Genomic DNA, 57,501 nt, shown 5'->3' on the forward strand with positions numbered 1-57,501 from the left:
CGGGGATCAGGCGGCGGGTGGCGGCGTCGAGCACCGCGGCCTGGTGCTGCGTCAGGAAGCGGTAGCCCGGGTCGGCCGACGCAACGGGCACGGCGCCCCTCATGGCGGCGGCCAGCGGCAGCAGGCTCAGGCCGCCGAGCACCGCGCGCCGGGACACCGGCGGCAAGCGGGATCCCTGGCCGGCCTCCTCGCTGGGCACATCGGCAGGGTATGACGCGGATATGAGTCTGACGTGGAACGCGGACCGGGCGGCGTGTCGCGTTGCGCGGGAAGGGGCTTGTGGGATAACGCCCAGCACTTGCGGCTCGCCGTCCCACTCCCGGACACGGCCCGAAGCCGGACCCCGCGGTGCGGATCGCGGCACTATTTGATAAATTCTTCAATCGTTCGAATCTAGGAAACGTAGAGTCTTCAGGAGAGCTGCCGTGTCGGTGCCGCTGTACAAGGTCAAGGCCGAGTTCTTCAAGACGTTGGGGCACCCGGCGCGGATCAGGGTCCTCGAGCTCCTCGTCACCGGGGATAAGTCGGTCGCCGAACTGCTGCCCGAGGTGGGGCTGGAGTCGTCGAACCTGTCGCAGCAGCTGGGGGTTTTGCGCCGCGCGGGTGTGGTCGACGCGCACCGGGACGGCAACACGATGATCTATTCGATCGCCTCGCCGGACATCGCCGAGCTGCTGTTGGTTGCGCGCAAGGTTCTCACCGGGGTGCTCAGCGACCGCGTGGCGGTGTTGGAGGACCTGCGCGCCGGCGGCGCGGGGTAGCGCATGGGGTGGATCCGCAAAGCGTTCCGGGTCGGCCGGATCGCCGAACCCGCTACACCCGCTCCGCGGCCGGTGGTGAAACCGCTTGCCGGGGTGCGTGGTTCGCTTCAGATCCGCCACGTCGACGCGGGTTCCTGCAACGGGTGCGAGGTGGAGATCGCCGGGGCGTTCGGACCGGTGTACGACGCCGAGCGGTTCGGTGCGCGGTTGGTGGCCTCCCCGCGCCACGCCGACGCGCTGCTGGTGACCGGCGTCGTGACGCGCAACATGGTGGACCCGTTGGCCGCGACGCTCGAAGCCACCCCGCTGCCACGCCGGGTGATCGCATGCGGGGACTGCGCCCTGAACCGCGGGGTGTTCGCGAACGCGTACGGCGTGGTCGGTGCGGTGGGTGAGCTGGTGCCCGTCGACGTGGAGATCCCGGGCTGCCCGCCGACCCCGGGTCAGATCGTCGAGGCGCTCAGATCGGTGACCGGCAAGTGACCGCGGAACTGGCGACGCGTCCGGTGGCCGCGCCAAGCCTTATGGTCCGCAGGGACTTCCGTCCCGCGCTCGCGGGTGTGCTGACGTCACTGCTCGGCGCGGGCGGGGTATGGGCGGGCACGATCGGAATGTTCGGTTCGGCGCGCGACGTGCGCATCGGGTGGCTGTTGCCGCTGTCGGGGGTGCAGCTGCGCCTCGACCCGCTCGGCGGGTTCTTCATGGCGCTGGTTGGGGCGGTCGCCGTCGTCGTCGGCCCGTACACGATCGGTTATGCGCGCCGCGAGCATCTGGGCGGGACGGCACTGGCGGTGTTGCCGCTGTTCGTCACGTCGATGTTGCTGGTACCGCCGGCGGCGTCGGTCACCAGCTTCCTGTTGGCATGGGAACTGATGGCGCTCGCGTCGCTGGTGTTGGTGTTGGCCGAACACACTCGCCCGCAGGTTCGTTCGGCCGCATTGGCGTACGCGGTGATGACCCAGTTGGGGTTCGTCGCGATCCTGGTCGGGCTCATGGTGCTGTCCGCGGCCGGCGGCGCCGACCGGTTCGCCGACCTGCACCGCATCCCGCAGGGCGCGCGCACCGCGGTATTCGTCTTGACCGTGGCGGGATTCGGTTCCAAGGCCGGTCTGGTGCCGCTGCACGCCTGGTTGCCGCGCGCCCATCCCGAGGCGCCCAGCCCGGTGTCGGCGCTGATGAGCGCGGCGATGGTCAACCTCGGTGTCTACGGCATCTGCCGCATCGACATGCAGCTGCTCGGCCCGGGTCCTCGCTGGTGGGGTCTCACCCTGATGCTGGTCGGCGGCGTTTCGGCGCTCTACGGCGTGGTGCAGGCCTCGGTGGCCACGGATCTCAAACGGCTGCTTGCCTATTCGACCACCGAGAACCTCGGGTTGATCGCGCTGGCGCTGGGTGCGGCCACCCTGTTCGCCGCCGCCGATGCGAACGGGCCGGCGACGATCGCCGCGGTCGCGGCCATGCTGCACCTGATCGCGCACGCGGCGTTCAAGAGCCTCGGGTTCCTGGCCGCGGGGTCGGTGCTGGCGGCGACCGGGCTGCGCGACCTCGACCGGCTGGGCGGTCTGGCCCGCCGGATGCCGGCGACCACCACGCTGTTCGGGGTGGCGGCGCTCGGGGCATGCGGGCTGCCGCTGGGCGCCGGCTTCGTCAGCGAATGGCTGCTGGTCCAGTCGCTGATTCACGCGGCCCCGCAACATGTCACGGTGTTGGCGCTGACCACGCCGCTGGCGGTGGGCGCCGTCGCACTCACGACGGGCCTGGGCGTGGCGGCGATGGTCAAGGCGTTCGGGATCGGATTCCTGGCCCGGCCGCGCTCGGCGCGGGCCGCCGAGGCCAGCGAAGCGCCGGGCAGCATGCTGGCGGGGATGGCGGTCGCGGCGGTCGCCTGTGTGGTGCTCGCCGTGGCGCCCTCGGTCGTCGCTCCCGCGCTGCGCCGGACGGTCGCCGCGCTGCCGGCGGCGCGGGCGGTGCAATTCACCGACCTCGGCGCCGTGGTGCGACTCCCGGGCCTGCAGGGATCGATCGCGCCCGGCGTGATCGCCGCCGGTGTCGTCGTGGCCGCGCTAACCGTCGCCGTCCTGGCTCGGTGGCGCCGGACGCAGCGCCCACAACCCGCCACGTTGCCGCTATGGGCTTGTGGCGCGGAGGATCTCACGGCACGCATGCAGTACACCGCCACGTCGTTCGCCGAGCCGCTGCAGCGCGTCTTCGACGACGTCTTGCGCCCGGACACCAACATCGAAGTCGTGCCCAACGCCGGGTCGCGGTACCTGGCCGACAAGATCACCTATCGCAGCAGCATCGGCGATGCGATCGAGGAGCGTTTCTACATGCCGGTGGTCCAGGCGATTTCGGCGGCGGCGGTGTTGGTGCGGCGCGCCCACACCGGCAGTGTGCACCTGTATCTGGCCTACGGTGCCCTGGGCGTCCTGACCGTGTTGGTGGTCGCCCGATGAACGTCTGGTCCTACGTCGCGGGCGCCGCGCAGATCGGCGGCGTGATGACCGGGGCGCCGCTGGTGGTCGGCCTCACGCGCCAGGTGCGGGCGCGCTGGGAGGGCCGCGTCGGGGGCGGCCTCCTGCAGCCCTGGCGGGACATCGTCAAACAGCTTGGCAAGCAACAGGTTACGCCGCGCGGGACGACGGTGGTGTTCGCAGCCGCTCCCGCGATCGTCGCCGGATCGGCGTTGCTGATCGCCGCGATCGCGCCGCTGGTCGCCACCGGCTCGCCGCTCGACACCAGCGCCGACTTGTTCGCCGTCGTCGGCCTGCTGTTCGTGGGCACCGTCGCGCTGACCCTGGCCGGCATTGACACCGGCACCTCGTTCGGCGGCATGGGCGCCAGCCGCGAGATCACCATCGCCGCCCTGGTCGAGCCCACCATCCTGCTGGCGGTCTTCGCCCTGTCGATGCCCGCGGGGTCGGCCAATCTCGGTGCCCTGGTGGAACATACGATCGACCATCCCGGGCAGGTGGTGTCGCTGGCCGCGGTGCTGGCGTTCGCCGCGCTGGTGATCGTCATCGTCGCCGAGACCGGCCGGCTGCCGGTGGACAATCCGGCGACCCACCTCGAGCTGACGATGGTTCACGAGGCGATGATCCTCGAATACGCCGGGCCGCGGCTGGCGCTGGTCGAGTGGGCGGCCGGCATGCGACTCACCGTGCTCTTGGCGCTGCTGGCAAACCTGTTCGCGCCGTGGGGCATCGCCGGCGCCCAGCCCACCGCGCTGGCCGTGCTCGCCGGCTTGGCGGCGGTGGTGGCCAAGGTCGCGGTGCTCGCAGGGCTGCTGGCCACCGTCGAGGTCTTCGTCGCGAAGCTGCGGCTGTTCCGGGTCCCCGAGTTGCTTTCCGGGTCGTTCCTGCTGGCCTTGCTCGCGGTGGTCGCCGCCAACTTCTTCGCGGTGCCGGCATGACGCCCGACACCTTTGCGGTTCTCCTGGACCTCGCCGCCGGCGGACTGCTCCTGGGTGCGGTGCTGATCGTGTGGCGCCGCGACCTGGTCGCCATCGTCCGCCTGCTGGCGATGCAGGGCGCAGCGCTGGCGGCCATCCCCGTGCTGCGCGGAATGTACGACGGCGACGGCGCGCTGATCGGCGTCGGCATCGCGGTTTTCGTGTTGCGGGCCGTCGTTTTGCCGCGGCTGCTGTCCCGCGCCGTCGGGTCCGGACCGCAGTCGCATCGCGAAGCCACCCCGCTCGTGAACACGGCCACGTCACTGCTGATAACTGCCGCGCTGACGCTGGCCGCCTTCGCGGCCACCCGGCCGTTGGTGAATTTGCAGCCGGCGGCCACGACGACTGCCGTCCCGGCCGCCACCGCGGTCGTTCTCATTGCGCTGCTGGTGATGGTGACACGGCGCCATGCGGTGTCGCAGGCGGCGGGATTCCTGATGCTGGACAACGGAATCGCCGCCACCGCGTTCCTGCTCACGGCCGGGGTGCCCATGATCGTCGAGCTCGGCGCGTCGCTGGACGTGTTGTTCGCGGTCATCGTGATCGGCGTGCTGACCGGCCGGCTGTCTCGTGCGTTCGGGGGTGCCGACCTGGACCGGCTGCAGGAGCTGCACGACTGATGACCGCTCTGCTGCTCACCGCGATCCTCGCGCCGGTCGGTGCGTCGGTCGCCACACTGATCGCCGGCTGGCGCCGGGCGACGGCGACGCTGATCGCCTTGTCGGCGATGACGGTGCTCGGATGCGGTGCGGCGCTGGGGTTCCGGGTCGGATCGGGGACGCAGTTCGCGCTGGGCGGATTGCTGCGCGTCGACGCGCTCACCGTCACCATGCTGATCGTCATCGGAATCGTTGCCGCACTGGCCACCTGGGCAAGCATCGGCTACCTCGACGCCGAGCTCGCGCACGGCCACACCGACGCGCGCGGCGCCCGAATCTACGGCGCGCTGACGTCGGCCTTCCTGGCGGCGATGGTGGTGGCGGTGTGCGCCAACAACATCGGGGTCATCTGGATCGCCGTCGAAGCCACCACCGTGATCACCGCCTTCCTGGTCGGGCATCACCGCACCCGCGGCGCGCTGGAGGCGACGTGGAAGTACGTCGTGATCTGCTCGGTCGGCATCGCAGTCGCCTTCCTCGGCACGGTGCTGCTGTACTACGCGGCCGAGCACGCCGGCGCCCCGGCCGCGGCCGCGCTGAACCTCGACGTGCTGGCGGCGCATGCCGGGACGCTGAATCCCGACATCGCCCGGCTCGCGGGCGGGTTGCTGCTCATCGGCTACGGCGCGAAGGTCGGGCTGTTTCCGTTCCACACCTGGTTGGCCGACGCGCACAGCCAGGCCCCGGCGCCGGTTTCCGCGCTGATGAGCGGGGTGCTGCTGTCGGTGGCCTTCTCGGTACTGATCCGACTCAAGCCGATCATCGACGCGGCCACCGGGCCCACCTTCATGCGGTCCTGGCTACTGGTGATCGGGCTGGCCACGCTGGTGGTGGCGGCCCTGATGCTGACGGTGACCCCCGACCTCAAGCGCATGCTCGCCTACTCCTCGATGGAGAACATGGGCCTGATCGCGATCGCCGCGGCCGCGGGAACCACGCTGGCCGTCGCCGCGCTGCTGTTGCATGTCCTGGCCCACGGAATCGGGAAAACGGTCCTCTTCCTGGCGAGCGGCCAGCTGCAGGCCGCGCACCGCTCCACCGCGATCGCCGACATGAGCGCCGTGCTGCGGCGCTCCCGTCTGGTCGGTGCAGCGCTCGCGGTCGGTGTGGTCGTGCTGCTCGGGCTGCCGCCGTTTGCGATGTTCGCAAGCGAGTTGGCCATTGTCCGCTCGCTCGCCGATGCCAGGCTCACGTGGGCCATCGGGGCGGGCCTGCTGTTGGTCGCGATCGCCTTCGCCGCGCTGGCGCGCAACTTCGGCCGAGTCCTCTTGGGGGACAGCCGCGCTGACGCGCCGGAGATCACGGTGCCGCGGACGGTCGCGGCGGCGTTGGTCATCGGGGTCGCCGCGTCGGCGGTGCTCGGTGTCACCGCGGGCCCGCTCACCGGCTTGTTCACCACCGCCGCCAGCGAGGTCGGGGTCCCGCGATGAGCCGTGATTGGGTGCGTCACAGGGTATCCCAACCCAGCCTGGCGGAGACGGCGGAAATGCTGCTGGACAGGGGCTTTCGTTTGGCCCTGATGGCCGCCCACGACGATGGCGGCGCCTTTCGCGTCGTATATCTCTTCCTGGCCGGCTGGCCCGATCGCCGCGTCGAATTGGAATGCGTTGTGCCGAAGGATAATCCGGAGATCAGATCGCTGGCGTATCTGTCGTTTGTGGCCGGCCGGTTCGAGCGCGAGATAGCGGACCTGTACGGTATCCGGCCGCTCGGGCATCCCAAGCCGCGACGGCTGGTGCGCCACGCCCACTGGCCGGAGGAGTGGTATCCGATGCGCAGCGCCGCGCCGACCGCCCCCAAATTCGATGGCAGCAGCCATTTTCCGTTCGTCACCGTCGAGGGGCCAGGGGTGTACGAGATCCCGGTGGGTCCGGTGCACGCGGGGTTGATCGAGCCCGGCCACTTCCGCTTCTCCGTCGCCGGCGAAACCGTGCTGCGGCTCAAGGCCCGACTGTGGTTCGTCCACCGGGGCCTGGAAAGGCTCTTCGAGGGCCGCCCAAGCGGCGGCGCGGTCGACTTGGCCGAACGCGCCAGCGGCGACACCTCCGCCGCGCACGCGCTCGCCCACTGCCTCGCAGTCGAGGATGCGCTCGGGATTGAACTCCCCGACGAGGCGCACCGACTGCGGGCGCTGCTCGTCGAACTCGAACGGCTGTACAACCACTCCGCGGACCTGGGCGCGCTGGCCAACGACGTCGGCTTCGGCATCGCCCACGCGCACGCGCAACGCGTGCGCGAGGAGCTGTTGCGACTCAACGCGATCGTCACCGGACATCGGCTGGTGCGCGGCGCCATCCGCCCGGGCGCGGTCGCGCTGCGGGCGCTGCCGGATGCCAACGCGTTGCGGCGGATTGCCGCGGATGTCGCCGAGATCGCTGAGCTGACGCTGCACAACGCCGTGGTGTACGACCGGTTCGCCGGGACGGCGGTTCTGGGCAAGGAAGACGCCGAGGCCCTCGGGTGCCTGGGCTACGTGGCGCGCGCCAGCGGTATGCGCACCGACGCGCGAATCGAACATCCCGCCTGCGCGCTGCCCGTGACCGAGGTCGGCGCCGCCACCGGTGACGTGCTGGGCCGCTACACGGTGCGGCGTGACGAGTTCGCGGCGAGCGCCGAGCTGGCGTGTCATCTGATCGAGTCACACAGTGGCCCAATCGAATACGTCGAGGCGGCGCCCGCCTCACCCGGGCCCCGAAGTGGCATTGGCATCGTCGAAGGCTGGCGCGGCACCATCGTGCACCGCGTCGAAACCGATGCCGCCGACCGGATCACGCGCGCGAAGATCGTCGACCCGTCCTGGTTCAACTGGCCCGCGCTGCCCGTCGCGATGGCCGACACGATCGTCCCGGACTTCCCGCTGGTCAACAAAAGCTTCAATCAGTCGTACGCGGGCAATGACCTCTAGCCCTCGCCCAGCAACGCGAACCGGCCGTCGACCGTCCGTGTCACCAGTCCGTCGGCAAGAAGCGAATCCAACGCCCGGTCACGCTGCTGCGTGTCGCTCAGCCAGGCCACGTCGAGTTCCGCCCGGGTGACGGGAGAGTCCTTGGCGCGCAACACGTCCAGCAATCGTCCGCGCACCTGGCGGTCGGTTCCCGCATAGGTCTGGACGCGGCGGGCCGGCCCTTGGGCGGGGGGATAGCCGGCTCGCCGCCACGCGCACTCGCCAAGCGGGCACAACCCGCAGCGCGGGGACCTGGCGGTGCACACGATCGCGCCCAACTCCATGAGCGCCACCGAAAACGTCGGCGCCCGTTCGTCATCGGGCAGCAATGCCGAGACGTCCGCGTGGTCCCGCGCCGCGGACGGTGGCCCGGAGTCGGCCAAGCCGTGCACGGCGCGGGCGATCACCCGCCGCACGTTGGTGTCGACCACCGGCACCGGCCGACGGTAGGCGAAGCATGCGACGGCGCGCGCGGTGTAGCTGCCGACGCCGGGCAGCGTCAGCAGCACCTCGATGTCGTCGGGGACCACGTCGCCGTGGTCGCGCGCGATGACGGTGGCGCACTCGTGCAAGTGCTTGGCGCGCCTCGGGTAGCCGAGCTTGCCCCACGCCCGCAGCACATCGGCCGCGCTGGCCGCGGCGGTCGCCGACGCGGTGGGCCAGCGCCGCACCCAGTCCGGCCAGATCGTCAGCACCCGGGTCACCGGTGTCTGCTGCAGCATGAACTCGCTGACCAGGATCTGCCACGCGGTGACATCCGGCTGGCGCCAAGGCAAGTCACGGCGGGACCGCTCGTACCAATCGATGAGCTCGCCCGGGCTGACGTTCATGTGCGGGTGCGGCATGATATGGGCCATGCCGAACACCAGCCCGATAACCGCGTGGAAAGCACTCAAAGAGGGTAACGAGCGATTCGTTGCCGGCAAGCCGCAGCATCCCAGCCAAAGCGTCGATCACCGGGCCAGCCTGGCCGCCGGTCAAAAGCCCACCGCGGTCGTGTTCGGCTGTTCGGACAGCCGGGTGGCCGCCGAGCTCATCTTCGACCAGGGTTTGGGCGACATGTTCGTGGTCCGCACCGCCGGGCAGGTCATCGACTCCGCGGTGCTCGGCTCCATCGAGTTCGCGGTGACGGTGCTCGACGTGCCGCTCATCGTCGTCCTCGGCCACAACAGCTGCGGCGCCGTCAAGGCGGCCCTAGCGGCGATTCAGGACGGCGCAATACCCCCAGGTTTTGTGCGCGATGTGGTGGAGCGGGTTGCGCCGTCGATCCTGATGGGCCGACGCGACGGCCTGACCCGCGTCGACGAATTCGAGGAACGCCACGTCAAAGAGACGCTCGCACAACTCGTCGCGCGTTCCTCGGCCATCGCCGAGCGGGTGGGCGCGGGCACGGTGGGCATCGCGGGCGTCACCTATCACCTCGCCGACGGCAAGGCGGCGCTGGTAGACCATGTCGGGGATATCGGCGAATAACCGCCGGATTCCGCGACCCGCCGACGTTTGTGTGCGGTGCCGGCGTTGAGTGTGCGCCGGCGGTGGAGTGCCTCGGTGTGTCGTCACCCTGGCCGCACGCGCAGGGCCCAGGGCGCACGCTGAAAGGCGCCCACTAGCACGGCGGTCGGCCAGCAAACATCGCGACACGCCGGGCCGGATATAACAAATTGGCGTGACCTGGGCCTACGGTGTGATCGTGCTGGATCTGGAACCGCGTGGCCCGCTACCCACCGAGATCTATTGGCGGCGCAGGGGCCTGGCCCTTGGCATCGCGGTCGTCGTGATCGGGGTCGTGGTCGCCACGATCGTCGCCTTCATGAGCCACAGCACTGGCGCCAAACCCGCCAGCGTGGGCAAGCCGGGCACCGCCGAGAGCAAGCCGGCCGCGCCGCCGGCCCAGGCCCCTCCGCCGGCGGGGCAGGAGGGCGTCACCCCGGTGGCGCCGCCGGGACAGAACCCCGAGTCGGTCACGCCCACCGCCGCGGTCCAGCCGCCGCCCGTGTTGAAGGAGGGCGATGACTGCCCCGATTCGACGCTGGCCGTCAAGGGCCTGACCAACGCGCCCCAGTACTTCATCGGCGACCAGCCGAAGTTCACCATGGTCGTCACCAACATCGGCCTGGTGTCCTGCAAGCGCGACGTCGGGGCCGCGGTGCTGGCGGCCTACGTGTACTCGCTGGACAACAAGCGGCTGTGGTCGAACCTCGACTGTGCGCCGTCCAACGAGACCCTGGTGAAGACCTTCACGCCGGGCGAGCAGGTGACGACGGCGGTGACGTGGACCGGCATGGGGTCGGCGCCGCACTGCCCGCTGCCGCGGCCCGCGATCGGGGCGGGCACCTACAACCTCGTCGTGCAGCTGGGCAACCTGCGCTCGATGCCGGTGCCATTCATCCTGAATCAGCCGCCACCGCCGCCCGGGCCGGTGCCGGGTCAGCCGGGTCAGCCGGCGATGGCGCCGCCGCCGGAGGGGCCGCCGGGGGCCGCCCCGGGCCCGTCTCCCGCGGGCTGACCGAGCTCAGGTGAGCGGGTCGGCGATCGTCGACTCCGCCAGTTGCGACAGCCCCTCCCGCACGTGGCGGGCCCACATCGTGCCGATGCCGTCGACCGATTGCAGGTCGTTGGCGCTGGCCGCCAGCAGGCCCTGCAGCGTTCCGAAGGTCCGGACCAGCAGGTCCGCGTGGGCGAACTGCAGCCGCGGGATCCCGGCCATCGCGCGGTAGCCGCGCGGGCTGAGCGCCGAGTCCTGCGCCTCGGTCGTCGTCGGGTAGCCGAAAACCTTTGCCAGCGAAGTGAAGTCGAGCAATTCGGTATCCGACAGGGCGTCCAGCTCGTCCAGGGTCGCGGTCATCTGCGCCTCGGACAGCGGCTCGGGGCTGGCGTGGTAGTCGCGCACGATCAGCTCACGGGCCAGGTCGTTGCCGCCCAGCAACTCCTCGAGCTGCAGCCGCAGCTGCCGCCCGTCGGTGCCGAGCTCGACGCAGTCGTAGTCGATCACCAGCCCGATGCGCCGGACCAACTCGAGCCGCTGCACCACCGTCATCACGTCGCGCAGGGTGACGAAGTCCTCGATCTCCATCCGGGACAACTGCCTGCTGACCTCGTCGAGCCGGGTCTTGTACCGCTCCAGCGTCGCGATGGCCTGGTTGGCCCGCGACAGGATAGTGGCCGAATCGGCCACCACGTGGCGCTCACCGTCGACGTAGACGGTGACGATGTTCATCGAGTGGCTGACCGAGATCACCGGGTAGCCGGTCTGGATCGCGGCCCGCTCCGCCGAGCGGTGCCGGGTTCCCGATTCGTCGGTCGGTATCGACGGGTCCGGAACCAGCTGCACGTTGGCCCGGACGATGCGGCTGCCGTCGGTGGACAGCACGACGGCGCCGTCCATCTTGGACAGCTCGCGCAGCCGCGTCGGCGCGTACCGGACGTCGAGGGCGAAGCCGCCGTCGCAGATGGCCTCGACGTTGTCGTCGTTGCCCAGCACGATCAGCGCGCCGGTGCGGCCGCGCAGGATGCGCTCTAGGCCGTCGCGCAGCCCGGTGCCCGGCGCCAGGCGGGCGACGGTCTCACGCAGTGTCGGACGGGTCACAGCGTGTCATTCTGCGGCCCCACTGCGTTATGCGTCCAGCCAGTGCCGCGCTGAGCGATGGCTTTCATGTGTCGCAGCGCCGCGTCGATGGTTGGCGCCCGCAGCGCTCGCATCCCATCCGGCACTATCTCGCGGCGCGGATCGTCGCCGTCGGGGATGAGCGCGATGCTGAATCCCTGACGCACGGCTTCACCCAACCGTCGCTCCATGCCGCTGACCCGCCGCAGGTCGCCCGCCAGCCCCACCTCACCGATCATCACCGCCGTCGTCGGCAACGGCAGGTCGGAGTACGCCGAGGCCAGCGCCATCGCGACGGCGAGATCCGAGGACGGGTCCGTCAACCGCATGCCGCCCACGGTGGACAGGTAGATGTCGTTCATGGCGACGGCCAGCCGGCCGTGCTTCTCCAGCACCGCGGTGATCATCGCGGCGCGGGAGTGGTCGATGCCGCTGACGGCACGGCGCGGCGAGCCGCCCCCCGGGGTCGCCAGCAGCGCCTGGACCTCGCCGATCAGCGGTCGCTTGCCGTCCAGCGTCACCGTGATCGCGGTGCCGGCGACCGGCGCCGGCCGCTGATCCAAAAACAGGTGCGACGGGTCGGAGACGCCCTCGATTCCGTTGTCGTGCAGCGTGAAGCAGCCGACCTCGTCGGCCGCGCCGAACCGGTTCTTGATGCCGCGGACCATCCGCAGCGTGCCGTTGCGGTCGCCCTCGAAGTGCAGCACCACGTCGACGAGGTGTTCCAGGGAGCGCGGCCCCGCGATGGCCCCGTCCTTGGTGACGTGGCCGACCAGGATCATCGCGACGCCATTGGCCTTGGCGGCCGCGGTGAGCGCCGCGGTTACCGCGCGCACCTGCGTGACCCCGCCGGGGACGCCGTCGGCCTCGGTGGTGGACATGGTCTGCACCGAGTCCACGATCACCAGCGCAGGCCGGACCGTGGCGATGTGTTCGAGCACCGTGTGCACGTCGGACTCGGCGGCCAGGTAGACCTCGTCACCGCCGCAGTCGATCCGGTCGGCGCGCAGCCGGATCTGGCCGGCGGATTCCTCACCGGAGATGTACAGGGCGCGCCGGCCCGACTGGGCCCAGCGGTGGGCGACCTTGAGCAACAGCGTCGACTTGCCCACGCCGGGATCACCGGCCAGCAGCGTGACGGAGCCGGGCACCACGCCGCCCCCGAGCACGCGGTCGAGTTCTCCTATGCCCGTCGAACGGTGGTGGCTGGCGGTCGGCTCGATGGAACTGATCGGAACCGCCCGCGAAGCCGCCCCCGCGGGACGCCGGGCGCGTCCACCCACCGCGGCGAGCGCGGGCACCTCGTCGACGGTGCCCCAGGTGCCGCATTCCAGGCAGCGACCCACCCATTTGGCGGTGACGTGCTGGCATTCCGAGCAGCGGTATTGGGAGCGCGCATGGGCCACGTCATGACGGTATCGGGCCGGTGTGACAAGCCCCGGAAAGACAGGCCGAGTCAGGCGGGTTGTGGGCCCACTCCCGCCGAAATCGGGACCAGCAAGGTGGCCGGCCCGGCCTTCTCGAAGTTGAAGGTGAAGCTGTAGGTCAGGCCGTTGCTGATGGGCTTGGCCAGTGCCACCGTCGCCTTGACCGCGTTGTTGGACTCGATCGGGCCCGGCGCCACCTTCGGGCCGTCGGGCGTGCCGATGAACAGCATGCCGCCCGCGGGCAGCCGGCCGTCGCCGCCGATCGTCACGGCGCCGACGTCACTGGTGATGCTGACCAGCCGGTCCGGGACATCGGGTGACTGGTTGACGGCGACCGCCACCAGATCCACCGTCTTGCCCGGCTGCAGGAAGTCGCCGGTCTGGACGGCTTGCATCCGGACGTCTCGCAGCGCCACGTTGTTGACCGTGACCTTGTTGCCGTTGACCGCCGGTTCCTGGGTGGCCATCTGGGAGATCTGACCGGCTCCGCAACCGCTGAGCAGGGCGGCGACCAGGGCGACCAGACCGACGACGGCGAAGCGGTTCACTCAAAGCCTCCTGCTCGGCTGACCCACCATGTCAGTGGTTCGACTATGCAACTATGCACAGTAGTAGGAAGGTCTTCGCGGCGGTAGCGCAGGGCACCGGACCAGCGCGGCAGGGCCCCGCAGGGGTGGCTGCTCGGGCCCGATCGGGACCGGCGTAGTGTGACCCCTTGCACGTCCCGCTCCGCCTGTCAACCCCTAATCCGCCCGTGTTGTGCCCCTGACCTGCACCGTTGTTCCGCACGCCTAGGGCCGCCGTGCTAGCATGAAGTAACGAAAGGGGCTCGAATCAGATGATCTTCAAGGTCGGCGACACCGTTGTCTATCCACATCACGGTGCTGCGTTAGTCGAGGCGATTGAAACCCGGACCATCAAAGGGGAGCAAAAAGAGTATCTCGTCTTGAAAGTCGCGCAGGGTGACCTGACCGTTCGAGTACCCGCCGAAAACGCCGAGTACGTCGGTGTTCGCGACGTCGTTGGCCAGGAGGGCCTGGACAAGGTCTTCCAGGTTTTGCGCGCTCCCCACACGGAAGAGCCCACCAACTGGTCCCGCCGCTACAAGGCCAACCTGGAAAAGCTCGCCTCCGGCGATGTGAACAAGGTGGCCGAGGTGGTGCGCGACCTGTGGCGTCGCGACCAGGAGCGGGGTCTGTCGGCTGGCGAGAAGCGCATGTTGGCCAAGGCCCGCCAGATTCTGGTCGGTGAGCTGGCACTAGCCGAGAGCACCGACGACGCCAAGGCGGAGACCATCCTCGACGAGGTTCTGGCCGCCGCTTCCTGAAGGCCCTGACGCTCTGGTGGCCGACGAAACCGGCGTCCCGGGCAAAGTAGTTGCAATCGTCCCGGCCGCCGGGTCGGGTCAGCGGCTGGCCGCCGGCATCCCGAAAGCGTTCTGTGAACTCGACGGGCGCACCCTGCTGGAGTGCGCCGTCGCCGGGCTGCTGGATTCCGGCGCCGTCGACCACGTCGTGGTGGCCGTGCCCGCCGACCGCATCGACCAGGCCGGGCAGCTGCTGGGTGACCGCGCTTCCGTCGTCGCAGGCGGCGCCGACCGGACCGAATCGGTGCGCCTGGCGCTGTCCGCCCTGCCCACGTCTGTCGAATTCGTCCTCGTGCACGACGCCGCCCGGGCGTTGACGCCGCCCGGGCTGATCGTGCGGGTGGTCGACGCGTTGCGGTCCGGCCACGCGGCCGTCGTGCCCGCGCTGCCGCTGTCTGACACCATCAAGGCCGTGGATGCCAACGGGGTGGTCCTCGGCACGCCGGAGCGGGCCGGCCTGCGCGCCGTGCAGACGCCGCAGGGCTTCGCCACCGATCTGCTGCTGCGCGCCTACGAGCGCGCGGGGACCGCCGATTTCACCGACGACGCGTCGCTGGTCGAACACGTCGGCGGCCAGGTGCAGGTGGTCGACGGCGACCCGCTCGCCTTCAAGATCACCACCCGGCTGGATCTGTTGCTGGCGCAAACGGTCGTGCGGCGGTGACCGAGCTGCCGCGGGTCGGCGTGGGCACCGACGTGCACCCGATCGAACCCGGGCGACCGTGCTGGCTGCTGGGGCTGCTGTTTCCCGACGACGACGGCTGCGCCGGCCACTCCGACGGCGACGTGGGCGCGCACGCGCTGTGCGATGCGCTGTTGTCGGCCGCCGGGTTGGGCGATGTCGGGGCGGTGTTCGGCGTCGATGACCCGCGTGTCAAAGGCATCACCGGCGCCGACATGCTGCGGCACGTCGTCGCGCTCGTCTCCCGCCAGGGCTACCGGGTCGGCAACGCCGCCGTGCAGGTGATCGGCAACCGCCCCAAGGTAGGCCCGCGGCGCGCCGAGGCGCAGGAGGTCCTGTCGCGTCTGGTGGGGGCGCCGGTCTCGGTGTCGGCGACGACGACCGACGGGCTGGGTTTGACGGGGCGCGGCGAAGGGTTGGCCGCGATCGCGACCGCGCTCGTCGTGCGCAATCGAGTGAGCGTCCTGTAGGCCACGCGCTCGGCCGGGCGCCCCGAACTACCCGGTAAGCTGGCACGTCGTGACCGATCGCCCCAATTTGCGGCTTCACGACACGGCAGCCGGTGCCGTGCGTGATTTCGTTCCGCTGCGCGACGGGCACGTCTCGATCTATCTCTGCGGCGCCACGGTTCAGGGCCTGCCACACATCGGACACGTCCGCAGCGGGGTGGCCTTCGACATCCTGCGCCGCTGGCTGATCGCCCGCGGCTACGACGTGGCATTCATCCGCAACGTGACCGACATCGAGGACAAGATCCTGGCCAAGGCCGCCGCGGCCGGCCGGCCATGGTGGGAGTGGGCGGCCACCTACGAACGGGCCTTTAGCGCCGCCTACGACGCCCTGGACGTCATGCCGCCGTCGGCCGAGCCGCGGGCGACCGGGCACATCACCCAGATGGTCGAATTAATGGAACGCCTGATCGAAACCGGCCACGCGTACGCGGCGGACGGCGACGTGTACTTCGACGTGCTCAGCTACCCGGAATACGGCGCGCTGTCCGGGCACCGGGTCGACGACGTCCACCAAGGCGAGGGCGTGGCGACCGGCAAACGCGACCAGCGCGACTTCACCCTGTGGAAGGGCGAAAAGCCGGGCGAGCCGTCGTGGCCCTCGCCGTGGGGCCGCGGACGTCCCGGCTGGCACCTGGAATGCTCGGCGATGGCGCGCACCTACCTCGGGCCGGAATTCGACATCCATTGCGGCGGGATGGACCTGATCTTCCCGCACCACGAGAACGAGATCGCGCAAAGCCGCGCCGCCGGGGACGGCTTCGCCCGCTATTGGCTGCACAACGGCTGGGTGACGATGGGCGGCGAGAAGATGAGCAAATCGCTGGGCAACGTGCTGGCCATCCCGGCGATGTTGCAGCGGGTTCGCCCGGCCGAACTGCGTTACTACCTGGGCAGCGCCCACTACCGGTCGATGCTGGAATTCTCCGAAACCGCCCTGCAGGACGCCGTGAAAGCCTATGTGGGAGTGGAGGAATTCCTGCACCGCGTTCGCAGCCGCGTCGGCGCCTTCGAGCCGGGCGAGTGGACGCCCAAGTTCGCCGCGGCCCTCGACGACGACCTGGCGGTGCCGATCGCGCTGGCCGAGGTGCACCACGCCCGCGCCGAAGGGAACCGGGCGCTCGACGCCGGCGATCACGAGGGCGCGCTGCAGCACGCCGGCGCGATCCGCGCCATGATGGGCATCCTGGGCTGCGACCCGCTCGACGAGCGCTGGGAAACCCGCGACGAGACGTCGGCCGCGCTGGCCGCCGTCGACGTGCTGGTGGCGGCCGAGATCGAAAACCGGGAAAAGGCTCGCCAGCAACGCAATTGGGCGCTCGCCGACGAGATCCGGGATCGGCTCAAGAACGCCGGCATCGAGGTCACCGACACCGCCGACGGCCCGCAGTGGGAACTGCACGGCGGTCCAGAAAAGTGACAGTCAAGTAGATGGCCGGCAACTCGCGGCGCCGCGGGGCGGTACGCAAACCCGGCACCAAGAAGGGCGCAGTCGTCGGCTCGGGCGGCCAGCGCCGCCGCGGGCTGGAGGGCCGCGGCCCCACCCCGCCGGCGCACCTGCGCCCCAACCACCCCGCCGCCAGGCGCACCCAGTCGCAGCCGCGCCGACCCGCCAAGCGCACCGATGAGACCGAAACGGTGCTGGGCCGCAACCCGGTGCTCGAGTGCCTGCGCGCCGGCGTCCCCGCGACCGCGCTCTACGTGGCGCTGGGCACCGAGGCCGACGAGCGACTCACCGAATCAGTTTCCCGCGCAGCGGATCTGGGCATCGCGATCCTCGAGGTTCCGCGCACCGACCTGGACCGGATGACCACGAATCACCTGCACCAGGGCATCGCGTTGCAGGTGCCGCCCTACGACTACGCCCATCCGGACGACCTGCTCGCGGCCGCGGCCGGATCGCCGCCCGCGCTGCTGGTCGCGCTGGACAACATCTCCGATCCCCGCAACCTCGGCGCCATCGTCCGCTCGGTCGCGGCGTTCGGCGGTCACGGCGTGTTGATCCCGCAGCGGCGATCGGCCTCGGTGACGGCGGTGGCCTGGCGCACCAGCGCCGGGGCGGCGGCAAGGTTGCGGGTGGCGCGGGCACCGAATCTGACTCGGGCGCTCAAGAATTGGGCCGACGGCGGGTTGCGCGTCATCGGGCTGGACGCCGACGGCGACACCACGCTCGACGACCTGGACGGCACCGACCCGTTGGTGATGGTCGTCGGCTCGGAGGGCAAGGGCCTGTCCCGGTTGGTTCGGCAGACCTGCGACCAGGTGGTCTCGATTCCCATGGCGGGCCGAACCGAATCGCTGAATGCCTCGGTGGCCGCCGGGGTGGTGTTGGCCGAAATCGCCCGCCAGCGCAGGGGCTGAGTCCTCTGGCCGAGCAGACACTAAAGCCCCCGACACGCCGAAGAGTTGGGGGCTTTTGCGTCTGCTCGCGAATGTGGGCCGTGGTGCTGCTTGCGCTGGCGGTGCTCCTTGCATCGCCCGCCGGCGCGGAACCGCCCAAATTCGACCTGCAGGCACACCGCGGCGGGCGCGGTGAGACGACCGAGGAATCGCTGCGGGCATTCGCCAAATCGCTCGAACTTGGCGTCAGCACACTGGAACTCGACATCGTCCTGTCCAAGGACAGCCAGCCGCTGGTATGGCACGACCCGACGCTCCAGGCGGATAAGTGCTCCGACACCGGACCGGCGTTCGCCGGCGACCCGGCCTACCCGTACGTCGGTAAGTTGGTGCACGAGCTCACCCTGGCGCAGATCCGCACGCTCGACTGCGGCGAGCGGCTCGCCGAGTTTCCCGACGCGGAGGTGGTGCGCGGCAACAAGATCGCGACGCTGCCGGAGGTCTTCGCGCTCGCCGACTCGTACCGGGCCGGCGTGCGCTACAACGTCGAAACCAAGGTCGAAGCCGACCACCCGGGTGCGTCGGCCGAACCGCAGGAATTCGTCGACGTGATCCTGGCCGCGGTTCGGGCCGGCGGCAAGGTCGATCGCGTGGAGATTCAGAGCTTCGACTGGCGAACGCTGCCCATTGTGCACCGGGCTGAGCCGTCAATCCCGTTGGTGGCCTTGTACAACGAGGAGACCTGGATGCCCGGCTCTCCGTGGCTGAACGGCATCGACGTCGGCGCCGTCGGCGACCCGACGCTCGGGGCGCTGCTGGTCGGCGCCAACGCCGTCTCGCCAAACTATGCGCTGGTCACCGGAAAGCCCTACGTCGATCACGCGCATTCGTTGGGGCTTGAGGTGATTCCGTGGACGGTCAACGACGCCGACGCCATGCGCGCCCAGATCGCCTACGGCGTGGACGGCATCATTACCGACTTCCCGACGCGGGCGCGCGCCGTCATGGCCGCGCTCGGCGTGCCGCTGCCGCCGGCCTACCGCCGGGGCTAGGGCGCCACGCTTTCGGCCAAGGCGTCGTCCGCGGCGTGGAGCCCTTCGCTGCCCTGGCGGCGCGCACGGACGGCTCGCCAGATCATCCCCGGGCGCAGCAGTTTGGTCGCCGGGTCGACCAGCGAGGTCACCCGGACGAACTGATCCACCGCGGCGACGTCGGTTTCCGCCGCCTTGAGCACGCGATCCAGGTACCCATTGAGCAGCCGGGCGGACAGCGGTGGGGTGCCCTCGATCTCGGGCAGCGCAAGGTCGGGGTTGGTCGACAGCTGCCAGGCCTGGCGGATCGGGACCGCCGCCGCGCGGAAGAAGCGCCGCGCCAAATCCTCCGTGCCGCTTGACAAGCAGTCACGCATCGCCCGCGCCTCGAGCGCGGCCACGGTCATGCCCTGGCCGTAGACCGGGTTGAAGCTGCAAACCGCGTCGCCGGTGACCAGCAGGCCCTCCGGGAAACGGCGCAATTTGTCGTAACGGCGCCATTGGCTGCACGGCATTTTGTGGCGCACCGGCTCGCCGATTGGTTCGGCACGCCGCACCGCGTCGAGCAAGTGGGCGGGTGCGCAATCGGCCACGAAATCGCACATCGCCTCAAGGTCGCCCCGGGGCTCTTGACCGGCGACGCCGATCACCGTGAAGATCCACGTGTCGTTCTCGCAGTGCAGCAAGCCGACGCCTCTGGGCGTGCCCGGCACGATGCCGACCAGGAAACCCAGCTCGTGCGGCGTATCCGCGGCCATGCGCAGGCGCTGGCTCGCGTAGGTCAAGTGCACCACCACACGATCCTCGGACGGGCGGTCGTATCCCAGACCGTCCAGCCACCCCGGGGTGTGCGCGGCACGGCCGGTGGCGTCGACCACCAAATCGGCCTTCAACACGGCGCATTCGCCGGTACGGCGGCTGACCACCCGCGCCCCCGTGACCCGACGGCGATCGGGCGTCGCGGCCAGGCCGACGATGTTGTGCTCGTCCAGCACTACGACGTTGGGGATCTCCCGCAGCCGCCGACGGACGTGACCCTCCACGAAGGGCCGCGTCGCGCAGTAGGCCGTGAAAGACGTGGCGCTGCCGCTTTGCGCCAACAGGTGCCCGCCCACGTTGTAGTGGAGCCGCGACAGATCGCGCCCGTCGAAGTACTGTGCGCCGTCGAGAACCAACTCGTCGAGCACGCCGGGGAAGAATTCCTCGATCACCTGGGCGCCGCGGGGCAACAGGGCGTGCAGGTGCCGCCCCTGGGGAACGCCCCGTCGACCGGCGTCGTCGTCGGGCAGCGGGTCGCGCTCCACCACCGTCACCGTGTCGAAGAAGTCGGCGAGCGACCGCGCGGTCAGCAGACCGGCCATGCTCGCTCCCAGTACCACCGCGTTACTGCCGATCTTGATCATGCTTACCGCCTTCGCCGATCCGCCAGCTGATGAAAGCGATGCTCACAGCAAACCGTGAGGGCCGATAGCGTAGTCGGCTACGCAACTTCGCCGCCGGCATCGCCGATCCGGCACCGAAACACGGGTGAAATGGCCTGTTAGGCGCGGAGACAACCGGTTATAGTCGCCGAGTGATCAGCGGTAAACCGCTGACCGGGCGCGACAGCGAACTTGCGCTCGTCCGTCGCGCCCTGGGCGGGGCTGGCAACCACTCCGGCGTATTGATCGCCGGAGCGGCCGGTGTGGGCAAAACCTGGCTGGCCCGCGAAGCGCTGCGGCGCGCCGAGGCTTCCGGTGAGCGCACGCAGTGGCTCGTCGGCACCGAATCCGCGCGCGCTCTGCCGCTCGGGGCGTTTATCGGCCTGCTGGGCGAGGCGATGTCGGACCCGCTGACCAATGTGCGCCGGGTGATCAATTCGTTTGTCGCACAACAGCGACGTGGTCGCGTCGTGGTCGGGGTTGACGACGCGCACCTGCTGGACGGCTTGTCCGCCCTCGTCGTCCACGAGCTGGCCCAGTCGGGCGGGGTGCGGCTGGTGGTCACGATCCGCACCGGCAGCGACGAACCGGATGCGGTGACGGCGTTGTGGAAGGAGGGATTGCTGGCTCGCCTGGATCTCGAACCGCTGTCGGCCGCGGCCACGCGCGAGGTGATCGAGAGCACGCTGGGCGGTCCCATCGACGCGCGGTGTGCGGCCCGGTTCCGGAAGCTGACCGGCGGAAACACGCTGTTCCTCCGGCAGTTGCTGTCCGATCAGGTCGCGGCGGGCCAGATGCGGCAGGTCGCCGGGGTGTGGATATGGGACGGCGATGTCGCGGTGTCGCCGAGCCTGTCCGACACGGTCGGCCGCCATCTGGATCGGCTCAGCCCCAAGCCGGCGCTGGTCGTCGACATGTTGTCTCAGTGCGAGCCACTCGCGGTCGATGTGCTGTGCGACTTGGTGCCCCGCCGGGACCTGGCGGTCGCCGAAAGCATGGGCCTGGTGAGCGTCGAACGCACGGCCGGCGGGTTGATGGCCCGGCTGGCGCATCCCCTGTTCGGCGAGCTGCGCCGCGCGAGCGCCGGCGAGATGTACTTGTCGTCGCTCCGGGGCAAGCTCGCTTGCCGGCTGGTCAAAAACGCCGACACCGACATGCAGGCCACCGTTCGCCGTGCGCTGCTGCACCTCGAATCGGATCTCGAGCCCGAACCCGAGCTGTATCTGGAAGCGGCGCGGCACGCCATGACGCTGCTGGATCTGGATCTGGCCGACCGGTTCGCGACGGCCGCCGCCCGGGCCGGGGCGCCCGGGGCGGCCGGCGTGCGTGCGATGAACCTGGTGTTGCTCGGACACGGCGAGCAGGCCGAGGCGGCGCTGCGCGATCTGATCGACCGCCCCGACGGTCACCACTGGGCGACGATCCGGGCGATCAACCTGATGTTCATGCTCAGCAAGCCCGCCGACGCGTCGGTGATCCTCGATGGCCTTGCCACGGGCCCGGAGACCGAGGCGCAGGTGGCCGAGCGCCTGGCGGTGCAGGCGTGCCTCGACGCGATATCGGCGCGCTGCCGGATCGCGTCCGAAAGAGCAAGGGAGGCCTTGGCTTTCGGCGACCTCCCGGACCTGCATGCCTTGCTGGCCGCGCTCGCTTTGATCATGGCGATGGGGGCGCTGGGTGAGGTCGAGGACCTGTCCGCCGTCGCCGAGCAGGCGTTGAGGCGCGCGACCACGTCGTTTCAGGCGTCGCATCTGCGGTTCTGGTTCGGCGGCGTGTATGGCCGGGCCTGCCGTCTGACCGGGCGCATCGACGAATTCGTCGGCACGGCAAAGCGAATGGCTGATGCGGCCCGGGACGTCCCCGGCCTTGCCTACGCGAACCTGGCCTTCCTGCTCGGCAACGCCGAGCTCGTCCGCGGCGCCGTCGCCGACGCGGCCCGCCTGTTGCACGAAGCGGCTGCGGGAGTGCAAATACACGCGGTCACAACGGGTTTGCGTGCGGCCAGCTACTTCGCGCTGGCCGAGGCGCACGCCAAGCTCGGCCAGGCCGCCGAAGCGAACGACGCGGCGGCCTGGGCGCGCTCGGCGGTGCCGGCGGACTACCTGTTCATGCACACCGCCTTGTCGCTGGCTGACGGGTGGGCGATGGCGGCGAACGGCCAGCTGAGCGAGGCGGTGGCCAGCGCACGGGAAGCGGCACAACTTGCCCGCGACCGCGGCCAGCCCACCCACGAGTTGGCGTGCATCCAAGCCGCGGCGCAGTGGGGCGACGCGTTTGGGGCGGCCCGCGCGGCGGAGCTGGCCGAGGCGTTGTCGCTGCCGCTGGCCGACGCGATCGCGCTGCACGCGAAGGCTCTGCTCGGCGGCGACGGCGAGGGCCTGCTGGCGGCCTCGGCGGCCTACCGGGCGATCGGTGACAAGGCCGTGGCCGCCGACGCCGCGGCGCAGGCCTCCGCCGCATTCGCCGGAAGCCAGCAGCACAAGCGCGCGCTGTATGCCGCGGCGCTGGCGAGGGAACTGGCCGACGAGTGCGGCGGCCTTTGCACACCGGCCCTGCGAACCCCGGAGGGAATCAAGCTGTCGGGTCGTCAGCGCGACGTCGTCGAACTCGTCGTCGCCGGTCTGTCCAACCGCCAGATCGCCGAGAAGCTGGTGATGTCGGTGCGCACCGTGGAGGGCCACATCTACCGGGCGTGCCAGCGGGTGGGGGCCCAATCGCGCGAGGAGCTGGCCTCGATCGTGCGATCGGGACCGGGCGGCGGGTAGCCCCGGCGGGCCGCAACTGAAAATCGAGTACTCAGCTACTCATTCGCGCGCGTCAGGTCGGCCGTAGCGTGCCTGCAGAGCCCAGTTGGCCCGACCAGACAAGGAGAAGCGATGAAGTACGTAGTGTCTTGGACGTACCGCCTGAACGGCACGGCCGCGGAGAACGACGAAAGCTTGCGGCGGGGATTGGCCGCCTACTCGAAGTGGTCGCCGCCACAGAGCACCACGTACCACCAGTTCGTCGGGCGCGTCGACGGCGGGGGCGGATTCGCGGTGGTCGAGACCGACAATCCGGCCGACTTGGTCGAGACCACAAGCCAATTCGCCACCATCCTCGACTACCAGATTTATCCCGTCCTCGACATCGCCGAGGCCGCGCAGGCCCTGCAGCAGGGCGTGGCGTTCAGGGAGGCGGTCGGCTGAACCCGCGCACCTCACACACCCAGTAGCCGTGTGGACGCCCACAGCGCGACCACGGCGACCACCAGCGCGATGGGCACTGTGCACAACCCGAGGCGGGTGTACTCGCCGACGCCGGCGTCGACGTCGTGTCGGCGAAGCACGCGGCGCCACAGCAGGTTCGACAGCGACCCCACGTAGGTCAGGTTTGGGCCGACGTTCACCCCGATCAGCACCGCCAGAATGGCCACCGGACCGCCGGGCGTGACCAGCGGGAGCAGTACCAGCGTGGCGGGCAGGTTGTTGACGACGTTGGCCAGCATGGCGGCTATCGCGGCGATCGCGAGCAGCGCGGACAGACCCGAACCGGACGGCAGCACGGCCGACATGGCCCTGTCCATGCCGTTGAGCATGACCGCCCGGACCACGACTCCCAGCGCCAGCACGAACACCAGGAACGAGACGTGCACCGAGCGTGCGATCTCAGCCACGGAGGTGTGCCCGCGGCTCAGGCTGCGCACCGCGAGCACCGCGGCACCGGCGGCCGCCACCCACGCGGGAGCGACCCCGACGGACTGGCCGACCGCGAACCCGGCGAGGGTCAGCCCAACGACCACCAAGACGAACACCGGGGGCCGCGGCGCCGGACCGAGTTCCTCGGAGTCGGGCTGGACGCGCAGGTCGCCGGCGAAGAACCAGCGGAAGATCACGTAGATCACCGCCACCGCGCCCAGCCACGGCAGCGCCATCAGCACGGTGAAGCGGGTGAACGAGAGGTTGGCGCTGTGAAACGCCAGCAGGTTGGTCAGGTTCGACACCGGCAGCAGCAGGGAGGCGCCGTTAGCCAGGTGAGCGGTGGCATAGGCGTACGGCCGCGGCGGGGTGCGCAGCCGGCGGACCGCGGCCAGCACCACCGGGGTCAGCAGCACCACGGCGGCGTCCAGGCTCAGCACGGCGGTGATCAGGGAGGCGACGACGAACACCCGCCGCAGCAGACCGCCCGACGAGACGCGCCCCCGCGCGATCGCCGCGCCCGCCGCTTCGAACAGCCCCTCGTCGTCGCACAGCTTGGCCAGCACCAGGACCGCGCCGAGGAAGGCGACCACTCCCGACAGCCCGGCCACCTCCTGGGCCGCCTGACGCACCGATATCGCGCCGACCGCGATCACGATGAGCGCCGCCGGGACCGCCGCCACCGCCTCCGGCCAACCCCTTGGGCGGACGACCGCGAACACGAGCACGGCAGCAAGCAACAACAGCGCGGCGGTCAGTCCCATCAAGTTTCTGGCCTAAACCGCTTCACGCCCAGGGATTTTCGCGTCGCCACACGGTCGGCATGTGCAGCGCGACACCGTCGCTCGCCGCCAGCTCGTCCAGGACCCCGATCGACACGTCCAGGTCGTCGCCCGCATACGGCAAGGCCCGCAACGGCTTTGACAGCGGCCTGAAGAAGTCGTCCCAATGGATCAGGATCACCCGGCGCGCCCCCACGGCGCGCACGGTCTCGGCCCAGTAGTCGAGGATGTAGGACCGCGGCCGCAGGCCCAGCTGTCCGACGGACAGATAGACGGCTTCGGCGCGCCGGCCCGCCAGTGCACCCTTGACGAAACCGGCGCTGCCCTGGATCAGCAGCCGCCGGTCCGACGGTCGATGGTGCACCAGCGTCGACCAGGCTTCACCGCAGCGGTACGCCGACGCCCGCACCGGTGGGGTTAGCGGCTCGTCGATCGTCCCGGGAAACCGGTCCGGCGGGCAGTGATGGGATTGCACCAGCGTTACGTCGAAGGCGCCCAGGCGAATCGGCTCACCAGGCGTCGCGACGACGATGCGGTCCCCGGGCAGGCCGTATCCGCGGCCGACATTGGCGGCCGACTCGCCGCCGACCAGCCGCGCGCCGGTGCGGTCGGCGACCAGCGCGGAGTCCAGCACGTGGTCGATGTGGGTGTGCACCGGGATCACGGCCTCCAGCCGGGAGACCTTGGCGCGGGCCAGGCAGCCGTCCACGCGCGCCGGTGACGGCGACACCTTGCCGGCGGCCACCCGCGCCAGGCTGGGACGCGAGAAGTAGCCGTCGGTCAGCAGCGCCGACGACCCGTCGTCGAGCAGCAGTGTCGCCACACCCATCCAGGTCGCCGAAAGCGCCGCATCGGGTCCCGCCAATGGCACGTCGAACCGGTCCGAGTACCTCGCCAGGTCGGGGCGGCCGAGCTTGACTCGCATCAGCAAAACGCCCCGATCTCGGCGCCGGCCGCCTCCAGCCGATCGCGCACCGCAGTCGCGATCCGCACCGCGCCGGGCGAATCACCATGCACGCAAACCGATTCCACACTGACGCTGATCTGCGTGCCGTCGGCCGCGGTGATCCGTCCCGAGGTCACCATGGCCAGCACGCGCTCGGCGATCGCCGCCGGGTCGTCCAGCACCGCGCCGGGTTCGCGACGCGAGACCAATTGGCCGTCGGGCCGATACGCGCGGTCCGCGAAGGCCTCGGCGACCGTGCGCAGGCCAAGCCGGTCGGCCTCGTCGAAAAACGCCGAACCCGCCATGCCAAGCACCGGCAGCGCCGGGTCCACCAGGTGCACCGCCGCCGCGACAGCCGCCGCCTGTTCTCGGTTGGTCACGATCGTGTTGTACAGCGCGCCATGGGGTTTGACGTAGGACACCGCCGAGCCGGACGCCCGCGCGATCGCCTGCAACGCGCCGATCTGATACACCACGTCGGCCACCAGGTCGTCGGGCGCGACGTCGATGAAGCGTCGGCCGAACCCGGCCAGGTCGTGGTAGCCCACCTGAGCGCCGATGCGCACGCCGCGCTCGGCGGCCGACCGGCACACCCGCAACAGGCCGGCGGGGTCCCCGGCATGGAATCCGCATGCCACGTTGGCGCTGCTGACGATCCCGAGCATGGCGTCGTCGTCGCCGAGGCGCCAGACGCCAAAGCCCTCGCCCAGGTCGGCGTTGAGGTCGATAGCGGCCACCCGCCCAGCTTATGGGTGGCGTCAGGCGGGGACCTCGCTGCGTCGCCCGAGGAGCCCACAAAACAGGTGAAAATCGTTTCCATTAGAAAGTGGCGCAGCGCCGCCTCGTGTGCGCCGACAGCGAACCGCTGTAGCGTCACCCAGCGTGAGTCCCACTCCGCGTCGGCGTGCGACTCTGGCGTCTTTGGCCGACGAACTGAAGGTTTCGCGCACGACGATCTCGAACGCCTTCAACCGGCCGGATCAGCTGTCCGCCGACCTACGTGAACGGGTGCTCGCGACGGCCAAGCGGCTCGGTTATGCGGGACCCGACCCGGTGGCGCGGTCGCTACGGACGCGCAAGGCCGGCGCGGTGGGCCTGGTGATGGCCGAACCGTTGACCTATTTCTTCTCCGACCCGGCGGCGCGGGATTTCGTCGCGGGGGTCGCCCAGTCGTGCGAGGAACTCGGTCAGGGCCTGCTGCTGGTCGCCGTCGGCGCGAGCCGCAGCCTCGAGGACGGCACGGCCGCGGTGCTGGGGGCCGGGGTCGATGGCTTCGTGGTGTATTCGGCCTGCAACGACGACCCCTACCTGGAGGTGGTGCTGCAGCGGCGCGTGCCCGTCGTCGTGGTCGACCAGCCCAAGGGCCTGGCGGGAGTGTCCCGGGTGGGCATCGACGACCGGGCGGCCATGCGCGAGCTGGCCGACTACGTGCTCGGGCTCGGACACCGCGAGATCGGTTTGCTGACCATGCGGCTGGGCCGGGAGCGCCGGCAGGGCCTGGTGGACGCCGACCGGTTGCGGTCACCGGCCTTCGACGTGCAACGCGAACGCATCGTCGGCGTGTGGGAGGCGATGACCGCGGCCGGCGTCGACCCGGATTCGCTGACCGTCGTGGAAAGCTACGAGCACCTACCCGAATCGGGAGGCGCCGCCGCCAAGGCGGCGCTGGAGGCCAACCCGCGGATCACGGCGCTGATGTGTACCGCTGACATACTCGCGCTGTCGGCGATGGATTACCTTCGCGCCCATGGCATTTACGTGCCCGGCCAGATGAGCGTCACCGGGTTCGACGGCGTGCCCGAGGCGATCGGGCGCGGCTTGACAACCGTGGCGCAGCCCAGCTTGCAGAAGGGCCATCGGGCGGGCGAACTGCTGATGAGGCCGCCACGCACGGGCTTGCCGGTCGTCGAACTCCTGGACACCGAGCTGATCCGGGGCCGCACCGCCGGACCGCCGGCCTAGTTGGGCTGGTGTTCGCCCAGTAATAACCGCACGGCGAGGTCCAGCCGTTTGCTGACGTCGGTTGCCGAGGCGCGGCGGGTGAGCCACGCGAGCAGGTTGGACAGCCACACGTCCGAGATCACCCGGGCGATGTGGTACTGGTCCTCGGTCGGTTCGCCGTCGGACATCGCGCGCGCGAACATGCTGTCGATGAGCTTCTCGACCTGGTCGACCTCGCTGGCCGCGGAGGCGTCGGCGAACACGTAGGCGCGCGTCATGGCCTCGGTGAGCAGCGGGTTGCGCTGCATCGCGCGGTTCAGCTTGCCGACCATGAAGTTCAGCCGCTGGAACGGGGTGCCCCCGGCGACCGCGGAGCGGTCGGTTTTCGCGTCGATGCGGCTGAACTCCCGGCCCAGCGCCGACACCAGCAAGTGCACCTTCGACGGGAAATACCGGTACAGCGTGCCCACCGCCACGTCGGCCCGGTCGGCCACGGCGCGCATCTGGACCGCCTCGTAGCCGCCCTTGGACGCGATGGCCATGGTGGCGTCCAGGATGCGCTTGCGGCGTTCCCGTTGCGCCTCCGAACCGAGCTCGGACTCGGCGAGGACCGCCACGTTCATGACCTCGCGTGGCTGCGAGTCAGGCATGTCGGCCGCGTTCGGGTTGGCTGACGACATTTGAGGGCGTGCTCCTTCTCGGGGTGGCTCGTTCGCAAACGATACGCATGCTGGGCGTAAATTTCCCACCTCCCCGCAGCAGGGACAACGACGTGTACTGCTGTAATGGCGTTCGACTTGACGCTCGATCGCTGGCACTATTAGAACACGTTCTAGTGGGCTTTCAAGTAGTCAGAGCGCCCCGTCATCCCAAACTAAGCACGCGGAGGACCAGAGGGTGGTAGCGACCGTCACCGACGAGCAGTTCGCCGCGCGTGCGCTGGTGCGCGACTGGGCGCGAAGCTCGTGTTCGAGTGAGGCCGTACGCGAGGTCGAGCAGGGTAACCCCGACGCGTGGCGGCCGGTCTTCGCGGGCCTGGCCGACCTGGGGCTGTTCGGGGTCGCGATCCCGGAGGACCGCGGCGGGGCGGGCGGCAGCATCGAGGATCTGTGCGCGATGGTCGAGGAAGCGGCCAAGGCGCTCGTGGCCGGGCCGGTTGCCACCACGGCCCTGGCCACCCTTGTCGTCGAGGACCCCGAATTGCTGGCCGCCCTGGCCGCCGGGGAACGTTTCGCCGGGTTGGCGCTGGAAGGCGAGGTGCGGTTCGACAGCCAGACGTCACGCGCGTCGGGCACGCTGCCGTGGGCGCTGGGCGCCGCGGAAGGCGCCGTCGTGCTCCTGCCCGCCGACGGGAAGTGGCTGCTCGTCGACACCGGCGCCGAGGGGGTGGAGCTCGAGCCGCTGCCGGCCGCCGACTTCTCCCGGCCGCTGGCCCGGGTGGTGCTGACGTCGGCGCCGGTCACGGTCGTCGCGGATACGGCGCAACGGGTCGAGGAACTGGCCGCGACCGTCCTGGCGGCCGAGGCCGCCGGCATCACCCGGTGGTCGCTGGACACCGCGGTCGCGTACGCCAAGGTGCGCGAGCAGTTCGGCAAGCCGATCGGCAGCTTCCAGGCCGTCAAGCACCTGTGTGCGGAGATGCTGTGCCGCGCCGAGCAGGCCGAGGTGGTGGCCGCCGACGCCGCCCGGGCCGCGGCCGAGGCCGATCCTGCCCAGTTCTCGATCGCCGCGGCCCTGGCCGCGAGCACCGGCATCGCCGCCGCGAAAGCCAACGTGAAGGACTGCATACAGGTGCTCGGCGGCATCGGCTGCACCTGGGAGCACGACGCGCACCTATACCTGCGCCGGGCGCATGCCATCGGGCGGTTCTTGGGTGGCGCCGAGCGTTGGTTGCGCCGCATCACCGAGCTGACCCAGGCCGGGGTGCGACGCCGCCTGGGAATCGATCTCTCCGAGGTCGAGGGGCTGCGACCCGAGATCGCGGCGGCCGTCGCCGAGGTCGCCGCGCTGCCCGAGGAAAAGCGGCAGGTGGCGCTGGCCGAGGCCGGCCTGCAGGCGCCGCACTGGCCGCCGCCGTACGGGCGCGGCGCGTCCCCGGCCGAGCAGCTGTTGATCGACCAGGAGATGGCGGCGGCCGGCGTGGTGCGCCCCGACCTGGTGATCGGCTGGTGGGCGGCGCCCACCATCCTCGAGCACGGCACGCCCGAACAGGTCGAGCGCTTCGTGCCGGCCACCCTGCGCGGCGAATTCCTTTGGTGCCAACTGTTTTCCGAGCCGGGGGCCGGCTCCGACCTGGCGTCGCTGCGCACCAAGGCGGTTCGTGGCGAGGGCGGCTGGCTGCTCACCGGGCAGAAGGTGTGGACGTCCGCCGCGCACAAGGCGCGGTGGGGTGTATGCCTGGCGCGCACCGACCCCGACGCCCCGAAGCACAAGGGCATCACCTACTTCCTGGTGGACATGAAATCGCCGGGCCTCGAGATTCGGCCGCTGCGTGAGATCACCGGTGACTCGCTGTTCAACGAGGTATTCCTGGACAACGTGTTCGTCCCCGACGAGATGGTGGTCGGCGCGGTGAACGACGGCTGGCGGCTTGCCCGCACCACCCTGGCCAACGAGCGGATCGCGATGGCCTCCGGAACCGCGCTGGGCAACCCGATGGAAGAACTGCTCAGGGTGCTGGCGGAGATCGACCTGGACGTGTCCCAGCAAGACCGGTTGGGACGGTTGATCGTCACCGCCCAGACGGGCGCGCTGCTGGACCAGCGCATCGCCCAGCTCGCGGTCGGCGGCCAGGACCCCGGCGCGCAGTCCAGCGTGCGCAAGCTCATTGGTGTCCGCTACCGGCAGGCGTTGGCCGAATACGCCATGGACGTCGCGGAGGGCGGCGGCCTTGTCCGCAACCGAGCGGTCTTCGACTTCCTTAACACCCGCTGCCTCACCATCGCCGGCGGCACCGAGCAGATCCTGCTCACCGTCGCCGCGGAGCGGCTTCTCGGCCTGCCTCGGTAGGTTTCGTCGAGCCTGTAATTCTGCAGGCCCTTACTCGCACTTTGTCTGCGGATTACAGGCCTAGCCATTAAGAGAACGTCGTCTGCGCGCAGGTGCTGGGCGAGGTGATGTTGACCCCGCCGTAGACCACCTGGATGTGGGTGCACAGGATCACGCTGATATCGGTCTTGGACTGGCCCGTCTGCCAGTCGGCGGAGTCGATGCGGCCGGACGTCTGGTACTTGTCCGGCGGCCCCTCCCCGAAGTAGACGGTGGTGATCTCGTCGGAGCCCATCGCCTTATGGACTCTTTCGAATTGGCCGTTGGCGTGGGTGTCCAGGTAGGCCAGCCGGTTCGGTGACCGAACCTCGGTCGTCTGGCGGGCCCACAGGCCCGGCGGAAACCCGGTCACGCCGTCGGGCGTGCGGGTATCCGCGCCCACGGTGAAGTCGCAGTGGCCGTCGGCCCTGATGCAGTTGAGGAAGGCGTGCGTCTCGAGCTGGTTGGGGCCATCCAGTGGGAACAGGCTGGTGGCCTCGTTGCTCGCGGCCAGCGCGACGGGACTGGGCAGGAACGTCAGCATAGCCCCGACGACCGTAAATCCCGGTAATAGCCGCTTCATCGGCGCCCCCTTCCGGTTCGCTACGCGCCTATTCGTCGTAGGTGACTTCCACCGAATCAGATTCGGGGCGAGATTGACAGGCCAAAATCAGGCCGTCGTCGAGGTCCTGTTGTTCCAGGACGTCGTTGACCTCCATGTCGACCTTGCCGCTGCGCAGCGTGCAGGCGCACGCGCCGCAGTGTCCCTCCCGGCACGAAAAGGGGGCGTCGAGACCCTTGGCGAGCAGGACGTCGAGCAGCTTGGCGTGGCGCGGCCACGACACGGTGTGCGTCTCGCCGTCCAGCTCCACCACCGCGGTGGCCGGGGGCTGATCTCCCTCGGCGGTGTCCTCGATCTTGACCGCCGCGAACGGATCGGACTCCAGCGACTTGAACACCTCGATATGCACCTGCGCCGCAGGCACTTTCAGCCCCTCCAGCGCAACGCGCGCCGCATCCATGAAAGGGCCTGGCCCACAGATGAATACGGGTCGGTCGGTGTAAGGGGCGGCCAGCTTCGCGAGCGACGTCGCGCCGGGCAGCCCCTGCAACGATTCCAGCCAGTGCAGAACGGTGAGCCGCTCGGGGTACTTGGCCGACAGCTCGCGCAGCGCGTCGGCGAAGATCACCGAGCGGTCGTCGCGGTTGGCGTAGAGCAGCGTCACCTGACCGCTGCCCTCGGCGAGCGCCGACTTGCAGATCGACATGATCGGGGTGATCCCGCTGCCGGCGGCCATCAGCAGGAAGTCGTCGTCGAGGGTCTTGGGCACGAAGTTGCCCGACGGCGCCAGCACGTGGATGCGCATGCCCGCCTGCGCGTGTTCACACAGCCAGTTCGACGCGTACCCGTCCGCGGTGCGCTTGACCGTGACCGTGAGCGCGTCGTCGGTGAACGGCGAGCTGCACAGCGAGTAGCAGCGCGCCACCGACCCGGTGCGCTCGCTCGGAACCCGCAGCGTCAGGAACTGCCCCGGCGCGTACCGCAGCCGCTCGGGCGGGATGCCCGGATCGCCGGGCGCGTCCGGCACGGCGAACACCAGCGACCGCGCCTCGTCGGTCTCGGCGATCACCTCGGCGATCTGCAGTTCGAGGACGTGGTCACCCAGCGGTTCGTCGGGAATTGCTTCCGTCAAGCCCCGTCCCTTCCTTTCGACACAACTAGAACATGTTACAGAAAAGCGGATATATACCGCTACCAGCCGCAGGAATACCCTGCTCGACACGAATCGGAACGTGTTCTAGTCTTCTGTGTTAAGTCCGTACTCTCGGGAGGCAACGTAAGTGACGTCCATTCAACAGCGTGACGCGCAATCGGTGTTAACGGCCATCGATGATCTGCTGCCGCGGATTCGGGAGCGCGCCCAGGCGACGGAGGACCTGCGCCGGCTGCCCGACGAGACGGTCCAGGAGTTGGAGGACATCGGTTTCTTCACCCTGTTGCAACCTGAGCAATGGGGCGGTCTGCAGTGCGACCCCACGCTCTTCTACGAGGCCGTGCGCCGGCTCGCGAGCGCGTGTGGGTCGACCGGCTGGGTGAGCTCGATCATCGGCGTGCACAACTGGCACCTGGCGCTGTTCGACCAGCAGGCGCAGGAGGAGGTCTGGGGCGAGGACGCCAAGACGCGGATCTCGTCGTCGTACGCCCCGATGGGCGCCGGCGTCGTCACCGACGGCGGCTACCTGGTCAACGGTTCGTGGAACTGGTCGTCGGGCTGCGACCACGCCACCTGGACGTTCGTCGGCGGCCCGGTCATCAAGGACGGCCGGCCGGTGGACTTCGGCAGCTTCCTCATCCCGCGCAGCGAGTACCGCATCGACGACGTGTGGCACGTCGTCGGGCTGAAGGGCACCGGCAGCAACACCCTGGTGGTCAAGGACGTCTTCGTGCCGCGGCACCGGTTCCTGTCCTACAAGGCGATGAACGACGGCACCGCCGGGGGATATGCGACCAACACCGCCCCTGTTTACAAGATGCCTTGGGGCACAATGCATCCCACCACCATCTCGGCGCCGATCGTCGGCATGGCCTACGGCGCGTACGACGCGCACGTCGAGCACCAGGGCAAGCGGGTGCGCGCGGCGTTCGCCGGCGAGAAGGCCAAGGACGACCCGTTCGCCAAGGTCCGCATCGCCGAGGCGGCCAGCGACATCGACGCGGCGTGGCGCCAGCTGTCCGGGAACGTCGCCGACGAGTACGCGCTGCTGGCCGCGGGCAAGGAGATCCCGTTCGAGCTTCGGGCCCGCGCCCGCCGCGACCAGGTACGCGCCACCGGGCGCTCGATCGCCGCGATCGACCGGCTGTTCGAGGCGTCCGGCGCCACCGCGCTGGCCAACGACCAACCGGTGCAACGATTCTGGCGCGACGCGCACGCCGGCCGAGTGCACGCCGCCAACGACCCCGAGCGCGCCTACGTGATCTTCGGGAACAACGAGTTCGGGTTGCCGCCCGGCGACACGATGGTCTGATGACCACTGCCACGGGGGAGCTCACGTTCGAGTCCACCTCGCGCTTCGCCGAGGTCGACGTCGACGGGCCGCTGAAGCTGCACTACCACGAGGCCGGAACCGGCAACGATCAGACGGTGGTGCTGCTGCACGGCGGCGGTCCGGGCGCGTCGAGCTGGACCAACTTCTCACGCAACATCGCGGTGCTGGCCGAGCATTTCCACGTGCTGGCCGTCGATCAGCCCGGCTACGGGCACTCCGACAAACGCGCGGAGCACGGGCAGTTCAACCGCTACGCCGCCCGGGCCCTCAAGGGGCTCTTCGACCAGCTGGGCCTGGGACGCGTTCCGCTGGTGGGCAATTCGCTGGGCGGCGGCACCGCGGTTCGGTTCGCCCTCGACCACCCCGACCGGGCCGGGCGCCTGGTGTTGATGGGGCCCGGCGGGTTGAGCGTGAACCTGTTCGCGCCGGACCCGACCGAGGGCGTCAAGCGGCTGGGCAAATTCTCCGTCGAACCCACCCGGGAGAACCTCGAGGCCTTCCTGCGGGTGATGGTCTACGACCAGAAGCTGATCACCCCCGAGCTGATCGATCAGCGCTTCGCGCTGGCCAGCACGCCGGAATCGCTGACGGCGACGCGCGCGATGGGAATGTCGTTCGCCGGGGCCGACTTTGAGCTCGGCATGATGTGGCGCGAGGTGTATCAGCTGCGCCAGCCGGTACTGCTGATCTGGGGGCGCGAGGACCGGGTCAACCCGCTGGACGGCGCGCTGGTCGCGCTGAAGACGATTCCGCGTGCGCAGCTCCACGTTTTCGGGCAATGTGGGCACTGGGCGCAGGTGGAGAAGTTCGACGAATTCAACAAGCTGACCATTGATTTCCTGGGAGGCGCGCGATGAGTATCCGGTCGCTGGGGTATCTGCGCATCGAGGCCACCGACATGGCCGCCTGGCGCGAGTATGGCCTGAAGGTGCTGGGCATGGCCGAAGGCAAGGGCGGCACCGAGGGCGCGCTCTACCTGCGCATGGACGATTTCCCGGCGCGGCTGGTCATCGTGCCTGGGGAGCACGACCGGCTCTCGGAGGCCGGCTGGGAATGCGCCAACGCCGAAGGGCTGCAAGAGATCCGGAATCGGCTCGACGTGGAGGGCACGCCGTATAAGGAGGCCACCGCTGCCGAACTCGCGGACCGCCGGGTGGACGAGATGATCCGCTTCTCCGACCCGTCGGGCAACTGCCTCGAGGTGTTCCACGGGGCCGCGCTCGAACACCGCCGAGTGGTCAGCCCGTACGGGCACAAGTTCGTCACCGGGGAGCAGGGCCTGGGGCACGTGGTGCTGACCACCCGCGACGACGACGAGACGTTGCACTTCTACCGTGACGTGCTGGGTTTCAAGCTGCGCGACTCCATGCGCCTGCCGCCGCAGGTGGTCGGCCGGCCCGCGGACGGGGCGCCGGTCTGGCTGCGGTTCCTGGGCTGCAACCCGCGCCACCACAGCCTCGCCTTCATGCCCGGGCAGACGCCCAGCGGCATCGTGCACCTGATGGTGGAGGTGGGAAACGCCGACGACGTTGGCCTGTGCCTGGACCGGGCGCTGCGCCGCAAGGTGCCGATGTCGGCCACGCTGGGCCGCCACGTCAACGACCTGATGTTGTCGTTCTACATGAAGACGCCCGGCGGGTTCGACATCGAATTCGGCTGCGAGGGGCGGCAAGTGGCGGACGACGACTGGATCGCCCGGGAGAGCACCGCGGTGAGCCTGTGGGGCCACGACTTCACGGTCGGCTTCCGAGCCTAGCCCGAGGCGACCATGTCGGCACAGATCGATCCGCGGGCCTTCCGGCAGGTGCTGGGTCAGTTCTGCACCGGGATCACCATCATCACCACCGTGCACGACGACGTGCCGATCGGATTCGCCTGCCAGTCCTTCGCGGCGCTGTCCCTGGACCCGCCGCTGGTGCTGTTCTGCCCGACGAAGGTGTCGCGGTCCTGGAAGGCCATCGAGGCCAGCGGCCGGTTCTGCGTCAACGTGCTGACCGAAAAGCAGAAGGACGTCTCGGCCCGGTTCGGCTCGAAGGAGCCCGACAAGTTCGCCGGGATCGATTGGCAACCTTCGGAATTGGGTTCGCCGATCATCGACCGGTCGCTGGCCTACATCGATTGCACGGTGGCGTCCGTGCACGACGGCGGGGACCACTTTGTGGTGTTCGGTGCCGTGCAATCTCTTTCGGAGGCTCCCAAGATCAAGCCGCGGCCGCTGCTGTTCTATCGCGGTGACTACACCGGCATCGAGCCGGACAAGACGACGCCCGCCCAATGGCGCGACGACCTGGAAGCGTTCCTCACCACGACCACCCAGGACACCTGGTTGTAGTTTTTCGGCCGCGAGCGTAACCACACTGCGATATTTCTCGCGGCGGTTTCCAGGGTTGATTGCAACAGCCTCTAGTTGAGGGGTTGTGATGAGGCCGTCGCGGTATCCGTTCGTGGGTCGGCAGTTCTGGGATTTGGTCGGTGCGGGGATGTCTTTCGAGGATGCCGGGGAGGCCGCGGGTGTGTCGCGGCGCACGGGATGGGGTTGGTTTGCTGATGCTGGCGGAGTGAAACCGACCTTTGCAGATGAAACTGTCCCGCGTTCGTGACCGCGTCTGAGCGTGGAGGAACGTGAAGAGATCCAGGACGGGATCGCTCGGGGTGAGTCGATCCGGTCGATGGCGCGCCGGCTCGAGCGCGCCCCGTCGACGGTGATGCGTGAGATCAACCGCAACGGGTCCTTTCGGGGACCGGGACGCTATCGGGCGCGGTATCGCTTCGGTGCGCGGTGGCGGGGCGGCTGGGATCCCACCCCGCGGTATCGGGCCAGCCAGGCCCCATGCGCAGGCGTGGCGGCGTGCCCGCCGCAACGGGCTGCTGCGTCAGTACTTTGCCAAAGGCACTGACCTGTCGGTGTTTCCGGCCGACTACCTCGACTACGTCGCGGCCAAACTCAACACCCGGCCCCGCCAGACTCTCGGCTGGAAAACCCCGGCCGAGGCCCTCGATGAACTACTCTGCAACCCGTTCAAACCAACAGCTGTTGCATAGAGTCCTTGAAACTGCCGCCGCGTTTTCGCAGTGTGGTTACGCTCGCGAACTGACAACCCCATGTTTGGCGCTCGCCGCCTTGCGGGCATCCGGTGGGGTATGCGCTCACCAGCCACCCGAGCGTTGACGGATTATCTCAACGCGCAAATCGACGAGATAGAAAACGGCGACGAGGAGTTGCGCCACGGTGGTGGCGAAGACCCCGTGCACGACACCCGCGTCGCGATCCGGCGGTTGCGGAGCACCTTGCGCGTCTTCGCCAAACTGCTGGACCGGCAGAAGATCGGCGACGCCGATGGCGAACTCAAATGGTTCGCGGCGCTACTCGGTGACGTTCGCGATTGCGAGGTTCAGGAGCGCCGCTTCGCTGAGGCGCTGGACGGCCTGCCCGACGAGCTGATTCTAGGTCCCGTCCGGTCGCGGATCCGCAACGACCTGCAGGCAATCGAGCTCCCCGCCCGCGCCCGGCTCGAGGAGGCCATGGATTCCGACCGTTACCGCGCGCTGCTGACCGTGCTGCGCGATTGGCGCTACGAACCGCCCGTCGCGCAACAGATCTCGGCCGCGGCGCTGCGCAAGCGGGCCCGGCGCGCGGAGCGCAAGGCGGATCGGCGGCTGGCGGAGGCGCTCGGATCCGACGACAACGAACTGCTGCATCGAGCGCGCAAGGCCGCCAAGCGCGCCCGCTACGCCGCCGAACTGCGCAATCCGTTGGACAAGCGAGCCAAGCGGACCGTCAAGCACTACAAGCGGATTCAAAGCCTGCTCGGCGACCACCAAGACACCGTCGTCGCCACCCAGAGACTTCGGCAGATGGCGTTGGCCGCGGGAACGACCGTGGGGGAGAACGGCTTCAGCTACGGCATGCTGTACGCGCGCGAACAGCAACTCGCCCGCCAGTGCCGGGAAGACGCCTTACAGCTGGTGTAGACGACCGCGCCCGGTGGCCCGCTGAGGGGGCGGGCCACCGGGACTGGCCGGCCGGCCCGGGGCTTAGGCGCGGTGGTGCCTGGTCGCTTCCGCGTTGGTCTCCCGTGACGTGTCGTGCCGCGCTTCGTCGCGACCCTCGGCGGGCGGTTCATGCGCCTCGGTACGGGTCTGCGGGTCGATGTTCTCGGCGCGCTTCAACTGGTCCTGGAGTTCCTCGCGTGACGCCGCCGCGTCGCTGTGATGGCTGGCCGCGCGTTCCTGCAACCTGGCGGCTTCGGCGGCCTTGGCTTCGGCTTCTGCCTGTGCGGCCCGCGCCTTGGCGGCCGTTTCATCGGCAAGGGCTTGCCGCTTCTCGGCCCTGGTCGTGGTGACCCTGGCCTGTTCGCGAATCTCCTCGGCCTGCCGAACGCGCCGGCGGCGCGCCGCCGCCCTCGCGGCAAAGATCACGGCGGCGATCACGAGAACCGCCGCCACGGCGGTCACAATCCACATGGTGCTCGTATTCATAGGGGGCTCCGTCGGTTCGTCTGGGTAGTTGCTGCAGCCCGTCCGTACCGGGGTCCCCATATTTGACAGGAATAAAACAACCGGGTATTCGCCGGTGGCTACCGGAAGTCGAGCGCCTCGACCGTCGCGATGGGGCCCTCGTGGGTCGGCCGATTCGCCCCGCCGATGCAGTAGACGGTATTGCCGACCGTCGCCACCACCTCGGCGTGACGCGCAGTCGGCATCGGGGCCAACGTGGTCCACTTGCCGTCGGCGATCTCGTACATCTCGACCACGTTCAGCACCATCGTCGGTTCCTCGCCACCGACCACCACGATGCGCCCGTCGATGTACGTGGCGCCGTAGCTTCCGCGCGGCGTCGGCATGCCCACCAACCTCGTCCACGACCCGGAAACCGGATCGAAGCGTTCCAGCGCCGCGGAGTTCTTGTCGGCGGAGAGGAACCTGCCGCCGATGGCGTACACGTAGGTGCCGTCCGACACCGCGGCCAGGTGTTCGCGCGCGGTGGGCATGTCGGGGGCATCGGTCCACGAACTTCCGTCGAAGACCTCGGTCTGGGGGACGAGCTGCTTGGCGTTCTGCCCGCCGACGACGACGAGCTTGTCGCCGGCCACCGCCGCCGCCGGCGCCGCCCGGGCGTGCCTGAGGCTGGGCAGCTCCACCCAGTTGCCGCCGCGCAGCGCGAAGACCCGGTTGGACCCGTCCGCGATGTTGTCGCTGGCGCCCCCGAGCACCACAACCTCGCCGCGGTAGGTCGCCGCGGCCGCGTGGTGCAGCGGGATGGGTAACGGGGGCCCGGTCTCCCAGGCGCCGGTGCGCGGCTCGTAGCTCTCGACCGTCGTGAGGGCGACACCCTCCCGCAGGCCGCCCATGATCCAGATCTTGTCGCCCAGCACGGTCCACGCCATCATCAGCCGCGGGGTCGGTGCGTCGGGCAGGGAACGCCATTGCGACGCGGGCTGGATCTCGCGGGGCGGCAGCTTCAGCGCTTCGGCCTCCGAAATCACCTGGCTGTCCCCGACGGCCGTCGACCCGCCGATCGCGTACACGGACTTCTCCACCGCGGCGACGGCCATCCCGTGTCGCGCCGTCGCCATGTCCGGCAGGGCGTCCCAGTGCCTCGTCATGAGGTCGAACACCGAGACGCTCTTGAGAACCCGTCCTCCCGACACGCCCCCGACGGCGACCAGCCGCCCGTCGGCGATGGCCACGCCGAGGTCGCTGCGGGACTGGGGAAGCGCCGGCATTGTCGTCCAGGTTTTCGCGGCCGGGTCATACGCTTCGACGATCGTCAGGTCGGAGTCGCCGGTGGTTCCCCCGACCGCATACACCAGCTTGCCGTCCGACGCCGCGGCCAGCATCTGGCGCGGGGTCGGTATGGGGGCGCCCAGGCTCCAGGAATTGCCGTCGAAGACCTCGGTGGTCCTCAGCAGGGCCCCGCCGGCGTCGACCCCGCCGGTGACGACGAGGCGGTCTCCGACCACCGCCGCGGCCGCGGCGGCCCTGGGCGCCAACAGGTGTGGCAGTTCGACCCACCGGCTGTTGACCACCCGCCAAACCTGGTCGCTGGCAACCTTTTTGCCGTTGACGGTCTTCCAGCCGCCGAGGACTACCGGGTTGCCCTGCCAGGTCACGGCCATCGCGTGTTGCAGCGCCACCGGCAGATCGTCGCCGCCCTTCCACTCGTCGATGGCGGGGTCGTAGCCCTCGTGCTTGGTGGTGGGGTTGCCGTCGCCTCGGATGCCGCCGAAGACCCAGATCGTGCCGTCGGCCTGGGTGGTGGCGACCGCATCGCGCGCGACGCGGGCGTTGGTGATCGGCTTCCAGGTGAGGGGCGCCTGGCTCGGCGGGCCGGCGGTCTTGTGAGTGGCGTTGTCGGGCCGCAGCCACAGGAACACGGCACCCACGACCAACAGCGCCACGACGGCTGCCGCCAGGGCGATGCGACTGCGCCTCTTGCCCGGTTGGGCGAACCACTCCCGGATGCGCAGCGCTACGGGCTTGCGCCAGGGGGGCGGCGCCGGAGGCTGTTCGGGACCGCTCGGCGCGCTCGGCGGGCTGCCGGACGATGTCTGGGGCTGCGTTTCCGCGGCGTGACCGCTGCGCAAGACGCTGGCCGCCGCGGAAAACTCGTCATGACCGGAGGGGCCCGACGGGGTGGGCGGCGTGGCCGCGACCGCGTCGTCCCGGGCAACCGGCGTCCCGATCGGCGAGGTCGGGCGCGTTTCCCCGCCATTGGAGGAGGGGGAGGGGGAGGGGGCGGCGTCGACGGCCGCGCGACCCTGCCCGCCGATCGCCATCGCATCGGGTTTGAGGCCGTTGTTGCGCTGCGCGGCCTGCAACTCGCGGCCGAATTCTTCGGCCGAGGCTGGCCGGTCCGCCGGGTCGAGCGACATCGCCCTCTCGATCGCCGAGCACACGGCGTCCGGGATTCCCTCGGGGCGCAGGTCCGGGACCCCGGTCGTGCTGATCCGCAGGTACTGCGCGATCAGGTCCTCACCCTTCCTGCGCTCGTGGGGCGCGTTGCCGACGATGAGCGCATAGAGGGTGGCGCCGAGCGAGTACATGTCGGCCGCGACCGTCGCCGGACTGCCGGTCATCACCTCCGGCGCCGTGTAGTCGATGGTGCCGGAGAAGAACCCGGTCGCCGTCTCGTATCCGCCTTCGATGTGGGCGATGCCGAAATCGCTCAACTGCGGTTCGCCGTAGTCGTTGATCAATATGTTGGCTGGCTTGATGTCGCGGTGCAGCGTTCCGGTCCGGTGCGCGGTTTCCAATGCGCCGCAGAGCTTTACACCGATGCGCAGGGCGTCGGGCCAGGGCAGCGGTCCCTCGCGGCGCAACCGGACCGCCAGCGAATCCGCGGCGTGGTAGGGCATGACGATGTACGGCCTGTTGCTGGTGGTCACCCCGACCCGCAGGATGTTGACGATGTTGGGGTGCCCGGACAGCCCGCCCATCGCGTAGCCCTCGCGCAGGAACCGTTCCCGGCTCTCCTCGTCCATGTGCGACGGCATCAGCTTCACCGCGACGCTGCGGCCGAGCGCCGTCTCATAACAGCGGTAGATCACTCCGGCCCCACCCCGGGCCACCTGCTGCGCATCCTCAAATCCGGCGGCCGCCAGCTCCACGGCGATCCCGCCGGACACCGACGCCACGCCGTCGGACCTGGGTTCTTCGGGCATTCCTGGCCGGTTAACCTCCCGTACATACAGGTCAGAGAGCTCAAGAGTATCGCCCGTGACCTCGCCGGAGTGTCTTTCGGCGACCATCGTTATCAAGCCAAGACGTGGCGGCCAACCGCACGAGGATGCAACGGGTTTGGCACGAGCCTTCGAGGGGATGCTCGGGCCAGAATGGCGATATGACGTTGGATCTGAAGGGGTATTTCGAACGCATCGATTTTCAAGGCGTTGCCGAGCCGACGCTCGACGCGCTGCAGGCGCTGGTGAGCGCTCACACCCGCGCCATCCCGTTCGAGAATCTCGATCCGCTGATGGGAACGCCGGTCGATGACCTCGGCCCAGATGCCCTGACCGACAAGCTGGTTCACCGACGCCGCGGCGGCTATTGCTACGAGCAGAACGGACTGATGGGTTATGTGCTGTCGGAACTCGGCTTTCGGGTGCGGCGACTGGCGGGCCGGGTGATCTGGATGCTCCCGCCCGACGCGCCGTTCCCGGCGCAGACCCACACCGTGCTCGCGGTGACCTTCCCCGGCTCCCAGGGGTCTTACCTCGTCGACGTCGGCTTCGGCGGGCAGACACCCACCTCCCCGATCCGGATCGAGACCGGCAACGTCCAACAGACCACGCTCGAGCCGTACCGACTCGAGGACCGCCGGGACGGGCTGGTACTGCAGGCCCAGATCCGCGGCGAATGGGCGCCGCTGTATGAGTTCACGACGCGCACCGCACCGGCGATCGACCTCAAGGTCGGCAGCTGGTTCGTCTCAACCCACCCGTCGTCGCACTTCGTGACCGGCCTGACGGCCGCGCGGGTCACCGACGACGCCCGATGGAACCTGGCCGGGCGCCACCTGACCGTCCACCGCGCCGACGGCAGCGAGAAAACCCTGCTGGACGACGCGGCCGCCGTCGTTGACGCCCTCGCCGAACGGTTCGACATCAATGTGGCCGATCTGGGTGACCGCGGCGCGCTCGAGGCCCGCCTCGACAAGGTCCTCGGGCCCTGACGTCGATTTCCACGTGATCCGCGGCGCGCCCATTGTTCGACGTGACGACCGCCATACCCCCGCAAATGCGGCAAATAATAAGAGCGTCTATTAACCTGTCCCAACGTGAGTCGGGATCACGGGTCGGCCGGTGCTGTCGGGGCTGCCTCGGGCAGTGTCGACGCTGACGCTGTCCCGAGCGGCGGGATTGTGGTGCCCGAGGGTGTCACCCTGACCTCGAATTTCGACCGCAACCGGGCCCTGTTGGGTGACAGTCCGGCCTACCGCTTCATCGACTATTCGCAGGACCAAGACGGGCGGATCCTCGAACTCAGCTGGAACGAGCTGTGGTCGCGCGTCTGCGCCATTGGCGCCCGGTTGCAGCAGGTCACTCAGCCCGGGGACCGGGTGGCGATCCTGGCGCCCCAGGGCCTCGATTACGTGGCGGGTTTCTTCGCCGCCGTCCACGCGGGCAATGTCGCGATCCCCCTCTTCGCGCCGACGTTGGCGGGGCACGGCGAGCGGTTGGCCGCGGTGCTGGCCGACGGCCGGCCCGCCGCGGTCCTGACCACCACCGCGGCGGCCGAATCGGTGCGGACCTTTATCCGGACTCTGCCCGCGAACGAGCGGCCGCGGATGATCGCGGTCGACGCGGTGCCCGCCAGCCTCGCCGAGACCTTCACCGACCCCGTCCGGGACACCGACGACCTCGCCTACCTGCAGTACACGTCGGGCTCGACCCGCACGCCGGCCGGGGTGGAGATCACCCATCGCGCCGTCTACACCAACGCGATGCAGATGATCCTGCACGGGGGGCTGAACACCGACGTCCAATGCGTGAGCTGGCTGCCGCTGTATCACGACATGGGGCTGATGATGATCGTGTTCACGGCGTATTTCGGGGCGCACGTCGCGCTGATGGATCCGATGGCTTTCCTTCGCCGGCCCTACCGCTGGATGAAGCAATTGGGTATCGCGGCGACCCGCGGCCGGACGATGGCGGCGGCACCGAACTTTGCCTTCGAGTTGACGGCCCAGCGAGGCCTGCCCCCGAAGGGTGAAGACCTCGACCTCAGCAATGTGGTGTGCCTGCTCAACGGGTCCGAGCCCGTGAGCATGTCGGCCATCGAGCAGTTCACCAACGCCTTCGCCCCGTACGGCCTGCCCGCGTCGGTGGTCAAGCCGTCCTACGGGATGGCGGAAGCGACCCTGTCGGTCGCCAGCATCGCCCCGGACGCCGCGGCCAGCGCGATCTTCCTCGACCGCGAGCAGCTCGGCGCCGGCCGCGCGGTGGTCGTCGACCCGACGGCACCGAATGCGCTCTCGCTTGTCTCGTGCGGCCAGCCGATCCTCGAGGAGTGGGCGGTGATCGCCGACCCGGACGGTGCGGAGGTACCCGACGGAACCGTCGGGGAAATCTGGCTGCACGGCAACAACGTCGGCCGCGGATACTTCGGCCGCGAGGAAGAAACCCGACGAGTGTTCGGCAACAAGCTGCAGTCCCGGCTCGAGGTGGGCAGCCACGCCGAGGGCGCTCCGGACAACGGGTCCTGGCTGGCGACCGGCGATCTCGGCGTCTACATCGACGGCGAGCTGTACCTGACGGGCCGGATCAAGGACCTCATCATCATCGACGGCCGCAACCACTATCCGCACGACATTGAGACCACCGTGAGCGAAGCTTCGCCTGCGATCCGCACCGGCTACGTCGCCGCGTTTTCCGTTCCGGCCGAGGCGGTTTCAACTCTCACCGGGAGCGGCGGATCGGGCGAGCAGGTGGTCATTGTCGCCGAGCGCGCCGCCGGCGCGGGCCGCGATTTGGGGCCAATCGCCGACACGGTGCGGGCGGCGGTCTCGCGGCATCACCAGATTCGTGTCGCCGATGTTCGCCTGGTGGCCGCCGGGGGCATTCCCCGCACGACGAGCGGCAAGCTCGCCCGTAACGCCTGCCGGGCCGAATACCTCGCTGGGCGGTTCAACCGCTGACGGGCAGCCAGGGGCCGATTCGGTTGAGGGCCTCTTCGATATCGCTGGTGGGTCCGGCGAACGACAGCCGGACGAACGAATTCCCGCGCGCGGTGTCGAAGTCGATGCCCGGTGCGATCGCAACGCCGGTGTCGGCCAACAGCTTTGAGCAGAAATCGATCGAGTCGTCGGTGAAGTCCGAGACGTCGGCGTACACGTAGAACGCGCCGTCGGTGGGCGCCAACCGGTCGACGCCGATTCGGCGCAGGCCGTCGAGCAGCAGCGAGCGGTTGATCGCGTAGTGCGCCAGGTTGCCGTCGGCTTCGGCCGTCGCCTCCGGGGTGAACGCGGCCACCGCGGCGAGCTGCGACAGCACCGGCGGGCAGATGGTGAAGTTGCCGGTCAGGCAGTCCACCGCGCGGCGCAGCTCCGTCGGCAGCAGCAGCCACCCCAGTCGCCAGCCAGTCATCGCGTAGTACTTGGAAAAGCTGTTCACCACCACCGCATCTCGTGAGGTCTGCCAGGCGCAGCTGGTCTGCGGCGCCCCCTCGTAGACCAGCCCGTGGTAGACCTCGTCGCTGATCAGCCGCACCCCGGAGGCCTCGCACCACGACGCGATGGCGGCGAGCTCGGCCGGCGGGATGACCGTCCCGGTGGGATTGGCGGGGCTGGCGACGATCACGCCCTTGATCGGCGGGTCGAGTTCGGCGAGGATCTGCGCGGTCGGCTGAAACCGCGTCTCCGGCCCGCAGGCGATGTCCACGACCTCACATCCCAACGCGGACAGGATGTTTCGATAGCAGGGATAGCCGGGGCTGGCCAGCGCCACCCGATCTCCCACGTCGAAGCACGCCAGGAAGGCCAGCAGGAAGCCACCGGAGGAACCCGTGGTCACGACGACCGCGTCGGCCTCGACGTCGATCCCGTGTTTGCGTTGGTAGTCCGCCGCGATCGCGGCGCGCAGCTCCGGAATGCCCAGCGCGACGGTGTAACCCAGCCGGTTGAGGTGCAGCGCCGAGGCCGCGGCCGCGCGCACCGGCTCGGGAGCGCCGACGCTCGGTTGGCCCGCCGACAGGTTGACCAGGTCGCCGTGGCTGCGCTGGCGCTCCGCGGCGGCTAGCCAGACATCCATCACGTAGAACGGCGGGATGCCGGCGCGCAGCGCGACGTGGTCAATCACGTCGGCAGGACTTCAGATTCCAGCTCGCGCAGCAGCTCCCGCGGTGGGTCGAGCAGGTGCGCGCTGCCGTGGGCGCGTTTGAAGTACAGGTGCATGTCGTGTTCCCAGGTGATCGCGATGCCGCCATGCAACTGAATCCCTTCGGCCGCCACGGCTTTCAGGGCTTCCGTGGCGGCGAGGCGCGCGGTGGCCGCGTTGGTCGGGGTGGGGTCGTCGCACGCGTCGGACACCACGGCCTTCGCCGCGGCGACCGTGACATACAGGTCGGCCATCCGATGCTTGAGCGCCTGGAAGCTGCCGATCGGGCGGCCGAACTGCACCCGGTTCTTGGTGTATTCGACCGTCAGTTCCAGGCAGCGTTCGGCGGCGCCGATCTGCTCGGCCGCCAGCAGGATGGCGGCGACGTCCGCGATGCCCGGGTCGTCACCGATGGCTTCGGTCTCCTCCGGTTGCACTCGGGCCAGGCGGCGGGTGGGGTCCATGGTGGCGACGGGCTGTGCGCTGAAGCGGGTCCACCTGCTCAGCCCGCCCTCGGCGGCCGCGACGACGACGTCGGCGACGTCGCCATTGACCACGAAGTCCGGGTCGAGCACCACCGCGCCGATCGAACTGCCCTCGGCGAGGCTCTCGAGTGTCTTCGCGTCCGGTTCCGCCGCCGCGAGCAACGCCAGCTCCGCCAGCGTCGTGCCCAGCAGGGGAGAGGGAACCAGGCCCCGGCCCAGCTCCTGCAGAACGACTGCGGCGTCGGCCAATTCGCCGCCCGCGCCGCCCAGCTCTTCGGGGATGACCAGCGCCGCGGCGCCGACCTGTTCACACAGCAGTTGCCACAGCGCCTCGTCGTAGCCGCGGTCCGACTCCGTCGCGGCGCGCACCGCCGCCGGGTCCGCGTGCTTGGCGACCAGGGCGGCCACGGTCTCTCGCAGCATCCGCCGTTCTTCACTCATGCGCGCCGCTCCTCTCCCCCGCAAGCGGGAGGTACCCCCACATCGCGTCGTCCCCCGCAAGCGGGAGGTGCCCCCACTGCATCGTCGCCGGCGCGACTCATAGCGCCTCCAGGACTCGTCGCCGATGCGCCTCGGGAGTACCCCCGGCCGAGCGTAGTGCCTGCACCCGCAGCAGCCACAGCGACAGGTCGTGTTCCTGGGTGAACCCGATGGCGCCGTGGGTTTGCAACGACGCGCGCGCCGCGAGCAGGGCCGCGTCGGATGCCGCCGCCTTCGCCGCACTGACGTCGCGTGGTTCCAGGGTGAGCGCCGCGCCATACAGCAGGGGTCGGGCGAGTTCGATCGCGATGTGCACGTCGGCCAGCTTGTGCTTGATCGCCTGATAAGAACCGATCACCCGCCCGAACTGGCTGCGTTGCGTGGCGTAGTCGACGGCGCCGTTCAGCAGTGCCTCGGCGGCCCCGACCAGCTGCGACGCGGTGGCCAGCGCACCGAACTCGTAGGCGCGCTTGACATCCGCGTGCCAGGCGTCGCCCCTCGGTGTGACGTCATAGAGGCGACGGCTGGGGTCGACGGACTGATGCGCCTCTCCCGCTTGGGCTTCGGTGACGGCACCGTCAGTGGCCAGCAGCACCAGCCCGGCGGTGTCGGCGTCGACCGCGCGCGGCGCGTCGGGGGGGAGCGCGACGGTGGCGATGAGCTCGCCGGAGGCCAGGCCCGCGCAGCGCTCGTCGTCCGCGAGCAGAATCGGTGCGACGGCAATGGATTCGGTTACCGGGCCGGGCACGCACCAGCGCCCGAGGCGCTCAATCGCGACCACCAGGTCGACGGGATGGGCCTCGATGCCGTCGAATTTCTCCGGCACGGCCAGCGCGGTGACGCCGAGGTTGGCCAGCTGCTCCCACACCTTGCGGCCCGGCGCGGTGTCGCCGGCCGACCACGCTCGGATGGCGCCCGGCAGGTCCGCGGCGCCCAGCGCCGCGTCGATGCTGGCCGAGAAGTCGCGCTGCTGTTCGTCTAGTGCGAAGTCCATTACCTTTTCTCCCGGGGTAGACCCAGCAGACGTTCGGAGATGATGTTGCGCTGAATCTCGTTGGTGCCGGCGTAGATCGGGCCGCCCAGCGCGAACAGCAGCCCGTCGGTCCAGGGTCCGGCCAGCTCGCCGTCGGCGCCGAGGATGTCGAGCGCGGTCTGATGAATCGCCACGTCGAGGTCCGACCAGAACACCTTGGTCACCGACGACTCGGCGCCGAGCTCACCGCCGGCGGCCAGCCTGGTCACCGTGCCGAAGGTCTGCAGGCGGTAGGCCTGCGCGTTGATCCACGCTTGGGCGACCCGGTCGGCGAAGCCGGGAGGACTGCCGCAGTCCTTCCACAGCTGCACCAATCGCTCCGCCGCGGCCAGGAAGCGGGCCGGGCTGCGCAGCGACATGCCGCGCTCGTTGCTTGATGTGCTCATGGCCGCGCGCCAGCCGTCGTTCGGGGTGCCGATCACGTCCTCGTCGGGAACGAAGACGTCGTCGAGGAAGATCTCCCCGAAGCCGGTGTCGCCCCCGAGCTGGACGATGGGGCGCACGGTGACGCCCTGGGCCTTCAGGTCGAACATGAGGTAGGTGAGGCCGTTGTGCCGCTCGGCCGCCGGGTCGGATCGGAACAGCCCGAATCCCATCTCGGCGAACGGCGCCCGCGAGCTCCAGATTTTCTGGCCGTTGAGCAGCCAGCCGCCGTCGGTCTTGGTGGCGGTGGAGCGCAACGACGCCAGGTCACTGCCGGACTCGGGCTCCGACCAGGCCTGCGCCCAGATCTGTTCGCCGCTGGCCATTTTCGGCAGGATGCGGTCGAGTTGCTCCTCGGTGCCGTGCGCGAAGAGCGTCGGGGCCAGCATCGAGGTGCCATTGGCGCTGGCCCGGCCCGGCGCCCCGGCGCGAAAGTACTCTTCCTCGAACACCACCCAATGCAGCAGCGGCGCGTCGCGACCGCCGTACTTCTCCGGCCAGGTGATCACCGAGAGGCCGGCGTCGAACAGCACGCGATCCCAAAGCCGGTGTTGCGCGAAGCCTTCGGCGTTGTCGTAGGACTTCGTCGGGATCTTCTCGGCGTTGGCCACCAGGAATTCCCGCACCTCGGCTTGGAAGGCCAGCGTCTCGTCATCTAATTGCAGATCCAATTCAGGCCAACTCTCGCAGTTGTGGTTTGACCACCTTGCCGCCCGCGTTGCGCGGCAACTCGTCGACGAACCGCACCGATCGCGGCGCCTTGAAGTTCGCCAAATGCTCACGGGTGTAGGCGATCACCGATTGCTCGTCCAGGTCGGAACCGGGCCGGGGCACCACGAACGCGCGCCCCACCTCGCCCAGCCGCTCGTCGGGAACCCCGATCACCGCGGCGTCGGCCACCCCGTCCATCCGGGCCAAGACCTGCTCGACCTCGGCGGGGTAGACGTTGAACCCGCCGCAGATGTACATGTCCTTGAGCCGGTCGGTGATGCGCAGGTTGCCCGCCTCGTCGACCGCGCCGATGTCACCGGTGTGCAGCCAGCCGTCGGCGTCGATGGCGGCCGCGGTCGCGGCCGGGTCGTCGAGGTAGCCGAGCATCACGTTGGGCCCGCGCAGCAGGACTTCTCCTGTTTCGGAGCCCGCTTCCCCCGAAGTGCTTGAGTCGATGCGCAATTCGAAGTCGGCGAACGGACGCCCGCAGGTAGTCGCGACGGTGACCGCGTCGTCGTCGGCGCGGCACATCGTTCCCATGCCGTTGGCCTCCGTCAGCCCGTAGGCGGTCAGCACGATGTCGATGTCGAGCTCGGACTGCATGCGCTCGACCAGCACGACCGGCACGGTCGCCGCGCCCGTCACCGCGAAGCGCAGCGAGCTCAGGTCGTAGTCCTTGCGCGCCGGATGGTCCAACAGGGTCTGGTAGATGGTGGGCGGACCCGGCAGCACGGTGATGCGGTGTCGCTCGATGGCTTGCAGCGCCCGCAGCGGGTCGAAGGTCAGGTGCGGGATCAGCGTCGCGCCGGTCTGCAGGCAGGCCAGGATGCCGGCCTTGTAGCCGAAGTTGTGGAAGAACGGGTTGATGCAGAGGTAGCGGTCGTCGGCGGTGATCTTGCCGTTGGCGGCCCACGACGCCGAGGCCGACAGCGACTGCCGGTGCGCGCACATCACGCCTTTGCTGCGGCCCGTCGTGCCGGACGTGAACAGGATGTCGCTGACGTCGTCGGGCACGACGGCCGCGGCGCGTTCGGCCACCGCCAATGTGTCGCTCCCGCGGGCCATGAAGTCGTCCCAGGTGCCGTCGTCTGCCTCGATCGGGATCCGCACGATGTGTCGCAGCGCCGGCAGGGCTGGAGCACCAAGGCGGTCCAGGTCGGCGATGCGATCGTTGCCGAGGAACCGGCCCATGCCGAATAACACCGGCGCGTCCGTGCGCGCGAGGATGTCGGCGGCCTCCTCGGCGGTGTAGCGGGTGTTCAGCGGCACCATCGCGGCGCCGGCGTGGTGAATCGCGAGGCAAGCCACCACCCAATGCCAAGTGTTCGGCGACCAGATGGCCACCCGGTCGCCGGCTTGCACGCCCAGCGCGATGAGTGCGGCCGCCGCGCGGTGCACCTCGGTGCGTAGCTTGGCGGACGTGAAGGACCGCTCCTCGGTGATCAGCGCGTCGTGGTCGGGCAGTTGGTGTGCCAAGCGATCCAGCGCCGCGGGCACGGTGCGGGGATCGGTGGACACTGGAACTCCTTAACAAAGCAAGTGCTTGGTAGGTTAGCCTACAGGGCATGCAGGACGTCGAGGAGTTCCGGGCCGAGGTCCGCCAGTGGCTCGCCGACAATCTGGTCGGCGAATTCGCAGCTCTCAAGGGCCTTGGCGGCCCCGGGCGCGAGCACGAGGCGTTCGAGGAACGCCGGGCCTGGAACCAGCATCTCGCCGAGGCCGGACTGACCTGCCTGGGCTGGCCGGTGGAGCACGGCGGGCGAGGGCTTTCGACCGCGCACCGGGTGGCGTTCTACGAGGAGTACGCCAAGGCAGACGCGCCGGACAAGGTCAACCACTTCGGCGAGGAGCTGTTGGGCCCGACGCTGATCGCGTTCGGCACGCCGGAGCAACAGCAGCGCTTCCTGCCGCGCATCCTGGACGTCACCGAGCTGTGGTGCCAGGGCTACTCCGAACCGGGCGCCGGCAGCGACCTGGCCAACGTCTCGACGACCGCCGAACTCGACGGCGACCAGTGGGTGATCAACGGCCAGAAGGTGTGGACGTCGCTGGCGCACCTGTCGCAGTGGTGCTTCGTGGTGGCGCGCACCGAGAAGGGCTCGAAGCGACACGCCGGCCTGTCCTATCTGCTGGTCCCGCTGGATCAACCGGGCGTGCAGGTCCGCCCGATCGTGCAGATCACCGGCACCGCCGAATTCAACGAGGTGTTCTTCGACGACGCCCGCACCGATGCGTCGTTGGTGGTGGGCCAGCCAGGCGACGGGTGGCGGGTCGCGATGGGGACGCTGACCTTCGAGCGCGGTGTCTCCACACTTGGGCAGCAAATCCGCTACGCCCGTGAGCTTTCCAACCTTGCCGACCTCGCGCAGCGTAACGGCGCCGCCAACGACCCGTTCATCCGGGAACGGCTGACGCGGGCGTGGACGGGTCTGCGGGCCATGCGGTCGTACGCATTGGCCACCATGGATGTCGAGCAGCCCGGCCAGGACAACGTCTCGAAGCTGTTGTGGGCCAACTGGCATCGCGACCTGGGCGAGCTGGCGATGGACGTGATCGGCCGGCCGTCAATGGCGTTGCCCGACGGGGAATTCGACGAGTGGCAGCGGCTTTTCCTGTTCACCCGGGCCGACACCATCTACGGCGGGTCCAACGAGATCCAGCGCAACATCATCGCCGAGCGGGTGCTCGGCCTACCCCGAGAGGTTAAGGGATGACGCTCTCCGAAGCGCCGAAAGAGATTGCCGGACACGGGCTTCTGCAAGGGAAGGTAGTCGTGGTGACCGCGGCCGCCGGAACCGGTATCGGCTCGGCGACCGCCCGGCGGGCACTCGCCGAAGGGGCCGACGTGGTCATCTCCGACCACCACGAACGGCGGCTGGGGGAGACCGCCGACGAGCTCGCCGCGCTGGGACAGGGCCGGGTCGAGAAGGTCGTGTGCGACGTGACGTCCACGGCCCAGGTCGACGCCCTGATCGACTCCACCACGGCGCGCATGGGCCGCCTCGACGTGCTGGTCAACAACGCCGGGCTGGGCGGGCAGACCCCGGTGGTCGACATGACGGACGACGAATGGGACCGCGTCCTGGACGTGACGCTGACGTCGGTGTTCAGGGCCACCCGCGCGGCGCTGCGGTATTTCCGCGAGGCGTCGCACGGCGGTGTGATCGTGAACAACGCCAGTGTGCTGGGCTGGCGCGCCCAGCACTCGCAGTCACACTACGCCGCCGCCAAGGCGGGCGTCATGGCCCTAACCCGCTGCAGCGCAATCGAAGCCGCCGAGTACGACGTCCGCATCAACGCCGTCTCGCCCAGCATCGCGCGGCACAAGTTTCTGGACAAGACGACCTCGGCCGAGCTGCTCGACCGGCTGTCGGCGCAGGAGGCGTTCGGCCGTGCGGCCGAGCCGTGGGAAATCGCCTCCACCATAGCCTTTCTGGCCAGCGACTACTCGAGTTACCTGACCGGAGAGGTCATCTCGGTATCGAACCAGCACGCGTGAGCTGATCGGTTACAGGCGGGCAAGGTCCAACAGGCCGGCTAGGCCGGAGCCGATGTTCAACAACCCCGAGTCGAAGCCGCTGATGACGCCAATCGGGTTGCCGCCGACTGCAGCGGTGACGCCCGTGTTGAAAATGCCCGAAATTGCACCGCTGATGCCTGAGCCGCCGGCGGCAGAATTGAAGAAGCCCGAAATCAGCTCAGGGTTCACGCCGGTGGCCCTATTGGCGATGCCTGACACAAAATCGCCGGTATTAAAAAAGCCGGAGTCGCCGCTACCCGTGTTGTTGAAGCCCGAGTTGGCCAGGCCGGTGTTGGTTGTGGAACCAAAGCCGGTATTCGCGGTGCCCGAATTCCAGAAGCCGGTGTTGGTGAAGCCCGAGTTGCCATTGCCCGTGTTTTCGCCGCCCGAATTCCCCATGCCGGTGTTCGTGAGTCCCGCGTTCCCGGCGCCCGTGTCGTAGCTCCCGGCGTTCCCGAACCCAGTGTCCAGCTCGCCCGCGTTCCCGATGCCCGTATTTAATGCTCCCGCGTTTCCGATGCCGAAGTTTTCGATGCCGGAATTTCCGATGCCGATATTGTTCCAGGAGCCTGGCACGAAGGTGTTGTCGCCCGAGTTGAAGATGCCGACGTTTCCGGTGCCGGAGTTGAAGAAACCGATGTTGTTGGTGCCCGAGTTTCCGAAGCCGATGTTCCCGCTGCCCGAGTTCAGCCCGCCGAAGCTGAACTGATTGGTTGCGGTGTTGAAAAAGGTGTTGCCGATACCGATCTCGTTGTTGCCGGTGAGCCCGAAGCCGATGTTGTAGCTTCCAGTGTTGCCGGCGCCCCTGTTTCCGGTGCCGGTGTTCCCGGCACCGATGTTGGCGCTGCCGTTGTTTCCGAAGCCCGAGTTGAAGGTGCCGGTGTTGCCTATCCCCACGTTTTGGCCACTGGTGTTGCTAGGACCGAAGTTTCCAAACCCGACGTTGAATGCGCCGAAGTTTCCAGCGCCAAAGTTACGGATACCGATGTTTCCCGTGCCCACGTTGCCGGTGCCGTTGTTTCCGCCGCCGCGGTTGGAGCTGCCGGTATTGCCGTTGCCGATGTTGGTGCTCCCCGTATTGCCGTTGCCGATATTGCCGGTACCACCCGTGTTGCCGACGCCCAGGTTTGGCAGGCCGGCCAGGAGCTGCTGCAGCGCCTGCGCGGGCGCCAACTGCGCCGCCGCCGCCGACGCACCCGAGTAGTAACCCGACATCGCCGACACGTCTTGGGCCCACATGGCCTCGTAGTCGCTCTCGAGTTGGGCGATGGCGGGTGCGTTGAGGCCGAACCAGTTCGACATCACCATCTGCACAAGCGAATTGCGGTTGAGGTCCACCAGGAGCGGGTGCACGGTCGCTGCCTGGGCGGCCTCGAAGGCACTGACCACCGCGCGGGCTTGCCCGGCCGCACTCGCCGCCTGGGCCGAGGCTTGGCTCAGCCACCCTGTGTACGGTGCCGCCGCGGCGGCCATCGCCGCAGCTGCCGGGCCCTGCCAAGCTTGACCGACCAACCCGGACGTGACCGCGGAAAACGACGACGCCGCGTTTCCCAGCTCCGAGGCCAGCCCGTCCCATGCCGCCGCCGCCTCGAGCAACGGTGCCGAGCCGGCGCCACTGAACATCAACAGGGAATTGATTTCCGGCGGCAGCACCAGAAAACTCGCCACTGTGGCCTCCTACGCGTTTCCCCCGGCCGCGACAAAGCGACCGGTGCCCGAAGGGAAGTGAGTAATCGCCTTCGAATGCTACGACGGCGTCGACGAGCATTTCTGGCTTTTGCGAGAATCGCCGCGACATGTTCACCGGCGCGTACGAGGTCGCGGCCACGAACACTTTTCCGCCCAGCAACTCTCGAGTTACTTGGCCGGAGAAGTGGTTTGGTATTTAGTTGGCGGCCAAACGAGCCGTTACGGCAACAGATGAATGAGGTCAAACAAGCCCGATACGAGGGTGCCCCTGTTGAGCAAGCCCGAGTTGTCACCGCTGAGGGCCGGGCCGGCAGTTACGCCCGGGACACCCATGTTCAAGATGCCCGAGCTTTGGCCGTCAACTGCCGTGCCGCCGGTGGCCGTGTTGAAAAGGCCCGAAATGTTGTGGTTTATGGCGCCGCCGCTAGCGGTGTTGAAGAAGCCGGACATCCCCGTACCCGTGTTTCCAAAGCCCGAGTTGGTCAGGCCGCTGTTGGTGGTGATCGCGACGCCTGTGTTCACGTCGCCCGAATCCCAGAAGCCGGTGTTTGTGTTGCCCGAATTCGCGAAGCCCGTGTTCACCTGGCCTGAATTCCAGAAGCCCGTGTTCGTGTTGCCCGCATTACCGAAGCCGGTGTCTTCGGCGCCCGCGTTCACGAGGCCGGTGTCTATCGTGCCCGAGTTCCCTAAGCCGAAGCTTCCGGTACCCGAGTTTCCGAAACCGCAGTTGGCGATGCCCGAATTGCCGAGTCCAATGTTGTTGATGCTGCCTGGCAAAACTTGATTGCTGCCCGAGTTGAGGATGCCGATGTTGTTGTTGCCTGAGTTGAAGAAGCCGATATTGCCGCTGCCCGAGTTGAACAAGCCGATGTTGCCGCTGCCCGAATTCAGCCCGCCAAAGCTAAATTGATTGGTAGCCCTGTTGAAGTACGTGTTCCCGATCCCGATCTCGTCGTCACCGGTAAGCCCGACGCCGATGTTGTTGTTGCCGGTGTTTCCGAGGCCGATGTTGCCGTTGCCGGTGTTAGCGCCGCCGCTGTTACCGTCGCCGACGTTTCCCAAGCCGGCGTTGCCATTGCCGGTGTTACCTATGCCCATGTTGTGGCCCGGGTCCGAGCTGGTGAAGGGGTTACCGTGGTTTCCGAACCCGATGTTCGCGTTGTTGCGGTTTCCGGCGCCGACGTTTCCGCTGCCGAAGTTCCCGCTGCCGGTGTTGTTGTTACCGAAGTTTCCGCCGCCGAGGTTGGAGCTGCCGGTATTTCCGCCACCGACGTTCTCGCTTCCTTTGTTGCCGTTGCCGACGTTGGCGTTGCCGATGTTGCCAATGCCCACGTTGGGCAGGGTGGCCAGGATGTCCTGCAAGGTCTGCGCTGGCGTCAATCCGGCGGCTGCGGCCGACGCGCCCGAGTAGTAGCCGGACATCGCCGACACGTCGGCGGCCCACATTTCCTCGTAGTCGCTTTCCAACTCGGCGATCGCCGGCGCATTAAGGCCAAACCAGTTCGACATCACCATCTGCACAAGTGAATTGCGGTTGAGCTGCACCATGATCGGTTGCACCGTTGCCGCCTGCGCGGCCTCGAACGCACTCACTACCGCTCGGGCCTGCCCGGCCGCCCCCGCCGCCTGCGTCGCCGCCTGGCTGAGCCACCCCGCGTACGGCGCCGCCGCGGCCGTCATCGCCTGCGCCGACGGACCCTGCCACGCCTGGCCCGCCAGCCCCGAGGTCACCGACCCGAACGATGCCGCCGCGACACCGAGCTCCGAGGCCAGTCCGTCCCAGGCCGTCGCGGCCGCTAACAGCGGCGCGGAACCCGCACCTGAGAACATCAGTATTGAATTTATTTCCGGCGGCAACACCATGAAACTCATCGAACACCGTCCTTTTACAGCCCGATCGCAGAGGACGAAATGATGTTAAACCGCGACTGGCGTTTTGCGGTTCATTTTTCGAGGAAATGGGATTGATACGAGCCGCAGTGGACAATTAAGGGGTGTTGCGATTACCCGAATTGCTCCAGTAGTTGTTGGAGATTCAACAAGCCAGGCACGGTGCTGCCGGTGTTGCACCTGCCTGTGTCGTCGCGGTCGGGGAACCGAGGTTCCCGAAATCGAGCGTGCTACAGGTTCTTTAGCAGTTGAGTGAGGCTGAAGAACCCGGCCACACCGGTGCCTGTGTTGAAGAAACCTGAGTCTAAGCCGCTGGCGACGCCGCTTGGGACCCCAAAAAGTGGTGCCGTGACACCGGTGTTGAAGAAGCCCGAGATGTTGCCGTTCCCCAATGCGTCGCCGATGGCCTTGTTGAAAAAGCCCGAACTGGCGTCGTTTCCGAGACCATTGATCGCGTTGTAGAAGCCTGAGACGTTTGTGCCCGTATTGCCGAATCCCGAGTTGGTTGCGCCGCTGTCGGTGGTCACTCCGAATCCGGTGTTCACATTGCCCGAATTCCAGTAGCCCGTGTTGATGTTGCCCGAGTTCCCGTCGAATGTGTTACCGGTGCCTGAGTTCTGGTTGCCCGTGTTGAGGCTGCCCGCGTTTCCGAAGCCGGTGTCAAATGAGCCGGAGTTTCCGAAACCGGTGTCCAGCTCACCAACGTTGCCGAAGCCGAAGTTCCCCACGCCGGAGTTGCCGAAGCCGATGTTGCCGAAGCCGGAGTTGCCGAATCCCAAGCCTTGAAGCCTACCCAAGTCGGCAGGAAGGACGTTTTGCCCGGAATTGAAGAAGCCGACATTGCCGTCGCCGGAGTTGAAGAAGCCGATGTTGCCGGTTCCGGAGTTCCCAAAGCCGATGTTGCCGCTACCCGAGTTCAGGCCGTTGAAGAAGAACTGACCAGTCGTCCTATCGAAGTATGCATTGCCGAGACCGACCAGGTTGTTGCCCGTGAGGCCGAAACCGATGTTGTTGTTCCCGGTGTTGCCGGCGCCTTGGTTTCCGAACCCGGTGTTGCCCAAACCAACGTTGTTGTCGCCGAGATTACCCATGCCGATATTGCGGCCAGTGGTCGAGCTGGTACCAGCATTTCCGAGGCCGATGTTTCCGAAGCCTGCGTTTCCCCAACCGAAGTTGTTGCTACCCGTGTTGCCGCTGCCGGCATTGTTGCTACCGAAGTTGCCGCCGCCGACGTTTCCGCTGCCGTTGTTGCCGTTACCGATGTTGGCGTTGCCGTTGTTGCCATTTCCGATGTTCCCGGTCGAACCGACGGCGTTGCCAATGCCCAAGTTTGGTAGGCCCGCCAGCAGGTCTTGCAGGCCTTGCGCCGGCGCCAACTGCGCCGCCGCCGCGGATGCGCCCGAGTAGTACCCCGACATTGCCGACACGTCCTGGGCCCACATCGCCTCGTAATCAGCCTCGATCTCGGCAATCGATGGCCAATTAAGACCGAACCAGTTGGACTTCACCATCTGCACCAACGAGTTGCGGTTGAGTTCCACCCACAGCGGGTGCACGGTCGCGGCCTGCGCGGCCTCGAACGCACTCACCACCGCACGTGCCTGAGCCGCCGACCCCGCCGCTTGGGCGGCCGCCTGGCCGAGGAAACCAGCGTAGGGAGAGGCCGCGGCCGCCATCGCTTGAGCCGCGGGGCCCTGCCATGCCTGACCGACCAGTCCCGCGGTCACCGAGTCGAAGGAGGACGCCGCACTTCCAAGCTCGGAAGCCAAGCCGTCCCACGCCGCTGCGGCCTCCAGCATCGGCGCCGAACCGGCACCTGAGAACATCAGCAGAGAGTT

General features: G+C 68.8%; 51 protein-coding genes and 1 pseudogene (2 of these 52 cut by a window edge). 30 read left to right on the forward strand and 22 right to left on the reverse strand.

Going from position 1 to position 57,501, the window contains the following annotated elements:
* A protein-coding gene (locus tag AWB92_RS28105; RefSeq protein WP_085191529.1) for a gluconate 2-dehydrogenase subunit 3 family protein crosses the window boundary here: on the reverse strand, window positions 1-199 show its beginning. The gene continues 590 nt to the left of window position 1, outside the view; only the first 199 of its 789 coding nucleotides appear in the window; its start codon is at window positions 197-199; the stop codon falls past the left edge of the window.
* A gap of 226 nt (window positions 200-425) precedes the next feature.
* On the opposite strand from AWB92_RS28105, the gene AWB92_RS28110 reads away from it, so the two are divergent.
* The 7 genes from AWB92_RS28110 to AWB92_RS28140 are packed head-to-tail and all read left to right on the forward strand — an operon-like array spanning window position 426 to window position 7,776.
* Entirely contained in the window at window positions 426-761 is a 336-nt protein-coding gene (locus AWB92_RS28110) for a lsr2/espR transcriptional regulator (RefSeq protein WP_068105752.1), read from the forward strand.
* Window positions 762-764: 3 nt separating this feature from the next.
* Complete coding sequence (locus AWB92_RS28115; RefSeq protein ID WP_085191531.1) at window positions 765-1,244, forward strand: NADH-quinone oxidoreductase subunit B family protein; 480 nt, start codon at window positions 765-767, stop codon at window positions 1,242-1,244.
* 41 nt (window positions 1,245-1,285) lie between these two features.
* Entirely contained in the window at window positions 1,286-3,217 is a 1,932-nt protein-coding gene (locus tag AWB92_RS28120; RefSeq protein ID WP_085191680.1) for a proton-conducting transporter membrane subunit, read from the forward strand.
* Window positions 3,214-4,173 carry an NADH-quinone oxidoreductase subunit H gene (locus tag AWB92_RS28125; RefSeq protein ID WP_085191533.1) on the forward strand — a complete coding sequence of 320 codons (960 nt, stop codon included), beginning with the start codon at window positions 3,214-3,216 and terminating at the stop codon, window positions 4,171-4,173. Before AWB92_RS28120 ends, AWB92_RS28125 begins: the two co-directional genes overlap by 4 nt.
* On the forward strand, window positions 4,170-4,832 hold the full coding sequence (locus AWB92_RS28130) for a hypothetical protein (protein WP_085191535.1): 663 nt from the start codon (window positions 4,170-4,172) through the stop codon (window positions 4,830-4,832). The genes AWB92_RS28125 and AWB92_RS28130 overlap by 4 nt, the downstream gene beginning before the upstream one ends.
* Window positions 4,832-6,301, forward strand: coding sequence for a proton-conducting transporter membrane subunit (locus tag AWB92_RS28135; protein ID WP_085191537.1), 1,470 nt, complete (start codon window positions 4,832-4,834; stop codon window positions 6,299-6,301). Before AWB92_RS28130 ends, AWB92_RS28135 begins: the two co-directional genes overlap by 1 nt.
* The gene (locus AWB92_RS28140; protein ID WP_085191539.1) at window positions 6,298-7,776 is read left to right on the forward strand and encodes an NADH-quinone oxidoreductase subunit C; all 1,479 of its coding nucleotides are present in this window, start codon (window positions 6,298-6,300) and stop codon (window positions 7,774-7,776) included. The genes AWB92_RS28135 and AWB92_RS28140 overlap by 4 nt, the downstream gene beginning before the upstream one ends.
* Here the strand turns inward: AWB92_RS28140 and AWB92_RS28145 are convergent.
* Entirely contained in the window at window positions 7,773-8,672 is a 900-nt protein-coding gene (locus AWB92_RS28145) for an A/G-specific adenine glycosylase (protein ID WP_085191541.1), read from the reverse strand. The genes AWB92_RS28140 and AWB92_RS28145 overlap by 4 nt on opposite strands.
* Between AWB92_RS28145 and AWB92_RS28150 the strand changes: the two genes are divergently transcribed.
* Window positions 8,671-9,288, forward strand: coding sequence for a carbonic anhydrase (locus AWB92_RS28150; RefSeq protein ID WP_085191543.1), 618 nt, complete (start codon window positions 8,671-8,673; stop codon window positions 9,286-9,288). The two genes, AWB92_RS28145 and AWB92_RS28150, sit on opposite strands and share 2 nt — an antisense overlap.
* A 217-nt stretch (window positions 9,289-9,505) precedes the next feature.
* A complete protein-coding gene (locus AWB92_RS28155) occupies window positions 9,506-10,321 on the forward strand; it encodes a hypothetical protein (RefSeq protein ID WP_142282361.1) in 816 nt (271 codons plus the stop codon).
* Window positions 10,322-10,327: 6 nt separating this feature from the next.
* On the opposite strand, the gene disA is transcribed toward AWB92_RS28155, so the two are convergent.
* The 3 genes from disA to AWB92_RS28170 are packed head-to-tail and all read right to left on the reverse strand — an operon-like array spanning window position 10,328 to window position 13,394.
* Window positions 10,328-11,401, reverse strand: coding sequence for a DNA integrity scanning diadenylate cyclase DisA (disA, locus tag AWB92_RS28160; RefSeq protein WP_067011390.1), 1,074 nt, complete (start codon window positions 11,399-11,401; stop codon window positions 10,328-10,330).
* Window positions 11,398-12,825, reverse strand: a complete 1,428-nt coding sequence (gene radA / locus AWB92_RS28165) for a DNA repair protein RadA (protein WP_085191547.1) — start codon at window positions 12,823-12,825, stop codon at window positions 11,398-11,400. The genes disA and radA overlap by 4 nt, the downstream gene beginning before the upstream one ends.
* 50 nt (window positions 12,826-12,875) lie before the next feature.
* Window positions 12,876-13,394 (reverse strand): hypothetical protein, encoded by a 519-nt coding sequence (locus tag AWB92_RS28170; RefSeq protein WP_085191549.1) that lies wholly within the window; start codon window positions 13,392-13,394, stop codon window positions 12,876-12,878.
* 290 nt (window positions 13,395-13,684) lie between these two features.
* Between AWB92_RS28170 and carD the strand changes: the two genes are divergently transcribed.
* The 6 genes from carD to AWB92_RS28200 all read left to right on the forward strand — a co-directional run bounded on the left by carD (window position 13,685) and on the right by AWB92_RS28200 (window position 18,795).
* Window positions 13,685-14,173 (forward strand): RNA polymerase-binding transcription factor CarD, encoded by a 489-nt coding sequence (gene carD / locus AWB92_RS28175; protein ID WP_003419482.1) that lies wholly within the window; start codon window positions 13,685-13,687, stop codon window positions 14,171-14,173.
* A 16-nt stretch (window positions 14,174-14,189) separates the two neighbouring features.
* Window positions 14,190-14,876: a 2-C-methyl-D-erythritol 4-phosphate cytidylyltransferase gene (ispD, locus tag AWB92_RS28180; RefSeq protein ID WP_085191551.1), complete on the forward strand. Its 687-nt coding sequence runs from the start codon at window positions 14,190-14,192 to the stop codon at window positions 14,874-14,876.
* Entirely contained in the window at window positions 14,873-15,364 is a 492-nt protein-coding gene (gene ispF, locus AWB92_RS28185) for a 2-C-methyl-D-erythritol 2,4-cyclodiphosphate synthase (RefSeq protein ID WP_068105709.1), read from the forward strand. Before ispD ends, ispF begins: the two co-directional genes overlap by 4 nt.
* A 49-nt stretch (window positions 15,365-15,413) precedes the next feature.
* Window positions 15,414-16,823, forward strand: a complete 1,410-nt coding sequence (cysS, locus tag AWB92_RS28190; RefSeq protein ID WP_085191553.1) for a cysteine--tRNA ligase — start codon at window positions 15,414-15,416, stop codon at window positions 16,821-16,823.
* A gap of 11 nt (window positions 16,824-16,834) precedes the next feature.
* Window positions 16,835-17,764 carry a 23S rRNA (guanosine(2251)-2'-O)-methyltransferase RlmB gene (rlmB, locus tag AWB92_RS28195; protein WP_085191555.1) on the forward strand — a complete coding sequence of 310 codons (930 nt, stop codon included), beginning with the start codon at window positions 16,835-16,837 and terminating at the stop codon, window positions 17,762-17,764.
* A gap of 71 nt (window positions 17,765-17,835) precedes the next feature.
* Window positions 17,836-18,795, forward strand: a complete 960-nt coding sequence (locus tag AWB92_RS28200; protein WP_085191557.1) for a glycerophosphodiester phosphodiesterase — start codon at window positions 17,836-17,838, stop codon at window positions 18,793-18,795.
* On the opposite strand, the gene AWB92_RS28205 is transcribed toward AWB92_RS28200, so the two are convergent.
* A complete protein-coding gene (locus AWB92_RS28205) occupies window positions 18,792-20,177 on the reverse strand; it encodes a 2-polyprenyl-6-methoxyphenol hydroxylase-like oxidoreductase (protein WP_085191559.1) in 1,386 nt (461 codons plus the stop codon). The genes AWB92_RS28200 and AWB92_RS28205 overlap by 4 nt on opposite strands.
* A gap of 170 nt (window positions 20,178-20,347) precedes the next feature.
* Between AWB92_RS28205 and AWB92_RS28210 the strand changes: the two genes are divergently transcribed.
* Entirely contained in the window at window positions 20,348-22,960 is a 2,613-nt protein-coding gene (locus AWB92_RS28210) for a LuxR family transcriptional regulator (protein WP_085191561.1), read from the forward strand.
* 111 nt (window positions 22,961-23,071) lie between these two features.
* The gene (locus tag AWB92_RS28215; RefSeq protein ID WP_068131308.1) at window positions 23,072-23,383 is read left to right on the forward strand and encodes a DUF3303 family protein; all 312 of its coding nucleotides are present in this window, start codon (window positions 23,072-23,074) and stop codon (window positions 23,381-23,383) included.
* An 11-nt stretch (window positions 23,384-23,394) separates the two neighbouring features.
* On the opposite strand, the gene AWB92_RS28220 is transcribed toward AWB92_RS28215, so the two are convergent.
* The 3 genes from AWB92_RS28220 to AWB92_RS28230 are packed head-to-tail and all read right to left on the reverse strand — an operon-like array spanning window position 23,395 to window position 26,337.
* Window positions 23,395-24,636, reverse strand: a complete 1,242-nt coding sequence (locus AWB92_RS28220) for an SLC13 family permease (protein ID WP_085191563.1) — start codon at window positions 24,634-24,636, stop codon at window positions 23,395-23,397.
* 22 nt (window positions 24,637-24,658) lie between these two features.
* Window positions 24,659-25,579 (reverse strand): MBL fold metallo-hydrolase, encoded by a 921-nt coding sequence (locus AWB92_RS28225; RefSeq protein ID WP_085191682.1) that lies wholly within the window; start codon window positions 25,577-25,579, stop codon window positions 24,659-24,661.
* Window positions 25,579-26,337: a 5-oxoprolinase subunit PxpA gene (locus AWB92_RS28230; protein ID WP_085191565.1), complete on the reverse strand. Its 759-nt coding sequence runs from the start codon at window positions 26,335-26,337 to the stop codon at window positions 25,579-25,581. Before AWB92_RS28230 ends, AWB92_RS28225 begins: the two co-directional genes overlap by 1 nt.
* Window positions 26,338-26,482: 145 nt before the next feature.
* Between AWB92_RS28230 and AWB92_RS28235 the strand changes: the two genes are divergently transcribed.
* The gene (locus AWB92_RS28235; protein WP_068105654.1) at window positions 26,483-27,562 is read left to right on the forward strand and encodes a LacI family DNA-binding transcriptional regulator; all 1,080 of its coding nucleotides are present in this window, start codon (window positions 26,483-26,485) and stop codon (window positions 27,560-27,562) included.
* Here the strand turns inward: AWB92_RS28235 and kstR are convergent.
* Window positions 27,559-28,158 (reverse strand): cholesterol catabolism transcriptional regulator KstR, encoded by a 600-nt coding sequence (gene kstR / locus AWB92_RS28240; RefSeq protein WP_161630330.1) that lies wholly within the window; start codon window positions 28,156-28,158, stop codon window positions 27,559-27,561. The genes AWB92_RS28235 and kstR overlap by 4 nt on opposite strands.
* Window positions 28,159-28,438: 280 nt before the next feature.
* Here kstR and AWB92_RS28245 point away from each other — a divergent pair, with 280 nt between their 5' ends.
* The gene (locus tag AWB92_RS28245; protein ID WP_085191571.1) at window positions 28,439-30,550 is read left to right on the forward strand and encodes an acyl-CoA dehydrogenase; all 2,112 of its coding nucleotides are present in this window, start codon (window positions 28,439-28,441) and stop codon (window positions 30,548-30,550) included.
* A 67-nt stretch (window positions 30,551-30,617) separates the two neighbouring features.
* Here AWB92_RS28245 and AWB92_RS28250 read toward each other — a convergent pair whose 3' ends face one another.
* Both AWB92_RS28250 and AWB92_RS28255 read right to left on the reverse strand, forming a co-directional pair.
* Complete coding sequence (locus AWB92_RS28250) at window positions 30,618-31,151, reverse strand: hypothetical protein (protein ID WP_085191573.1); 534 nt, start codon at window positions 31,149-31,151, stop codon at window positions 30,618-30,620.
* Between the two features lie 28 nt (window positions 31,152-31,179).
* Window positions 31,180-32,262 carry a ferredoxin--NADP reductase gene (locus tag AWB92_RS28255; protein ID WP_085191575.1) on the reverse strand — a complete coding sequence of 361 codons (1,083 nt, stop codon included), beginning with the start codon at window positions 32,260-32,262 and terminating at the stop codon, window positions 31,180-31,182.
* A gap of 148 nt (window positions 32,263-32,410) precedes the next feature.
* Between AWB92_RS28255 and hsaA the strand changes: the two genes are divergently transcribed.
* The 7 genes and pseudogenes from hsaA (at window position 32,411) to AWB92_RS28285 (ending at window position 37,588) form a co-directional block, all read left to right on the forward strand.
* Window positions 32,411-33,595 (forward strand): 3-hydroxy-9,10-secoandrosta-1,3,5(10)-triene-9,17-dione monooxygenase oxygenase subunit, encoded by a 1,185-nt coding sequence (hsaA, locus tag AWB92_RS28260; RefSeq protein WP_085191577.1) that lies wholly within the window; start codon window positions 32,411-32,413, stop codon window positions 33,593-33,595.
* Window positions 33,595-34,473: a 4,5:9,10-diseco-3-hydroxy-5,9,17-trioxoandrosta-1(10),2-diene-4-oate hydrolase gene (hsaD, locus tag AWB92_RS28265; protein ID WP_085191579.1), complete on the forward strand. Its 879-nt coding sequence runs from the start codon at window positions 33,595-33,597 to the stop codon at window positions 34,471-34,473. Before hsaA ends, hsaD begins: the two co-directional genes overlap by 1 nt.
* Window positions 34,470-35,372, forward strand: coding sequence for an iron-dependent extradiol dioxygenase HsaC (gene hsaC, locus AWB92_RS28270; protein WP_085191581.1), 903 nt, complete (start codon window positions 34,470-34,472; stop codon window positions 35,370-35,372). The genes hsaD and hsaC overlap by 4 nt, the downstream gene beginning before the upstream one ends.
* Before the next feature lie 12 nt (window positions 35,373-35,384).
* Window positions 35,385-35,948 carry a 3-hydroxy-9,10-secoandrosta-1,3,5(10)-triene-9,17-dione monooxygenase reductase subunit gene (gene hsaB / locus AWB92_RS28275; protein ID WP_085191583.1) on the forward strand — a complete coding sequence of 188 codons (564 nt, stop codon included), beginning with the start codon at window positions 35,385-35,387 and terminating at the stop codon, window positions 35,946-35,948.
* A 280-nt stretch (window positions 35,949-36,228) separates the two neighbouring features.
* The gene (locus AWB92_RS30955) at window positions 36,229-36,513 is read left to right on the forward strand and encodes a helix-turn-helix domain-containing protein (RefSeq protein ID WP_241523627.1); all 285 of its coding nucleotides are present in this window, start codon (window positions 36,229-36,231) and stop codon (window positions 36,511-36,513) included.
* Window positions 36,476-36,658 (forward strand): annotated as a pseudogene (locus AWB92_RS30960) (IS30 family transposase); the annotation flags it as partial. The gene AWB92_RS30955 and the pseudogene AWB92_RS30960, both read left to right, overlap by 38 nt.
* Before the next feature lie 99 nt (window positions 36,659-36,757).
* Entirely contained in the window at window positions 36,758-37,588 is an 831-nt protein-coding gene (locus AWB92_RS28285) for a CHAD domain-containing protein (RefSeq protein WP_241523628.1), read from the forward strand.
* A gap of 63 nt (window positions 37,589-37,651) precedes the next feature.
* Here the strand turns inward: AWB92_RS28285 and AWB92_RS28290 are convergent, their stop codons facing one another.
* Window positions 37,652-38,095, reverse strand: coding sequence for a hypothetical protein (locus tag AWB92_RS28290; RefSeq protein ID WP_142282358.1), 444 nt, complete (start codon window positions 38,093-38,095; stop codon window positions 37,652-37,654).
* 98 nt (window positions 38,096-38,193) lie between these two features.
* Window positions 38,194-41,280, reverse strand: coding sequence for a serine/threonine-protein kinase (locus AWB92_RS28295; RefSeq protein ID WP_085191588.1), 3,087 nt, complete (start codon window positions 41,278-41,280; stop codon window positions 38,194-38,196).
* Window positions 41,281-41,459: 179 nt separating this feature from the next.
* Here AWB92_RS28295 and AWB92_RS28300 point away from each other — a divergent pair, with 179 nt between their 5' ends.
* Together AWB92_RS28300 and AWB92_RS28305 are read left to right on the forward strand one after the other, a co-directional pair.
* Entirely contained in the window at window positions 41,460-42,290 is an 831-nt protein-coding gene (locus AWB92_RS28300; protein WP_085191590.1) for an arylamine N-acetyltransferase, read from the forward strand.
* Window positions 42,291-42,479: 189 nt separating this feature from the next.
* Entirely contained in the window at window positions 42,480-44,255 is a 1,776-nt protein-coding gene (locus tag AWB92_RS28305) for a fatty acyl-AMP ligase (RefSeq protein WP_241523630.1), read from the forward strand.
* Here AWB92_RS28305 and AWB92_RS28310 read toward each other — a convergent pair.
* The 5 genes from AWB92_RS28310 to fadD3 form a co-directional block, all read right to left on the reverse strand.
* Window positions 44,245-45,414, reverse strand: coding sequence for a pyridoxal phosphate-dependent aminotransferase (locus AWB92_RS28310; protein WP_085191594.1), 1,170 nt, complete (start codon window positions 45,412-45,414; stop codon window positions 44,245-44,247). The genes AWB92_RS28305 and AWB92_RS28310 overlap by 11 nt on opposite strands.
* Window positions 45,411-46,358 carry an acyl-CoA dehydrogenase family protein gene (locus AWB92_RS28315; RefSeq protein ID WP_085191596.1) on the reverse strand — a complete coding sequence of 316 codons (948 nt, stop codon included), beginning with the start codon at window positions 46,356-46,358 and terminating at the stop codon, window positions 45,411-45,413. Before AWB92_RS28315 ends, AWB92_RS28310 begins: the two co-directional genes overlap by 4 nt.
* A 97-nt stretch (window positions 46,359-46,455) precedes the next feature.
* Window positions 46,456-47,391 carry an acyl-CoA dehydrogenase family protein gene (locus AWB92_RS28320; RefSeq protein WP_085191598.1) on the reverse strand — a complete coding sequence of 312 codons (936 nt, stop codon included), beginning with the start codon at window positions 47,389-47,391 and terminating at the stop codon, window positions 46,456-46,458.
* Window positions 47,391-48,524, reverse strand: coding sequence for an acyl-CoA dehydrogenase family protein (locus tag AWB92_RS28325; protein ID WP_085191600.1), 1,134 nt, complete (start codon window positions 48,522-48,524; stop codon window positions 47,391-47,393). The genes AWB92_RS28320 and AWB92_RS28325 overlap by 1 nt, the downstream gene beginning before the upstream one ends.
* Before the next feature lies 1 nt (window position 48,525).
* Window positions 48,526-50,082 (reverse strand): 3-((3aS,4S,7aS)-7a-methyl-1,5-dioxo-octahydro-1H-inden-4-yl)propanoate--CoA ligase FadD3, encoded by a 1,557-nt coding sequence (gene fadD3, locus AWB92_RS28330; RefSeq protein WP_085191602.1) that lies wholly within the window; start codon window positions 50,080-50,082, stop codon window positions 48,526-48,528.
* A gap of 47 nt (window positions 50,083-50,129) precedes the next feature.
* Here fadD3 and ipdE1 point away from each other — a divergent pair, with 47 nt between their 5' ends.
* Window positions 50,130-51,278: an acyl-CoA dehydrogenase IpdE1 gene (ipdE1, locus tag AWB92_RS28335; RefSeq protein ID WP_085191604.1), complete on the forward strand. Its 1,149-nt coding sequence runs from the start codon at window positions 50,130-50,132 to the stop codon at window positions 51,276-51,278.
* A complete protein-coding gene (gene ipdF, locus AWB92_RS28340) occupies window positions 51,275-52,063 on the forward strand; it encodes a (5R,7aS)-5-hydroxy-7a-methyl-1-oxo-2,3,5,6,7,7a-hexahydro-1H-indene-carboxyl-CoA reductase (RefSeq protein WP_085191606.1) in 789 nt (262 codons plus the stop codon). Before ipdE1 ends, ipdF begins: the two co-directional genes overlap by 4 nt.
* Before the next feature lie 9 nt (window positions 52,064-52,072).
* On the opposite strand, the gene AWB92_RS28345 is transcribed toward ipdF, so the two are convergent.
* The 3 genes from AWB92_RS28345 to AWB92_RS28355 all read right to left on the reverse strand — a co-directional run.
* The gene (locus AWB92_RS28345; protein WP_085191608.1) at window positions 52,073-53,752 is read right to left on the reverse strand and encodes a PPE family protein; all 1,680 of its coding nucleotides are present in this window, start codon (window positions 53,750-53,752) and stop codon (window positions 52,073-52,075) included.
* Window positions 53,753-53,992: 240 nt separating this feature from the next.
* Window positions 53,993-55,645 carry a PPE family protein gene (locus AWB92_RS28350; protein ID WP_085191610.1) on the reverse strand — a complete coding sequence of 551 codons (1,653 nt, stop codon included), beginning with the start codon at window positions 55,643-55,645 and terminating at the stop codon, window positions 53,993-53,995.
* Window positions 55,646-55,893: 248 nt separating this feature from the next.
* Window positions 55,894-57,501, reverse strand: partial view of a PPE family protein gene (locus AWB92_RS28355; RefSeq protein ID WP_085191612.1) — the 3' portion only. 30 nt of this gene lie beyond the right edge of the window; 1,608 of the gene's 1,638 nt are visible here — the last part of the coding sequence; its start codon lies beyond the right edge, outside the window; it ends in the stop codon at window positions 55,894-55,896.

The organism is Mycobacterium sp. IEC1808 (assembly GCF_002101935.1).
In the GTDB taxonomy this organism is placed as follows: Bacteria; Actinomycetota; Actinomycetes; order Mycobacteriales; family Mycobacteriaceae; genus Mycobacterium.

Coding starts and splice junctions, on each gene's coding strand:
- AWB92_RS28115 (WP_085191531.1), top strand. CDS start 765: ATGGGGTGGATCCGCAAAGCGTTCCGGGTCGGCCGGATCGCCGAACCC.
- AWB92_RS28120 (WP_085191680.1), top strand. CDS start 1,286: ATGGTCCGCAGGGACTTCCGTCCCGCGCTCGCGGGTGTGCTGACGTCA.
- AWB92_RS28125 (WP_085191533.1), top strand. CDS start 3,214: ATGAACGTCTGGTCCTACGTCGCGGGCGCCGCGCAGATCGGCGGCGTG.
- AWB92_RS28130 (WP_085191535.1), top strand. CDS start 4,170: ATGACGCCCGACACCTTTGCGGTTCTCCTGGACCTCGCCGCCGGCGGA.
- AWB92_RS28135 (WP_085191537.1), top strand. CDS start 4,832: ATGACCGCTCTGCTGCTCACCGCGATCCTCGCGCCGGTCGGTGCGTCG.
- AWB92_RS28140 (WP_085191539.1), top strand. CDS start 6,298: ATGAGCCGTGATTGGGTGCGTCACAGGGTATCCCAACCCAGCCTGGCG.
- AWB92_RS28150 (WP_085191543.1), top strand. CDS start 8,671: ATGCCGAACACCAGCCCGATAACCGCGTGGAAAGCACTCAAAGAGGGT.
- AWB92_RS28145 (WP_085191541.1), bottom strand. CDS start 8,672: ATGGCCCATATCATGCCGCACCCGCACATGAACGTCAGCCCGGGCGAG.
- carD (WP_003419482.1), top strand. CDS start 13,685: ATGATCTTCAAGGTCGGCGACACCGTTGTCTATCCACATCACGGTGCT.
- rlmB (WP_085191555.1), top strand. CDS start 16,835: ATGGCCGGCAACTCGCGGCGCCGCGGGGCGGTACGCAAACCCGGCACC.
- AWB92_RS28200 (WP_085191557.1), top strand. CDS start 17,836: ATGTGGGCCGTGGTGCTGCTTGCGCTGGCGGTGCTCCTTGCATCGCCC.
- AWB92_RS28205 (WP_085191559.1), bottom strand. CDS start 20,177: ATGATCAAGATCGGCAGTAACGCGGTGGTACTGGGAGCGAGCATGGCC.
- AWB92_RS28215 (WP_068131308.1), top strand. CDS start 23,072: ATGAAGTACGTAGTGTCTTGGACGTACCGCCTGAACGGCACGGCCGCG.
- AWB92_RS28220 (WP_085191563.1), bottom strand. CDS start 24,636: ATGGGACTGACCGCCGCGCTGTTGTTGCTTGCTGCCGTGCTCGTGTTC.
- AWB92_RS28225 (WP_085191682.1), bottom strand. CDS start 25,579: ATGCGAGTCAAGCTCGGCCGCCCCGACCTGGCGAGGTACTCGGACCGG.
- AWB92_RS28250 (WP_085191573.1), bottom strand. CDS start 31,151: ATGAAGCGGCTATTACCGGGATTTACGGTCGTCGGGGCTATGCTGACG.
- hsaD (WP_085191579.1), top strand. CDS start 33,595: ATGACCACTGCCACGGGGGAGCTCACGTTCGAGTCCACCTCGCGCTTC.
- hsaC (WP_085191581.1), top strand. CDS start 34,470: ATGAGTATCCGGTCGCTGGGGTATCTGCGCATCGAGGCCACCGACATG.
- hsaB (WP_085191583.1), top strand. CDS start 35,385: ATGTCGGCACAGATCGATCCGCGGGCCTTCCGGCAGGTGCTGGGTCAG.
- AWB92_RS28285 (WP_241523628.1), top strand. CDS start 36,758: ATGCGCTCACCAGCCACCCGAGCGTTGACGGATTATCTCAACGCGCAA.
- AWB92_RS28290 (WP_142282358.1), bottom strand. CDS start 38,095: ATGAATACGAGCACCATGTGGATTGTGACCGCCGTGGCGGCGGTTCTC.
- AWB92_RS28295 (WP_085191588.1), bottom strand. CDS start 41,280: ATGCCCGAAGAACCCAGGTCCGACGGCGTGGCGTCGGTGTCCGGCGGG.
- AWB92_RS28300 (WP_085191590.1), top strand. CDS start 41,460: ATGACGTTGGATCTGAAGGGGTATTTCGAACGCATCGATTTTCAAGGC.
- AWB92_RS28315 (WP_085191596.1), bottom strand. CDS start 46,358: ATGAGTGAAGAACGGCGGATGCTGCGAGAGACCGTGGCCGCCCTGGTC.
- AWB92_RS28320 (WP_085191598.1), bottom strand. CDS start 47,391: ATGGACTTCGCACTAGACGAACAGCAGCGCGACTTCTCGGCCAGCATC.
- ipdE1 (WP_085191604.1), top strand. CDS start 50,130: ATGCAGGACGTCGAGGAGTTCCGGGCCGAGGTCCGCCAGTGGCTCGCC.
- ipdF (WP_085191606.1), top strand. CDS start 51,275: ATGACGCTCTCCGAAGCGCCGAAAGAGATTGCCGGACACGGGCTTCTG.
- AWB92_RS28350 (WP_085191610.1), bottom strand. CDS start 55,645: ATGAGTTTCATGGTGTTGCCGCCGGAAATAAATTCAATACTGATGTTC.